The following is a 57671-nucleotide window of genomic DNA, read 5'->3' on the forward strand; positions in this document are numbered from 1 at the left end:
CGGCGCCGCCGCAAGTGGCGTTCATTCGTGAGGCCGAATGCATCGGCTGCACCAAGTGCATTCAGGCTTGTCCGATCGACGCGATTGTCGGCGCGGCGAAACTGATGCACACAGTCATCATCGACGAGTGCACCGGATGCGACCTGTGTGTCGCACCATGCCCGGTGGATTGCATCGAAATGCATCCGTTGCCGCCGAGCACGTTGCCGGTGGTGGGCGGCCTGGCCGTCAGCCTTGAAGAACAGCGCGCACGCGCGGCCAAACGCGATCACGCGCGTCAACGCTTCGAGCGCCGGAACGAGCGCTTGCACCGCGAAGAGCAACAGAAACAGGCGGAACGTGAAGCGCGGGCGAAACGGGCGGCGCAATCTCAAGTGAGCGCAGCCGATCCGGTGCAGGCGGCACTGGAACGGGTGCGCGCACAGAAAGCGGCGACCGCGGATGCGGCGCTGAAGAAAGCCAAGATCGATGTGGCCATGAGCCGCGCGCAATTGCACAAGTCACTGAAGGCTTTCGGCCATCCGCCAACGTTCGAACAGCAGGCACAATTGATCGTGTTGCAGCAGCAATTCGAAGCGGCCGAAAAGACACTGGCGGCCGTTGAAAGCAGCGCTGCGCCAACGCCCGTAGTGCCTGCCCCAGCAAAAGACGCCGATCTGAAACGGGCGAAGATCCAGCTGGCCATGCGCCGCGCAGAACTGAAAAAAGCACAAACCACTGAAACGGCGCCCGAGCAGATCGCCGCGCTGGAGCAAGCATTGCGCGACGCTGAGCAGGCCCTGCATGCCGCTGAAGCCACAAGCGATCAGCCGTTGCCCGACCTGGTGCGGGTCGAAAAACGTCCGATCGACAGCCAGCTTCGTCAGTTAAAAACCGAATTGGCCTACGCCCGCGCGGACCTCAACAAACTCGAACGGCGCGCCGACACGCCCGCGGATATCCTCGACAAAGCCCGCGCCCGCCTGCAAAACGCCGAGCGCCAGGTGCAAGATCATGCTGCCCCTTGAGGCATCGGACATTCGCCTGCAACAGGCGATGAAACGGGTGCTGCTGGCCACTTTGCCAGGGCTGCTCGCCTTGTTCTGGCTGTATGGTTGGGGCGTGTTGATCAATCTGTTGCTGGCGATTGTTGCCGCGCTGATGGTCGAGGCTGCGGTGCTGCGTCTGCGTCGACAGCCCGTGCAACCTACGCTCAGCGACGGCAGTGCGCTGGTCAGTGCGACATTATTGGCTGCCGCACTGCCACCTTATTGCCCTTGGTGGTTAACAGTGATGGCGGTAGCTTCGGGACTGTTGTTCGGCAAGCATGTGTATGGCGGCGTCGGTAAAAACCCGTTCAATCCGGCGATGCTCGGGTTTGCCTTTGCCATCGTCATGTTCCCGCAACCGATGACCCATTGGCCGGCCCATGGCCTGGATCTGTCGGCCGCGTTGCAACAGGTGTTCGGCACAAATCAGGCGCCGGACGCCTGGGCACAGGCCACCGCGCTGGACAGCCTGCGCCTCAACAAAAGCCTGACCATGGACGAATTGTTCGCCAGTCATCCGGCCTTCGGTCGTTTTGGCGGACACGGCGTGGAATGGGTGAATCTGGCGTTTCTTGCCGGCGGGTTGTTTTTACTGCAGCGCCGCGTCTTCAGTTGGCACGCGCCGGTCGGCATGCTCGCCAGTCTGTTTGTCGTCAGCCTGCTGTGCTGGAAGGGTTCAGGGTCGGACTCGCATGGTTCACCGCTGTTTCACCTGCTCAGTGGCGCGACCATGCTCGGGGCGTTCTTCATCATCACTGAACCGGTCTCCGGGGCTAAAACCGCACTCGCTCGTCTGTTGTTCGGTGTCGGCGTCGGGCTGCTGACCTATTTGATTCGAACCTGGGGCGGGTACCCGGATGGCGTAGCGTTCGCGGTGCTGCTGATGAATCTTTGCGTGCCGGCGCTGGAGCGATTTGCCGCGAACCGTCAGTCAGCGGTGAGCCCATGAATCGCACAGCCAGCGCGCCTGTTGTGTTGCTGTTGGCGGTCATCGGCGTGGCTGCGACTTATGGTGTATACCGCAGTACTGCAGCACAAATTGCCAGCGAGCAGCGCTTGATCGAAAGCCGCAAACTACTCGACCTGCTGCCGCTCGATGCCTACGACAATCAACCGCTCGAGCAGCCCTTGGGCTTGGCAGACTTGAACTTGAGCCATAGCACCTTGACGGGTGGCTATCGCGCGACCAAGCGCGGCCAGACCGTAGCAATCTTGCTGCGCAGTCAGACTCAGGGTTATGCCGGCGCCATCGAACTGTTGATCGCCATTGATGCCAACGGCAAATTGCTCGGTGTAAAAACCCTCAAACAAACCGAAACGCCAGCACTCGGTGGGCGCTTGGGGGACTGGCCGAACATCTGGCTGCAGACCTTTATCGGCAAATCGAGCACTGAGCCGAGCGATGCCGGCTGGGCACTGAAAAAGGATCAGGGACAATTTGATCAAATAGCCGGAGCGACTATCACCTCTCGCGTCGCCATCAGCGCGATCCATGATGCCCTGCGCTACTTTGATGAACATCGTGCGGCACTGTTGGGGAGCGGAACATGAACCGATCGGCTTTCCTCTCGAACTCTTTGATGCTGACATTGCTGCTTGGCACCAGTGACTCATTGGCTGCTGGTGTGGGGGCATTATTGACGTTTGCCATTGTCGTCGGTCTGTATGGCCTGTGCATGCCTGCCTTACGGTCCAGGCTCGCCGGGACCAGCGCATTGCTGGCCAGCCTGCTGCTCGCTGCGACCCTCACAAGTTGCGCAGATCTTTTGGCGCAACGCTGGTTTCTGCCCTGGCAGCAAACATTCGGCCTCTATGTCGGCCTGATTGCCTTGCAATGTGTGGTGCTGGAACACAATGGCTTCTGGCGCCAATCGTTGGTCGAACGCTTCAAGCGCGGCACCCTGTTCGGCGGATTAATGCTGCTGTTTGCAGGACTGCGTGAACTCATCGGTCACGGTAGTCTTGGCCGGGGTTTGTTCGAGCATTGGTCAGGTCTTGTTGTATTTAGCGGAGGGGTGCACCTGGTCACGTTGATCCCCGGTGCTTTTATTTTGTTGGCGCTGCTGCTGGCGGCGCGTCAGGCGACGATTCGCCCGAACTCGATATCCAAGGAAACGCATCGCCCATGAATGCTGCAAAACGTCTGGAGATTTTCCGCCGCCTGCACGAAGACAATCCCGAGCCGAAGACCGAACTGACCTACTCCTCGCCATTCGAACTGTTGATCGCGGTGATTCTCTCGGCGCAGTCGACGGATGTTGGCGTGAACAAAGCCACGGCCAAGTTGTTCCCGGTTGCCAATACGCCAGCGGCGATCCACGCGTTGGGTGTCGAAGGTCTATCCGAATACATCAAAACCATCGGCCTCTATAACAGCAAGGCCAGGAACGTCATCGAAACCTGTCGCCTGCTGGTCGAGCGCCATGGCGGCGAAGTCCCGCAAACCCGTGAAGAGCTCGAAGCCTTGCCGGGAGTGGGCCGCAAGACCGCCAACGTCGTACTCAATACTGCTTTTCGCCAACTGACCATGGCCGTTGATACCCATATCTTTCGGGTCAGCAACCGCACCGGCATTGCTCCGGGTAAAAACGTGGTCGAAGTGGAAAAAAAGCTGATGAAGTTCGTACCTAAAGAATTCCTGCTCGACTCCCATCACTGGCTGATTCTTCATGGCCGCTACGTGTGTCTGGCCCGCAAGCCACGCTGCGGCAGTTGCCGGATCGAGGATTTGTGCGAGTACAAAAACAAAACATCGGACGATTGACCGGCTATTGGAATAATTGATAAGTCGATTGAAAAAATCTTTTTTACCCGCCGCAGGAATATCGATATAAGGGGCGCCAAAGGCAGTCTTAGCCGGGAGTTAACCTGATGAGTACCGATAAAGAGCAACTGGACGTGGAAGACGACTTTACTGCCGCTGAGACCGATGATGCAGAACCTGTAGTCGAAGTCGCCAAGACCAATCTCAGCAAACGCCGTACGATCGACAACCTGCTCGAGGAGCGCCGACTGCAAAGGCAATTGGCCGATTACGATTTTGATCTCTGATACTTGAAAGCCTCCCGCACCGGAGGCTTTTCACTTTCTGCGGCTAGCTGAGTCAGATCGGCCCATGATCCTGTCAGCTATCAAGATATTCACACCAGACCATTGCGCTGCGCCAACTCGATCAGATCAACCAGAGAACGCGCATTGAGTTTCAACAACAGGCGCGTCTTGTAGGTGCTGACGGTCTTGTTGCTCAAAAACATGCCATCGGCAATTTCCTTGTTGGTCTTGCCCCGCGCCAACTGCTGCAACACCATCATTTCCCGACCGGACAGACGATCGACCATGTCGGCTTCACTGGCATTGCCCAAACTCGTGCGCACGGTATGCAATGCCTGATTCGGGAAATAACTGTAACCGGACAATACTGCCTTGATTGCACTGAGCAACTCGGTCAGATCCTGTTGTTTACAGACATAACCGGCTGCCCCCGACTGCATGCAGCGCATCGAAAAGTGCCCGGGCGCCTGAGAGGTCAATACAAGCACTTTAATAGGCATGGCCGTCGAAGTCAGGCGCGCGATAACTTCCAGACCATCAAGCTTTGGTATGCCTATATCCAGAATGACGATATCCGGCATTTGTTCTCGAGCAAGTTGTAACGCATCCACACCATTATCAGTTTCTGCGATGACTTCGTAGCCATGACGTTCCATCAGCATACGTACCGCAAGACGAATGACAGGGTGATCATCCACGATCAGCACTTTATTCATGGGCAAGTCCAGTTTCGCTGTTCGAATTTTTAGAACACGCACAATAGCCCAGTCACTTGCTCTATGGCATGACGCGGTTATCATGCACTTGCATCGAGAGACATACCCTACAGTCATTGCGGATTAATCCTACAAAAAACCGCTCCCCCTCTAAAAATCCGACGCTGGTTCTTGCTTCAAAGGGGACAACCCTCGCCTGTTCAACTTGTTACAAACTACGACTAACAGCCAAAAACCCGGAATCGCCGCTGAGGTTTATTACGCCTGATCAGGTCTGAGCCTGCGCGAGTATGAAAACATTAATTGCAAATCAGAACACAAAGTAACAGCCGCCACATCAACACGACAACAGGTAGAAAAACTTAAACACTTGAAACAAGATATTTATACCAGACCCCACACTTTTGCTATAAAGATAAGCATCAACCATCCACTCAAAACAACTCAAACAACGTAAATTCACAACTATGAGAAAGACCAGACAAAAGAGCACAAACATGTTGAAAATAAAAAACAAGATCAATAACCCAATGACAGTCATCGCGATATTTGCCGCCATTTCCGAAACATCAGCTGCGGTATCCTTGCCATTTCTGGACAATAAGGATCGAGAGATTTACGTATGGTTCCTGATCAGCTTTCCGTTCTACTTGTTATTTCTTTTCTTTATCACCTTGAACTTTAACTACCGCTCCCTTTATTCACCCTCCGACTTCGGAAAAGACAAGAACTTTTTAAAAGTAATAGATAACAATGATCGCGATACCAAGCGCAACACATCGACGCCGGAGCCATCCGCGCAAGGTACGTTTGGGCTATCAAGTTGTGTCTTACCCTGCAAATCGGGCAATGTCGAATGCAAAGAAGCGTGCAAAGTCCACAACGCGCCTGACCCGCCGTCGGATATCATCACAAAAACCAAACAGATTGTTCAGCACGACATACAGTTGCCAGCGTGGATCAGCGACCTGCATCTCATCGACGCACGGGATGTCGATGCATCGAGAGAATTAGCCACGATTCTGGAAAATATTCGAAACCTCGACCGCAAGTCAGCCCGGGTGGTCGTGTTTCTTTCCAATCACATATCGGACGTTCTACTGACGCAGAATGCACGGCTGCAGATCAAACACGTCAAGAAAGGCTCAGGAAAAACGCTTTGTATTGTTTATAACCTGTGTGCACAAGCGGTAACGCTATTGGGACGGACATGAAAGATGAGCTGTAGTCACCCCCCCGTACATGGCTCAGGAATATGGCTCGCTCAAACGCAGACAAACAACCATGCAAAAAGGGCGACCTTGTCTCGATGACAAGGCCGCCCTTTTCATTACATGTCAGTCTGGAGCGCTTAGAACAACTTGCGACCCTTGTTGGCAGCAATGCGCATGCGCAGCGCATTGAGCTTGATGAAGCCTGCCGCGTCAGCCTGATTGTAAGCACCGCCATCTTCTTCGAAGGTCGCGATGTTGGCGTCGAACAGCGAATCGTCGGACTTGCGGCCGGTGACGATCACGTTGCCCTTGTACAGTTTCAGGCGCACAACGCCGTTCACGTTGACCTGGGACGCATCGATCATCTGTTGCAGCATCAAGCGCTCAGGGCTCCACCAGTAACCGGTGTAGATCAGGCTGGCGTATTTCGGCATCAGCTCGTCTTTGAGGTGAGCGACTTCGCGGTCCAGAGTGATCGATTCAATGGCGCGGTGCGCGCGCAGCATGATGGTGCCGCCCGGGGTTTCGTAGCAGCCACGGGACTTCATGCCGACGTAACGGTTTTCGACGATGTCGAGACGGCCGATACCGTGAGCGCCGCCGATCTTGTTCAAGGTCGCCAGTACGGTGGCCGGGGTCATTTCGACGCCATCCAGCGCAACGATGTCGCCGTTGCGATAGGTCAGTTCCAGGTATTGCGGGGTGTCGGGAGCCTTCTCCGGGGAGACGGTCCAGCGCCACATGTCTTCTTCGTGCTCGGTCCAGGTGTCTTCCAGCACGCCACCTTCATAGGAGATGTGCAGCAGGTTGGCGTCCATCGAGTACGGGGACTTCTTCTTGCCGTGACGCTCGATCGGGATCGCATGCTTCTCGGCGTAGTCCATCAGCTTCTCGCGGGACAGCAGGTCCCACTCACGCCAGGGAGCAATCACTTTCACGCCTGGCTTGAGTGCGTAGGCGCCCAGTTCGAAGCGCACCTGGTCGTTGCCTTTGCCGGTGGCGCCATGGGAAATGGCGTCAGCGCCGGTTTCGTTGGCGATCTCGATCAGACGTTTGGCGATCAGCGGACGTGCGATGGAAGTACCCAGCAGGTACTCGCCTTCGTAAACGGTGTTGGCGCGGAACATCGGGAACACGAAATCACGCACGAATTCTTCGCGCAGGTCGTCGATGTAGATTTCTTTGACGCCCATGGCCTGAGCCTTGGCGCGGGCCGGCTCGACCTCTTCGCCTTGACCGAGATCAGCGGTGAAGGTCACCACTTCACAGTTATAAGTATCCTGCAGCCACTTGAGGATCACCGAAGTGTCCAGGCCGCCGGAATACGCCAGAACGACCTTGTTTACGTCCGCCATGCCATCACTCCACGGGGTTCTACGGAAAGCCGGGGAGTCTACCGCTCCAACGCAATAATTTACAGAGGCGCGACAGCTTAAGACGACAAAGCGACAGATTCTGTCGAGTGCGCGACGATGACCGGCGGGTCAGGAAGTTGCTGCAGTGCTGGCTGGCGTGCTCGCTTGCGGTGCCGGAGCCGTGGCTGGAGCCACGCGCGCCAGTTTCACATTGACCCGACGGTTCTTCGCGCGATTGGCCGCATTGGTGTTCGGCACAATGGGATATTGCTCGCCATGGAAGCGCACGGTGATCTGCGATTCCTGAATGCCGTTTGCCTTGAAGAAGTCGACCACTGCCAGCGCTCGCCGGCGTGACAGTTCACGGTTGGTCAAACGATTGCCGCTGTTGTCGGAATGGCCGTCGAGCTCGATGTGATTGACCGTCGGATCAGCCTTCATGTATTCGAGCATCACTTGCAGCTTGGCTTTTGCAGCAGGATCCAGATCAACACCTTCGCCGGGAAAGCCGATCTGCGACTGTTTGATCTGATCGAAATTCTGCGGCAGCAGTTTCGCCACACACGTTTGGTAGTCATTGAACGCCTTGCTGAACTTGACCGGCAACAGGCGCACTTCCGAAACGCGGCCATCGCCAGACGCGCGGCGCACGACCGGGCTGCGACCATCCAGCAGACCGCTGATAAGGCCTCCGGCCTGGGATTGCGAGCTGTTGAACAAGACGTTGCCGCTGCCGAGCCTCACGGAACCCAGGTTGATGTCACCACGCCCCGGCTGCCAGGGTGCAGCCGCCGCCAGCAAGGTTGCAGAGCCGCCGCCGAGCATGGCGTTGTAGGCATTCAGACGGAATATCGCCTGTTCACCCGCCTTGCGCACGAACTCGCCCGAGCCGAAATCAGTGATCGGTTGGGTCAGACGACATTCGAACTTGTCGCCGGCGACCGTCCACTCAATGTTCTCCAGACGGGTCTGGTACGTGAGCGCCATCGCCGGAAGGCTGGCGAACACACTGAGCAAGGCTAAATAACGCTGGCGCACGGGAGGCTCCATTGGCTTGTGAAACACAAACACCGATTCACACTATGTTTACGGCATACCTACGGGATATCGGAAGGTTCCCGCAAAACTTGATAGCGAGTGCCTGCAAGAGTCTTTTCCGGTAGCATTCGCCTCAGTTTGACCCGCCTGGAATCCCCTCATGTCCGACCGCCTGACCCTGCTGCGTCCCGACGACTGGCACATTCATCTTCGCGATGGTGCCGTGTTGACCAATACCGTTGCCGATGTGGCGCGCACCTTTGGCCGCGCCATCATCATGCCCAACCTGGTACCTCCGGTGCGCAACGCCGCTGAAGCCGACGGCTATCGCCAGCGGATTCTCGCTGCCCGCCCGGCCGGCAGTCGCTTCGAGCCGTTGATGGTGCTGTACCTCACCGACCGTACCCAGCCCGAAGAAATTCGTGAAGCCAAGGCCAGCGGTTTCGTGCACGCCGCCAAGCTGTACCCGGCCGGCGCCACCACCAACTCCGATTCTGGTGTGACCAGCATCGACAAGATCTTCCCGGCACTGGAAGCCATGGCTGAAGTCGGCATGCCGCTGCTGATCCACGGTGAAGTCACTCGTGGCGACGTCGATGTGTTCGACCGCGAGAAGATCTTCATCGATGAGCACATGCGCCGCGTGGTCGAGCGTTTCCCGACGCTGAAAGTGGTGTTCGAACACATCACCACCGCTGACGCCGTGCAGTTCGTCAACGAGGCTTCGGCCAACGTTGGTGCGACCATCACCGCGCACCACCTGCTCTACAACCGCAACCACATGCTGGTGGGCGGGATTCGGCCGCACTTCTATTGCCTGCCGATCCTCAAGCGCAATACGCACCAGGAAGCCCTGCTCGACGCCGCCACCAGTGGCAGCGCGAAGTTCTTCCTCGGCACCGACTCGGCACCGCACGCCCAGCATGCCAAGGAAGCTGCTTGCGGCTGCGCCGGCTGCTACACCGCGTACGCCGCCATCGAGCTGTATGCCGAAGCGTTCGAACAGCGTAACGCGCTGAACAAGCTCGAAGCCTTCGCCAGCCTCAACGGCCCGCGCTTCTACGGCCTGCCGGCAAACACCGATCGCATTACCCTGGTTCGTGAAGAATGGACTGCCCCGACCAGCCTGCCGTTTGGCGAGCTGACCGTTATCCCGCTGCGCGCCGGTGAAAAACTGCGCTGGCGCCTGCTGGAGGAACACGCGTGAGTGAAGACCATTTCGACGACGAACTGGACGGTCAAAGTGGTGGTGGCGGTTCCCGTCACCCGATGGCAGCACGCTTTCGCGGCTACCTGCCGGTTGTCGTTGACGTAGAGACCGGTGGCTTCAACTCGGCCACCGATGCCTTGCTGGAGATTGCCGCGACCACTATCGCCATGGATGAAAAGGGGTTCGTTTACCCGGATCACACCTACTTCTTCCGCGTTGAGCCGTTCGAAGGCGCCAACATCGAAGCAGCGGCGCTGGAGTTCACCGGGATCAAACTGGATCACCCACTGCGTATGGCGGTCAGTGAAGAAACCGCACTGACCGACATTTTCCGTGGTATCCGCAAGGCGCTGAAGGCCAACGGCTGCAAGCGCGCGATCCTGGTCGGGCACAACAGCAGCTTCGACCTTGGCTTCCTGAACGCGGCCGTTGCGCGTCTGGACATGAAGCGCAACCCGTTCCACCCGTTCTCCAGCTTCGACACCGCGACGCTGGCCGGTCTGGCGTACGGTCAAACCGTGCTGGCAAAAGCCTGCCAGGCCGCCGACATCGATTTCGACGGTCGTGAGGCGCACTCGGCGCGTTACGACACCGAGAAAACCGCTGAGCTGTTCTGCGGCATCGTCAACCGCTGGAAACAGATGGGCGGCTGGGAAGATTTCGACGACTGATGATGGTCGTCGGGTAAAGCCCGCGCATAAAAAAACCGGCCACGTGGGCCGGTTTTTTTGTACCTCGACGTTGCGCCTTACAGGGCAGCAGCGTTTTCGGTCAGGTAAGCCGCGACGCCTTCTGGCGAAGCGTTCATGCCTTTGTCGCCTTTTTTCCAGTTGGCAGGGCAGACTTCGCCGTGCTCTTCGTGGAATTGCAGAGCGTCGACCAGACGGATCAGCTCTTCCATGTTACGGCCCAGCGGCAGGTCGTTGATGATCTGCGAGCGAACCACGCCTTTGTCGTCGATCAGAAACGCGCCACGGAAAGCCACGCCGCCTTCGGACTCAACGTCGTAAGCCTTGGCGATGTCGTGCTTCATGTCGGCAGCCATGGTGTATTTCACCTGGCCGATGCCGCCATTGTTCACTGGCGTGTTGCGCCATGCATTGTGGGTGAAGTGAGAGTCGATCGACACAGCGACCACTTCAACGTTGCGGGCCTTGAAGTCAGCCATACGGTTGTCCAGAGCGATCAGCTCGGACGGGCAGACGAAGGTGAAGTCCAGTGGATAGAAGAACACCAGGCCGTATTTGCCTTTGATGGCCGAGGACAGGGTGAAGCTGTCAACGATCTCGCCATTGCCGAGTACGGCCGGGACGGTGAAGTCAGGGGCTTGTTTGCCTACGAGTACGCTCATTGATATCTCCTGGTGTAAAAACTTGAAGTTCAGGGTTCGCGCCAGCCTGCCACCCTCAAGCGACAGCCCTGTGACACGAACCCCCTTCACAAGGGCCGACCATCATACACTGCGAATTTGGCCTGTCCTTAACGGTTTTTCAAAGCAGTGGCAGAACGGCGCTGCATTTACGGGGCCAGGCATTTCGCCAGTAAATACCGTTCGTCAGTCATGGCTATTAATCGGCTGAAGCATTCCGAAAGCACTTTGACAATCATTCTCGTTAACATTAAGATCCATCGCAATTGAGTCACAACCAGCGACGGTTATTACTTATGTATGTTTGCCTCTGCACTGGCGTTACCGACGGACAGATCCGCGAAGCGATTTATGAAGGTTGCTGCAGCTATAAAGAAGTCCGCCAGGCCACCGGCGTCGCCAGCCAATGTGGCAAATGTGCCTGCCTTGCCAAGGAAGTGGTCCGCGAGACCCTGACCAAGCTGCAAACCGCCCAGGCTGCGATCCCCTACCCGGTCGAATTTACAGCCGCATAATTGCCCCCATTTCAAAGAACCGGACTTATGTCCGGTTTTTTTATGCCTGAAAATCAATTGCTTAGCGCTCAGACGCGGAACACAAACATTCTTATTCCGATTAATTTTCATTTATTATTCAATAACTTAGGTTTGACACTTATAAGTACGAAGCTCAAACTCTGGCGCATATACAGCTAAAACAGGGCAGGACTCCGATCATGAAAGGCGACATTACAGTCATCCAGCATCTCAACAAGATCCTTGCCAATGAGCTGGTCGCGATCAATCAGTACTTTCTGCATGCGCGCATGTACGAAGATTGGGGTCTGAACAAGCTCGGCAAGCACGAATACAAAGAATCCATCGACGAGATGAAGCACGCGGACAAGCTGATCAAGCGCATCCTGTTCCTCGAGGGCCTGCCCAACGTACAGGACCTGGGCAAGCTGCATATCGGCGAGCACACCAAGGAAATGCTGGAGTGCGACCTGCGTATCGAGAAGACCGGCCACGCTGACCTGAAAGCCGCGATCGCCCATTGCGAAACCGTTGGCGACTTCGGCAGCCGTGAACTGCTCGAAGATATTCTCGAATCCGAAGAAGAACATATCGACTGGCTGGAAACCCAACTGGGCCTGATCGATAAAGTCGGTCTTGAGAACTATCTCCAATCGCAGATGGGCGAAGAGTAAGTTAGCGCCCGCTAAACTCCAGACACTAAAAAGCCCCGCCCTCTTTCGAGGCGCGGGGCTTTTTATTGCCCGAATTTCAGTCAATGCTGAAACCCTGTGGGAGCCAGCCTGCTGGCGATAGCGTCATATCAGCCGACAACATCGCTACCGGCGGAAAGCAATCGCGAGCAGGCTCACTCCTACAAAAAGCGGATCAGGCTTCGGACTTGTTCGCAGCGGCTGCTTCAACAGCCGCCTTGATGGTGCTTTGCAGCGAACCGTCTGCCGCCATCTCGGTCATGATGTCGCTGCCGCCGATCAGTTCACCGCCGACCCACAGTTGCGGGAAAGTCGGCCAGTTGGCGTACTTCGGCAGGTTGGCGCGGATTTCCGGGTTCTGCAGGATGTCCACGTACGCAAACTTTTCGCCACAAGCCATGACAGCCTGCGCAGCTTTCGCGGAGAAGCCACACTGTGGGGCATTCGGCGAGCCTTTCATGTAAAGCAGAATGGTGTTGTTGGCAATCTGCTCTTTAATCGTTTCGATGATATCCATGGAGCACCTCGGCTGAACTTTCCGACTCATGGGTCGGCACGGTGACGCATTGTAACGGAATCCCGAGCGCCATGCTCGGTCTCCCCGACGGTCACGTTCAGGCCGCCGCCACCGTGACCGGCACGCCATTCAACGCGGCGTTGCCCGACAGTTCATCGAGCTGACATTCATCGGTCAGATCGTTCGCGCTCGATCCCGGCTGGCCACTGGCAATCGCCATCTGTACCCCCGGGCGCGCATGGCCCCACCCGTGCGGCAGGCTGACCACGCCTTTCATCATGTCCAGGCTGCCGAGCACTTCCACCTCGATCTGTCCGACCCGCGAACTGACGCGCACTCGCTGACCATCGCTGAGCCCGCGACTGGCGAGGTCATCCGGGTGCATCAGCAGTTGATGGCGCGGCTTGCCCTTCACCAGGCGGTGATAATTGTGCATCCAGGAGTTGTTGCTGCGCACATGACGACGGCCAATCATCAGCAGCTCATCAGCGGCCGGCGCCTGCAGCGCAGCGAAGCGCGCGAGGTCAGCGAGGATTTCTGGCGGAGCGGCCTGCACACGCTGATTCGGCGTTTTCAGGCGCGACGCCAGATTCGGTTTCAGCGCGCCCAGGTCAATCCCGTGAGGATGATCGAACAATGTCGCCAACGAGAGTTTTTGCTCGGCCGCATCACCGTAACGGCCCATGCGCAGGCCCATGTCGATCATCTTCGCCGGAGGCACGGTCGGTTTCAGCTCCTTGCCGGTCTTCTCGGCAAACGCCTTGGCCAGGCCCACAAAGATCTCCCAGTCATGCAAAGCGCCCTCGGGTTTGGCGAGAATCGCGCGGTTGAAGCGGGTGACGTTGCGTACCGCGAACAGGTTAAACGTGGTGTCGTAGTGATCATTTTCCAGTGCCGAGGTCGATGGCAGGATCAGATCGGCATAGCGCGTGGTTTCGTTGATGTACAAGTCGATGCTGAGCATGAACTCCAGGCCATCCAGCGCCTGCTCCAGTTGCCGCCCGTTCGGGGTCGACAATACCGGGTTGCCAGCGACGGTGATCAACGCACGAACCTGGCCTTCGCCTTCGGTAAGCATCTCTTCGGCCAAGGCCGAGACCGGCAATTCACCACCGTATTCAGGACGCCCGGAAACGCGACTCTGCCATTTGTTGAAATGCCCGCCCGAGGTCGACGCCACCAGATCCACCGCGGGTTCGGTGCACAGCGCTCCGCCGACGCGATCAAGATTGCCGGTGACCAGATTGATCAACTGCACCACCCAATGGCATAGCGTGCCGAAAGCCTGGGTTGAAACCCCCATGCGCCCGTAGCACACAGCACTTGGCGCGGCGGCGAAATCCCGGGCCAGTTGGCGGATATGCTCGGCTGGAACCGCACACAACGGACTCATGGATTCAGCGGTAAACGCGGCGACAGCGGCGCGCACGTCATCCAGCCCGTCGACCGGCAAGTGACTCTCGCGGGTCAGGCCTTCGCTAAACAGCGTGTTGAGGACGCCAAACAACAACGCTGCATCGCCGCCAGGACGCACGAACAAATGCTGGTCAGCCATGGCTGCGGTCTCGCTGCGCCGCGGGTCGACCACCACCACTTTGCCGCCGCGCGCCTGAATCGCTTTCAAACGTTTCTCGACATCCGGCACGGTCATGATGCTGCCGTTGGACGCCAGCGGATTCCCGCCGAGGATCAGCATGAAATCGGTGTGATCAATGTCCGGAATCGGCAGCAGCAGGCCGTGGCCGTACATCAGATAGCTGCTCAGATGATGCGGCAACTGATCGACCGAGGTCGCCGAGTAGCGATTGCGCGTCTTCAGCAAACCCAGGAAATAATTGCTGTGGGTCATCAGCCCGTAGTTGTGCACGCTCGGGTTGCCTTGATAGACCGCAACAGCATTCTGCCCATGACGCTCCTGAATCGCCGCCAGTTTCTCGGCCACCAGCGCAAAAGCCTCGTCCCACTCGATCGGCAGCCATTCGCTGCCAACGCGGCGCATCGGTTGGCGCAGGCGATCCGGATCGTTCTGGATGTCTTGCAGGGCCACGGCTTTGGGGCAGATGTGGCCACGGCTGAAGGTGTCGAGAGCGTCACCCTTGATCGAGGTGATCGCGACGTTGCCATCGGTCTCAGTGGTTTCGATGGTCAGACCGCAAATGGCTTCGCACAGGTGGCACGCACGGTGATGGAGAGTCTTGGTCATGGCCAGTCTCTGTCTTGTTCTGGGCGGGCAATCACGCCCGCGGGAACAAAACTATGGCCCGAGTGAGGAAGCGGCGCCAGCGACGTTCGTCTTGTGAATCGACGGTTATCAAGCGAGCCGATAAACCGCCATGATCAGTTCGACGGCAGCTGCGGCGGCGCGGCCAGCTGAATTTCCTGGATGGTTTCGATCTGCTCGTGGGCGACATGTACGCCGGTGAGTTCGCCGATCAAGCGCCAGTGTTCGTCGAGACCGGCGCTGATGGTCGCCATACGGTCGATCATGTGCCGGCCGGCGGTCTTCACCACCTCATCTTCGCTGCGCAGCAGTTCGAAGGACATTGAGGTGACCGACGCGGTGAGGTGAGTCAGAGAGCGAGCCGTGTGGCCCAGCAGTTCCATTAACAGTTTTTCTTTCGATTCCATGCGGAGGCTTCCTGCGTCGCTCGAAACTTATTTATAACCCAGCACTTTGCTTTAGCAAATGTTTCAGCGACACCAGCCGACCAAGTGATGGCATGGCGCCACGGTCGTAAACCGACCCGAGTGACCCGTTCCCCGTCACGCCGCATTGCCAAGCCCTGCGAGGCCAGTGTACAAAGAGGCTCGCTGCTGTCCTGAATCCGGCTTCAAATGCGCAACTGCAACATCCAGTGCGCCCTCCGAATCCCGCAAAAACCGTAGCCTATTGGAAAAACGCGACATTTAATGTCAATATCGCGCCTTCCCCTATTTCGTCGCCCCGTGCGGCTTACGCCGCAGGTCTCGCCCGTTGTTCCGTTAAACAAGGCTTTGAGCATCTGCGGTTTGTAGCAAAAAGGTAGTCAATGATGAGCGCAAGGCACTTTCTCTCCCTGATGGATTGCACGCCCGAAGAGCTGGTCAGCGTGATCCGTCGAGGCGTTGAGCTCAAGGACCTGCGTAACCGCGGCGTACTGTTCGAGCCTCTGAAAAACCGTGTACTGGGCATGATTTTCGAAAAGTCCTCGACCCGTACCCGCATCTCGTTCGAGGCCGGCATGATCCAGCTTGGCGGTCAGGCAATCTTCCTGTCTCCGCGTGACACCCAGCTGGGCCGTGGCGAGCCGATCAGCGACTGCGCCATCGTCATGTCGAGCATGCTCGACGCGGTGATGATCCGCACCTTTGCCCATAGCACCCTGACCGAATTCGCCGCCAACTCGCGCGTGCCGGTGATCAACGGTCTGTCCGATGACCTGCACCCGTGCCAGTTGCTCGCCGACATGCAAACCTTCCTTGAGCACCGTGGCTCGATCCAGGGTAAAACGGTGGCCTGGATCGGCGACGGCAACAACATGTGCAACAGCTATATAGAAGCGGCGATCCAGTTCGACTTCCAGCTGCGCGTTGCCTGCCCGGAAGGCTACGAGCCAAATCCTGAGTTCGTCGCCAGAGCCGGTGATCGCGTGACCATCGTCCGCGACCCGCAGGACGCCGTGCGCGGCGCGCATCTGGTCAGCACCGATGTCTGGACGTCGATGGGCCAGGAAGAGGAAACTGCCAAGCGCCTCAAGCTGTTCGCGCCGTTCCAGGTCAACCGTGCCCTGCTCGACCTCGCCGCCGAGGACGTGCTGTTCATGCACTGTCTGCCGGCGCATCGCGGCGAAGAAATCAGCCTCGACCTGCTTGATGACCCGCGCTCCGTCGCCTGGGATCAGGCAGAAAACCGTCTCCACGCACAGAAGGCCCTGCTCGAGTTCCTCGTCGAACCGGCATATCACCACGCATGAGCCATGAATTACTGCTGAACCTGCGCAACCTCGCTTGCGGTTATCAAGATCAACGTGTGGTGCAGAACCTCAATCTGCACCTCAACGCCGGTGACATCGGCTGCCTGCTCGGCTCGTCCGGCTGCGGCAAAACCACCACCCTGCGTGCGATCGCCGGTTTCGAACCGGTGCACGAAGGCGAGATCACCCTCGGCGGCGAGACCCTTTCCAGCGCCGGCTTCACCCTGGCGCCGGAAAAACGCCGGATCGGCATGGTGTTTCAGGATTACGCGCTGTTCCCGCACCTGAGCGTCGCCGACAACATTGCCTTTGGTATCCGCAAGCACCCGCACAAAGAGCGCGTCACTGAAGAGCTGCTCGAACTGGTCAACTTGAAGAACCTCGGCAAGCGCTTCCCGCACGAGTTGTCCGGCGGGCAGCAACAGCGCGTCGCCCTTGCCCGCGCGCTCGCACCGGAGCCGCAATTGCTGCTGCTCGACGAGCCGTTCTCCAACCTCGATGGCGAACTGCGGCGCAAGCTCAGTCATGAAGTGCGCGACATTCTCAAGGCCCGTGGTACCAGCGCGATTCTGGTGACCCACGATCAGGAAGAGGCCTTCGCTGTCAGTGATCACGTTGGCGTGTTCAAAGAAGGTCGACTGGAGCAGTGGGACACGCCGTATAACCTGTATCACGAACCGGCAACGCCGTACGTGGCCAGCTTCATCGGCCAGGGTTACTTCATTCGTGGTCAGCTCGACAGCCCGGAATCGGTGCAGACAGAACTGGGTGAACTGCGTGGCAATCGGGCTTACACCTGGCCGATTGGCGGGGCGGTGGACGTGTTGCTGCGTCCGGATGACATTGTGTATGCACCGGACAGTGCGTTGAAAGCGCGGATTGTCGGCAAAACGTTCCTTGGCGCTTCGACGCTGTATCGCCTGCAGCTGCCGACAGGTGCGCAACTGGAATCGATTTTCCCGAGCCATGCTGATCATCAGGTCGGTGCAGAGGTGGGGATTCGTGTTGCCGCTGAACACCTCGTATTGTTCCAGGCATCAGGCAGCACCGCTGCGCAAATCCCGGCGGTGGAAAACGGTGTCCGCCGCTACAGCACCGCCCTCTGATCCATCCCGGATCAAAAAACTGTGGGAGCAAGCCCGCTCCCACATCTGGTTTCAGGTTCAGCCCAGGATCAGGGTGCCACTGGCAACCAGTGTGGCATTACCGCCGATCTTCACCCGCTCGCCCTCCAGCCGACAGAACAACTCCCCACCCCGCGCCGATCGCTGGCACGCGGTCAGGCTCGACTTGCCCAGACGCTTGGACCAATACGGAATCAGACTGCAATGTGTCGAGCCGGTGACCGGGTCTTCATTGATGCCGATCGCCGGCGCGAAGTAGCGCGAAACGAAGTCGTGCTGATTGCCGCGTGCCGTCACGATAGCGCCGAGCCACGGCAGTTTGGCCAGCGCGACCATGTCAGGTGTGCAATCGAGTACTGCCTGCTCCGACTCCAGCACCACAAACAGTTCGTTGGAACCGAGCACATCCACCGCCTCAACCCCTAGCGCCCGCTCGACGTCCAGGGTCACACCGATCTCTGACGGCACGATCGACGGGAAGTCCAGCCACAGGCGCCCCTCTTCACGGCTGACACTCAAAGGCCCGGATTTGCAGGTGAAGTCGATACGCTCGGTGCTTTCCTTGTAGATCTCGAATAATACGTATGCGCTGGCCAGTGTGGCGTGCCCGCACAACGGTACTTCAGTGGTCGGGGTAAACCAGCGAATATGCCAAGCCTGGCCTTCGCGCACCAGAAACGCAGTCTCCGCCAGATTGTGCTCGGCTGCGATCTTCTGCATCAGCTCATCGGCGAGCCACGCCTCCAGCCGATAAACCATCGCGGGATTACCACTGAACGGCCGATCACTGAACGCGTCGACCTGATGAAACTCGAGCTGCATAACCTTCTCCCTAAGTCAGTTGGCAGAGCATGCAAGCACGATGCGATCGGCGCCAGTGACAGAACCAGCCAATTTTCTACATACAGCAATATCGGCTATGGACGGCCGATGTCGGCGAATTTCGCCTGGGTGTGTTCGGCAAGCACGGCGGGCGCCAATTCGACCTCCAGCCCGCGCCGACCGGCGCTGACATAAATCGTCGCAAAGCCCTGAGCCGAATTATCAATGAAGGTACGCAGGCGCTTCTTCTGCCCCAACGGACTGATGCCGCCCAACAGATAACCGGTGGAGCGCTGGGCCGCTGCCGGGTCAGCCATCTCGACTTTTTTCACCCCGGCGGCATGGGCCAGGCCTTTGAGGTCGAGGCTTCCGACGACCGGCACCACTGCCACCAGCAACTCGCCTTTTTCGCTGGCCGCGAGCAGCGTTTTAAACACCTGCGCCGGCTCAAGTGCCAGTTTCTCTGCGGCCTCCAACCCATAGGACGCGGCCTTCGGATCATGTTCGTAACTGTGCACGCGATGTTCGGCACGAACTTTTTTCAACAAGTCCAACGCAGGGGTCATGGCAGCTCCAGGCTCGGCAATGGCAAAAAAAACCTCCGCCGGATTCTAGGTGATCAGCCTGCAAAAGGCTCTATCCCAAGCCGCAAATCCCGTGGCTTGCAGGTGATTCGCAGACGTCGATGCGCCTGGACCACACGGGATCATTCACACGACGAATAGTTTTATTGTGACCGACGGTTCACTTTCGACCTTTGACAGGTTTGTTTCTTGTCTATATTTTTTCGAATCTGAATAATGTAAGAATTATCATCATCGCAGCACTCAGCAGTAAACCGGCAACGGAATGGGGATTCCAACCCGGAGAAAATCGCGCCCTGCCCCGACGGCATTGCGCCAGACAACAACAAAAACCGAGGTTTTCAATGACAACTGCTTTACCGCAACCATCGCTCTCAAGCCAATGCATGGCCGAGTTTCTGGGTACTGCACTGCTGATCTTTTTCGGCACCGGCTGTGTCGCCGCGCTCAAAGTCGCGGGCGCCAGCTTCGGCCTGTGGGAAATCAGCATCATCTGGGGAGTCGGCGTGAGCATGGCGATCTACCTCACCGCGGGTGTTTCCGGCGCGCATCTGAACCCGGCCGTGAGCATCGCTCTAGCGATCTTCGCCGACTTCGAAAAGCGCAAACTGCCGTTCTACATTCTTTCCCAGATCGCCGGCGCGTTCTGCGGCGCGCTGTTGGTTTACACGCTGTACAGCAATCTTTTCTTCGATTACGAACAAACTCACCAAATGGTTCGCGGCTCCGCTGCCAGCCTTGAGTTGGCCTCGGTGTTCTCGACCTTCCCGAACCCGGTGCTGTCCACCGCTCAGGCATTCCTGGTCGAGATGATCATCACCGCCATCCTGATGGGCGTGATCATGTCCCTGACCGACGACAATAATGGCCTGCCGAAAGGCCCGCTGGCACCACTGCTGATCGGTTTGCTGATCGCGGTGATCGGCAGCTCGATGGGGCCGCTGACCGGTTTCGCCATGAACCCGGCGCGTGACTTCGGTCCGAAACTGATGACTTTCTTCACAGGTTGGGGTGAAATTTCCTTCACTGGCGGCCGCGATATTCCGTACTTCCTGATTCCGATTTTCGCACCGATTGTCGGTGCCTGCCTCGGCGCTGCCGGGTATCGCGGGCTCATCGCCCGTCACCTGACCGGCGCCACACCTGCTACAAAGGATGCAGAACCGGCCATTGACGGCAAACCAAGAACTTCTTGAAACAGTCGGCGCAGGCTCCTGCCCAATAGAGCCTGCGCCACGGCCCACTCTCCCTTATTTCGTCCAAGGCAATCGACATGACCGACATTCAGAACAAGAACTACATCATTGCCCTCGATCAGGGTACGACCAGCTCCCGCGCGATCATTTTCGACCGCGACGCGAACGTGGTCTGCACCGCACAGCGCGAATTCGCCCAGCATTACCCGCAAGCCGGTTGGGTTGAACACGACCCGATGGAAATCTTCGCCACCCAGAGCGCGGTGATGGTTGAGGCGCTGGCCCAGGCAGGCCTGCATCACGATCAGGTGGCCGCCATCGGTATCACCAACCAACGTGAAACCACCGTGGTCTGGGACAAGACCACCGGCCGCCCGGTGTACAACGCCATTGTCTGGCAGTGCCGCCGCAGCACCGAGATCTGCCAGCAACTCAAGCGCGATGGCCACGAAGACTACATCCGCGACAACACCGGTCTGGTCACCGACCCGTACTTCTCCGGCACCAAACTGAAGTGGATCCTCGACAACGTCGAAGGCAGCCGCGAGCGTGCGCGCAACGGCGAACTGCTGTTCGGCACCGTCGATAGCTGGTTGATCTGGAAATTCACCGGCGGCAAGGTGCACGTCACCGACTACACCAACGCCTCGCGCACCATGCTCTTCAACATTCACTCGCTGGAGTGGGATTCAAAGATGCTGGAGATCCTCGATATCCCCCGCGAAATGCTCCCGGAAGTGAAGGCTTCGTCAGAAATCTACGGCCGCACCAAGAGCGGCATCGCCATCGGCGGTATCGCCGGCGACCAGCAAGCCGCCCTGTTCGGCCAGATGTGCGTCGAGCCAGGCCAGGCGAAAAACACTTACGGCACCGGTTGCTTCCTGCTGATGAACACCGGCGACAAAGCGGTGAAATCCCAACACGGCATGCTCACCACCATCGCTTGCGGTCCGCGTGGCGAAGTCGCTTATGCACTGGAAGGCGCAGTGTTCAACGGCGGTTCGACCGTGCAGTGGCTGCGTGATGAACTGAAAATCATCAACGACGCCCACGACACCGAATACTTCGCCAATAAAGTGAAGGACAGCAATGGCGTGTACCTGGTGCCGGCGTTCACCGGCCTGGGCGCGCCGTACTGGGACCCCTATGCCCGTGGCGCACTGTTCGGCCTGACCCGCGGCGTACGTGTGGATCACATTATTCGCGCCGCACTGGAATCGATCGCCTACCAGACCCGCGACGTCCTAGACGCCATGCAACAGGACTCCGGCGAACGCCTCAAAGCCCTGCGTGTAGATGGCGGCGCGGTGGCGAACAACTTCCTCATGCAGTTCCAGGCCGACATCCTCGGCACGCAGGTTGAACGCCCGCAAATGCGCGAAACCACGGCACTCGGCGCCGCGTATCTGGCCGGTCTGGCGTGCGGCTTCTGGGGCAGCCTGGAAGAACTGCGCGGTAAAGCGGTGATCGAGCGCGAGTTCGAACCGAGCCTGGACGAAGTCGAGAAAGAGAAGCTGTACAAAGGCTGGAAAAAAGCCGTCAGCCGCACCCGTGACTGGGCGCGTGAAGACGCTGAATAAGCCAACCTTCAGATCCAGATAGGCATCTAACTGGTCGGGAGCGGATTCCTGCGGCATCATGGGCAAATTTTGCACGGCAGCCCAAAGGAAGCCCCATGAATCTGCCTCCCCGTCAGCAGCAAATCCTCGAACTGGTCCGCGAACGCGGCTATGTGAGCATCGAGGAAATGGCCACGCTGTTCGTTGTAACCCCGCAAACCATTCGCCGCGACATCAATCAGCTCGCGGAAGCCAATCTGCTGCGTCGCTACCATGGCGGCGCGGCCTATGATTCCAGCGTTGAAAACACTGCTTATGCAATGCGCGCCGACCAGATGCGTGATGAAAAACAACGCATCGGTGAAGCCATCGCCGCACAGATCCCCGACCACGCCTCGCTGTTCATCAACATCGGCACTACCACCGAGTCGATTGCCCGCGCCCTGCTCAATCACAACCACCTGAAGATCATCACCAACAACCTGCATGTGGCGTCGATGCTCAGTGCCAAGGATGATTTCGATGTACTGCTGACCGGCGGCAACGTGCGCCGTGATGGCGGTGTCGTCGGTCAGGCGAGCGTGGATTTCATCAATCAGTTCAAGGTGGATTTCGCCCTGGTCGGGATCAGCGGGATTGATGAAGACGGCAGTTTGCTCGACTTTGATTACCAGGAAGTGCGGGTTTCCCAGGCGATCATTGCCAATGCGCGGCAAGTGATTCTGGCGGCGGACTCCAGCAAGTTCGGACGTAACGCGATGATTCGTCTGGGGCCGATCAGTCTGATCGATTGCCTGGTGACCGATCAGCAGCCCGTGCCGGCGCTGGCGCAACTGTTGAGCCAACACAAGATTCGCCTGGAAGTCGTTTAACCTCCTTCATTGTTTGTAAGGACCTCTTCGCGAGCAAGCCCGCTCCCACATTTGGAATGCGTATCCCGTGTGGGAGCGGGCTTGCTCGCGAAGAAGTCCTTATAAACAGCACACTCCTAGCGCCCTTGCGCGCACTTCATGTTCGAAAATTTTCCTTTCTCTGCCTTTCGATGAGTTTTTTCAATCGAACGTGACTGGCTGTGCGCGTGTTTATGGGCTACCATTTTCGCAAATGAACATTCATGTTCGATTTCCAATATAGAAAATCAAAAGAACCCGAGGCCAGCCGATGTCCACCTCTACCTTGCGTACGCCCCCAATCTCCGAGATCTACGACATCGCCGTTATTGGCGGCGGGATCAATGGCGTGGGGATCGCAGCGGATGCCGCCGGGCGCGGGCTTTCGGTGTTCCTTTGCGAAAAAGACGATCTGGCCAGTCACACCTCGTCGGCCAGCAGCAAACTGATCCACGGTGGCCTGCGCTACCTCGAACATTATGAATTCCGTCTGGTACGTGAAGCCCTGGCCGAGCGCGAAGTGCTGCTGGCCAAGGCGCCGCACATCGTCAAACCGATGCGCTTCGTGCTGCCACACCGTCCGCACCTGCGTCCGGCGTGGATGATTCGCGCGGGCCTGTTCCTCTATGACAACCTTGGCAAGCGCGAAAAGCTGCCGGGTTCGAAAAGCTTGAAGTTCGGTGCCGACAGCGCGCTGAAAAGCGAAATCAAAAAAGGCTTCGAATACTCCGACTGCTGGGTGGATGACGCCCGTCTGGTTGTTCTGAACGCCATGGCCGCCCGCGAAAAAGGCGCCCATGTGCACACCCAGACCCGTTGCGTCAGCGCCCGTCGCACCAAAGGCCTGTGGCACCTGCATCTGGAACGGGCCGACGGCAGCCTGTTTTCGATCACCGCCAAAGCGCTGGTGAACGCCGCCGGCCCATGGGTCGCCAAGTTCATCCGTGACGACTTGAAGATGGAATCGCCGTACGGCATTCGCCTGATTCAGGGCAGCCACATCATCGTGCCGAAGCTGTACGAAGGCGATCATGCGCACATTCTGCAAAACGAAGATCAGCGCATCGTGTTCACCATTCCGTACCTGAACCACTTCACCCTGATCGGCACCACCGACCGTGAATACACTGGCGATCCAGCGAAAGTGGCTATCACCGAAGGCGAAACCGATTACCTGCTGAAAGTGGTCAACGCACATTTCAAGAAGCAGGTCAGCCGTGACGACATCCAGCACAGCTACTCCGGCGTACGCCCACTGTGCAACGACGAATCCGACAACCCGTCGGCCGTCACCCGCGATTACACCCTGGCCTTGTCGGGCGGTACTGAAGAAGCACCGCTGCTGTCGGTGTTCGGCGGCAAGCTGACCACCTACCGCAAACTCGCCGAGTCGGCGATGGCGCAGTTGATGCCGTTCTTCACCCAGATGCGCCCGAGCTGGACCGCCACGGCAACCTTGCCCGGCGGTGAAGACATGACCACCCCGCAGGCGTTGAGCGCGTTGATTCGCGACAAATTCGACTTCGTCCCGACCGAGATTGCTCGTCGCTGGTCCACTACTTACGGCAGCCGCACCTGGCGCATGCTTGAAGGGGTGGAAACCCTTGCCGACATGGGCGAACACCTCGGCGGCGGGCTCTACACCCGTGAAGTCGATTACCTGTGCAGCGAAGAGTGGGCAACCACTGCCCACGACATTCTGTGGCGCCGCAGCAAGCTTGGTTTGTTCACAACGCCGGCAGAGCAGGAAAAACTCGCTGCTTATCTGGGCAAGATTGAACAGAACCGCAAGATCGAAGCGGCCTGATTTTCGGATCGTCGTTTGGATGAAAGCCCCTGAGTTGTGAGATTCAGGGGCTTTTTATTGTGCCAATGAGATCCTGCCCCCCTCACCCCAGCCCTCTCCCCCCAAGGGGCGAGGGGGAAAGGGAGCCGATCGGGGGGCGTTCAAATAATGCGCTAGGGAAAGGGAGCCGATCCGGGGCCGTTCAAATTCTGAGGTCGACTCGATATTTCAGGTCGGCATCACTCGCAAGGACAACACGATCAGTCCCCTCTCCCTACGGGCGGTCCGACGTTTCGGGAGGGCTAGGGTGAGGGGCTTTGGGGCCGGGATCACTGCGCCAGATGCAACAACAGAAAATCGATAAACGCCCGCGACTTGTGCGGCAGGTGCGGGGTGTTGGGAAATACCACATTGATCGACTGCGAAGGCAGCGAATACTCGGGCAGCAAGCGCACCAGACGTCCGCTGGCAATGTCATCTGCCACCACCCAGGCAGGCAGAACCGACACACCCAGCGACGACAACGTCATCGAGCGAATCGCCGTCGAAGAATTCGACTCGAAGTGGCTGGTACCCCCAACCTCGACGCCCTGCCCTTGCCCATGACGCAATGTCCACTGGGTCGGCGCCTGCAAATTGCTGTTGGCGATCCACGGCACGTTGTTCAGATCCTGCGGTTCACCCACCGGATGCCGGGCGAGAAAAGCCTCGGTGGCGACCAGCACGATTTCATAATCGGCCAGTTTGCGACTTTTGAACGCAGAGTCCGCCAGGTTGCCGAGACGAATCACCAGATCCAGCTTTTCCGCCACCAGATCATTCAACGAAGAGTTGAAGTTGTAGCACAGACGAATTTCCGGATAACGCTCTGAGAACAGTGGAATCAACGGCAGAATATACTTTTCACCGTACTCACTGGTGGAACTAATCCGCAACTTTCCGGATACCCGATTATTACCTTTGAGAACATTATCAAAGGCATTGTCAATGTCTGCGACAATACCTTTGAACTCCTCATAAAACTCCTGACCAATTTCAGTCAGCGATATATTACGGGTATTGCGGATCAACAGCGTCGCCGACAACACTTCTTCCAGCGCCTTGACATGCAGGCTGGCCATGGCTTTGCTGATACTCAGATAATTCGCCGCCTTGGTGTAAGAACCAAAATCCACCACCGCAAGAAACGTCTGGACCCGATTAAGATGAGAGTGCATGGCGTTATTGCTCACTGTTAAATCCTGTCAAACATTGTTTTAAGCATAGTCGTATCGACACTTCAAGTCCATCGCCCCTATGCTGCGCGGCAAAGGGGATACAACATGAACTATCGCTATAAGATCGCGCTGATCTTTCTGATCGGCTTTTTTATTGATTGTATAAATATATTCATGTCGGCTGTGGCATTGCCCAGTATATCGGCAACTTTGCAGGTCAGTACTTCATCAGTGGCGTGGGTTGCCAATGCTTATATTCTGGGTCTGACCCTGATTATTCCAGTCAGCACCTGGCTGGCCGGGCGTTTCGGCAGCCGCGAGATACTGACGGCTTCGATGTTGCTGTTCACCGGTTCCGTGTGGATGTGCGGCATGGCCGACAGCTTCCACGAACTGGTGATCTGGCGGTTCGTGCAAGGCGTCGGTGGCGGGCTGCTGATTCCGGTCGGTCAGGCACTGACCTTCAATCTGTTTCAGGGCGAACAGCGAGCGAAAATATCCACACTGGTAATGGCTGTCGCGTTGATCGCCCCGGCCATTTCGCCAACGGTCGGCGGCATCATCGTCGACAGCAGTTCCTGGCGCTGGGTGTTCTACAGCAACATTCCGTTCTCGCTGATCGCCGCCGGGCTGTCGTGGTGGTGGATCAGGGAGAGCAAGCCAACGGAACTGGCGCGTCCGGATATCAAAGGCTTGCTGCTGGTCAGCGCCGCACTCGCCAGCCTGCTGATGGGCATGTCGCTGTACGGTGGCGACTACCCGGCACTGGCCGCGTTGATCTGCGTCGCGGCGGGCCTGCTGTTCATCGCGCTCTACCTGCTGCACTACCGCCGCTGCAGCAACGCGATCATCGAATTGAGCCTGCTCAAAAGCAAAAAACTCAGCACCTCGATCTTCATCTATTACGCGATTCCCGGCGTGTTCACCGGGGTCAACCTGATGAGCATCTTCTTCCTGCAGAACACCCTGCACTTCAGCGCCCGGCTGACCGGGATGTTCATGATCCTCTACGCCATCGGCGCCTTCATCGCCATGAGCGTGTGCGGTCGAGTCTATAACCGCGTCGGCGCGAAACGCCTGTTCACCCTCGGCATGCTGCTGCACAGCGCCGGCATCGCCACGCTGATGCTGGTCAGTGATCCGACGGACCTGTGGGTGATTGTCATCGCTTACAGCCTGATGGGCATTGGTGGCGGCATTGGTGCCAACACTGCGCAAACCACCTCGCTGATGGATTTCGCTGGAGGCGATACACACAAGGCCAGCGTGATCTGGAACATCAACCGGCAGATGTCGTTCAGCCTTGGTGCCGCGTTGTTTCTGATGATTTTCAACGTGCTGCTCAAGCAGTTCGACACCACACAGGCCTACCACGCGACGTTCGCGATTGCGGCACTGGTCGGGCTGTTCCCGCTGTTTCAGATGAGTCAATTGAATCCTCCAAAGGAATGCCATGAACAACAACCTGGTTGAACGAGCGCAACACAGTATTCACCACGTGCATGAACTGATTCATCGCGTCTTCACCGATGCCGACGGTGCCGGCGCAGATGCGATCGCACCGCTGATGGATGTGTTCGCCGAACACTTCAGCATGGTCACCACCTCGGCAGCGGTGGTCGGTCGGGCACAAGTCGAGCAACTGTTCAGCGGCGCCGTCGGTGCCCGCAAAGGCCTGGAAATCCTGATCAGCGACCTGCACACGGTCTGGCACGAAGGTTCGACCGTGGCTCTGCGCTACAAGGAAACCCATCGTCTGAATCACAGCGAAACCGCGCGTATTTCGCTGGCGATCCTTCGCGTTCAGCACCACGACGTCCAGTGGTTGTACCTGCACGAAACACCGATCAGCCAGGAAAAACCTGCATGAAATACACCGTCACTCACTGCCGGATGCTCTCGGCGTCGATCAAGGAAGTCACCGTCAGCGGTCCGGCCTCCCTGGCGGACATGACCCATGCCGGTGCGCACTTCAAATGGCTGATCCCGGGGCTGGATGACTGTCGTCATTACTCGACGGTGCATGTAAACGAGCTTGAGGATGGCCAGTTCACCTTCGCTATCCGCCTCGCACCGGACTCGGTCAGCAGCCAATACATCCGCGCGTTGACTGTGAACGACAGCGTGGAACTGGAAGGCCCGCTGAACACCTTCAACTACCCCCTCGATGCTGACAGCGGGCGTGATATCGCGATTGCTGGCGGCATTGGCATCACGCCGCTGACCGGCATCCTGCGCCACCTGCGCGCCTTGAACCGCCCTGCGCACCTGCATTACTTCACCAAGAGCGTCGACGACGCGGTCTATGCCCGGCATTTGCAAGACCAGTTGCAGGAACGCATGCAACTGCACCTCTCCGGCAGTCGCCCGGCGATCAGTGAAGTGCTGGCCGACCTCAGCGCCGATGACCGGCTCTATGTCTGCGGCCCGACGGCGCTGCTCAGCGCAGTGCTCAGCCACGCCGAAAGCGCCGGCCTCGCCCGTGAGCAGATTCATCTGGAGGTGTTCAACGTGGCCCGTGATGACACCGCGCAAGGCTTTGTCATCGAGGCGGCCGACTCCGGCGTCAGCATCAATGTCGGCCCGCAGCAGTCGTTGCTCGAGGCCCTGGAAGCGGCCGGGCTCGATCCGCTTTACGACTGCCGTCGTGGCGAATGCGGGGTCTGCGCGCTGGACGTACTCGAAGGCGACGTCGATCACCGCGACTTCATCATGAGCGCACAGGAAGCGGCGTGCAGTGCGCGAATCTACCCCTGCGTCTCCCGCGCCAAAAGCCCGCGCCTGAAACTGGCGATCTGAGAGAGGACACCCCGTTGGACAACTATTTCAATGGCAGAGAAGTGCACAAATCTCTGTTCCTTGATCAGGCGCTTTTCGAACAGGAACAGCAGCGCGTGTTCGCCGCGAGCTGGTGTTACCTGGGTCACGACAGCCTGATCCCCGAGACCGGCGACTACTTCACCACCACCCTCGCGCAACAGCCGCTGGCGATGGTTCGGCAGAAGCACGGCGCCATCGTCGTGCTGCACAACCGCTGCCCGCACAAAGGCGTGAAAGTCCTGGCCGAAGCTCGCGGCAATGTCGGCCGTTTCATGCGTTGCCCGTACCACGCCTGGACCTTCAAGACTGATGGCGAACTGCTGAGCATTCCGGTGAAAAAGGAATACGACGACTGCGACCTCAGCAGCTGTTCCGCGCACAAAGGCATGCGCCCGGTGACTGCGGTGCACAATTATCGCGGCTTCGTGTTCGTGCGTCTGAGCGAAGAAGGCATCGGCTTCGAGGATTTTTTCGGTGAGTCGCTGTCGACCCTCGACAACATGGTCATGCGCTCGCCACAAGGCCAGTTGAAAGTGATCGGCCAGCCATTGCTGCACCGCCATCGCTGCAACTGGAAAATGGTCGTCGACAACCAGACCGACACCTGCCACCCGATGATCGCCCACGAATCGTCGGCCGGCGAAGCGATACGCCTGTGGCAGGCAACCGGCGCGCAGGGCAAGCCACCGATGGCGGTCGAACTGTTTTCGCCGTTCATGGCCTCCTACGAGTTTTTCGCCGGCATGGGCATTCGCGTCTGGCCCAACGGCCACGGGCACACAGGGGTGAGTAATTCGATCCACAAGGCGTACACCGACATCCCCGGCTATTGGGAATTGATGGTCGAAAGCTACGGTGAAGAGCAGGCCCGGGCAATCCTCGACGACACCCGTCATAACACCGTGTATTTCCCCAACCTGATGGTCAAGGGACCGATCCAGACCTTGCGCGTGATCAAACCGGTCAGCGCCCGCGAAACCATCGTCGAGTCGTGGATCTTCGAACTGCAGGGCGCCCCCGTGCAGTTGCTGGAAAGAACCGTGCAGTACAACAACCTGATCAACTCGCCATGTTCGATGGTCGCCCACGACGACGTGGAAATGTACGAACGGGCCATGGACGGCCTGGCCAGCGACGCCAACGACTGGGTCAACGTCGCCCGCTTGTTCAGCCCGAATGAATCCTACGCGCAGACCCAGGTGGTGTCCGGCACCAGCGAAATGGCCATGCGTAATTTCTATAACAGTTGGCAGCACTTGATGCGGGACGACCATGCAACACAATCAATCTGATCACCACGCCATCGAGCAACTGATCGAGACCGAACTGCACTTGCTCGATCAGCAGGATTTCGACGCCTGGCAACAGCTGCTCAGCGATGACTACCACTACTGGATTCCCATGACCCGTGAACAGGTCAGCCCGTTGCACGAATCGTCGCTGGTGTATGAAGACCGCTTTCTGACCACGCTGCGGATCAACCGGCTGGCCAATGCGCGCAACTTTTCCCAGCAGCCCAAGAGCCGCAGCCTGCACATTGCCCAGCGCCCGCGCATCACACTCGACGCAGCCTCGTTCAGCGCTTTCGCCAGCTCCAACATGCTCTATTGCGAAGCCCGCGGCGACAACGAATGGCACTACCCGGTGACCGTCGAACATCAACTGATCAACATCGATGGCACGTGGAAAATTCACGGCAAGAAGATCCTGTTGCTCAACCCCGCACGCGCCCTTGAAAGCCTGCAACTCATTATCTGATCGACCGAGAATCCCCCCTGTGAAGCCTATTGCCCATGATTCCCGTCAGGCGTCCGCGTGCCTGTCTTTTCCCTACGTCGATCTTTTGTATGACTATGGCCAGTTTCTACGCAATGCCGACGAAGCCATCGGTTACTTGCCGCCCGAAACCGCCGAAAAACACATCGGCATCGTTGGCGCCGGCCTCAGCGGGCTGGTCGCCGCCTACGAGTTGCTGCGGGCCGGTGCGCGCCGGGTCACCCTGTTCGAGGCAGAGCCGGACCATGTCGGCGGGCGTTTGTTGACCCAGTGTTTTGACCAGGAACAACCGCAATTCATCGCCGAAATGGGCGCCATGCGCTTTCCGCCGAGTGAAGTCGGGCTGTTTCACTACCTCAATCGTTTCGGCATCCAGACCACCGAAGCGTTTCCCGATCCAGGCGTCGTCGACACCGAAATCCACTACCGTGGCGAGGCTCATCACTGGGCGGCGATGCAACCACCACCGGCGCTGTTCAGCACCGTGCACCAAGGCTGGATCGCGTTTCTCAGCGAAGGCGTTACCCTCGATGACGGCACGTGCCTGGCGCCGCCGCTGCTGATCACCGAACTGCTCAAGCAGCACAATTACTGCGAAGTGCAGCCCGAGTGGCAACGTTACCTGGACTGCTTTGGCGACAGCTCGTTCTACTCGGCGATGGTGCGCATCTTCACCGGCAAATACCCGCCGGGCGGCAAGCCGTGGCGCAAACCCGAAGACTTCCATCTGTTCGGCTCGCTGGGCATTGGCTCCGGCGGTTTCCAGTCGGTGTACCGCGCCTCGTTCACCGAAATCCTGCGGCTGGTGGTCAATGCCCTGGAGGTCAATCAGCGATTGGTGCCCAACGGCATTTCCTCGCTGGCCGAGCGAATTGCCGATACCTCGTTCAACGGCATTCATCTGCGCGACATGATCTGCCGCACACGCATCGAATCGATCAACAAAGGCGCGACGGGCGAAATTCTGCTGGCCGGCAGCAACGGCGAAACCTATGCCTGCGACCGCGTGATCACCACCACCACGACCCGCGCCCTGCAAGTGAATCTCAAGCTCACGCAGAACCAGGCGTTCGTCAATCGCGACGTGGCGCGGGCAATCAACGAAACGCACATGGTCGGCTCGTCCAAGCTGTTCATCCTGACCAAAGACAAGTTCTGGCTCAAACATGGCCTGGCGCAAAACATTCAGACCGACACCCTGGTCAAGGGCGTGTATTGCCTCGACTACGCGCCGCACGATCCGGACTCCTGGGGCGTGGTGCTGATCAGTTACACCTGGGAAGACGACTCGCACAAGATGGTCTCGATGACCGACAAGGTGCAACGCTGCCTGCGTCTGGTCGATGAACTGGCGATGAGCGCGCCGGAATTTGCCAGCCACCTGCTCCCGCTGGACGGTGACTACCAGCGCTACGTTCTGGAATACGACTGGCTGACCGACAAACACGCACTCGGTGCTTTCAAACTGAATTTCCCCGGCGACGATATTTACTCCGAGCGCCTGTTCTATCAGTTCCGCACGGCTCTCGATCCGCAACAGGACACCGGATTGTACCTGGCCGGTTGCGGTGCCTCGTTCACTGGCGGCTGGGCCGAAGGCGCGATTCAAACCGCGCTGAATGGCGCGTGTGCGGTGATCTGCAGCCTAGGCGGCGATTTGATTGCCGGTAACCCGCTCGATGACCTGCACTCGCAGTACCGCTACTGCTGATCCCGGCCATTTCAATCCGAGAATTCTCTATGTACAGCCAGCTTTCCATTGAACAGCTCGTCAGCGGATTTCGCAGCGGCCAACACTGCCCGGACACTTGGCAGCACGCCCTGCGTGAGCGTCATGCGCAGATGCGACACCTGAACAGTTTCATCACCTTCGATCCGTCAGAATTCAAGGCAACTGCCGCCGGGCGCAACAACGCGCTGTATGGCCTGCCCGTGTCGTTCAAGGACAACATCAACGTCAGCGGCCTGCCGACCACCGCCGGTACGCCCGGGCTGACCGATTATGTGCCACAGACCGATGCCGGCATCGTCGGACGCTTCCGGCAATTGGGCGCGCAGATTGTCGGCAAGAACAACATGCACGAATTGTCGTTCGGCGTGACCTCGGCCAACCATGCCCATGGCGCGGTGCTCAACCCCGTCAATGAACGCCACAGTGCCGGTGGCAGCAGTGGCGGTTGTGCTGCCGCCGTCGCGGCCGGGCTGGTGGCCTGTGCGGTCGGCACCGATACCGGGGGCTCGGTACGGATACCGGCGGCGTTCTGCGGCATCGTCGGATTTCGCCCGACCACCGACGTTTATCCGCGTGACGGCATCGTCCCGGTGTCGCAAACCAAAGACACCCCGGGCCTGCTGACCCGCACCGTGGAGGATTGTCAGTTCGTTCACGCGCAACTCACCGGACGTCTGCATCAGGCCGACACCCGGCCGTTGCGCATCGGTATTCCCGAGGGTTTTCTCTGGGCCGACCTCGCCGCCAATGTGCAGCGTGATTGCCGCGCGGCCATCGCTACCCTGGCAGAGCGCGGTGTGATCCTCGTGCCGGTCGACGATGCCGTGATTGGCGAGATCAACGAGAGCATTCAGTTTCCGCTGCCGATCTATGAATTCTTCATCGATTTTCCGCGGTTCCTGATGAAAGCAGGACGCGGTGAGCAGTTCCTCGACATCCTCGCGCAGATCCGCGATCCGGCGATCAAGAAAATCCTCACCGCCCAACTGGAAAGCCCGGCGATTTCCTACACCGACTACGTGCAGGCATTGATGAGCAAACTGCGTCTGGAGAAGGAATACCGCGCGTTGTTCAGCAACCATCAACTGGACCTGATCGCCTACCCGACTGTGACCTGCAGCGCACCATTGCTCAGTGCTTGTTCGGATGAAAGCAACTTCGAAACCTTCGTGCGCAATACCGACCCGGCGAGCAATCTGGCGGCGCCGAGCATCAGCGTTCCGGTAGCGCCGAAAGGGGCGTTACCGGTGGGCCTGTCGTTCGATGCGCTGCCGGGGCAGGACGACTTTTTGCTGGCGAACGTGCGGCATCTGACGCACCTGTTGGGTATCCGCTGAATCGCCATCCGACACAAAACCCTGTGGGAGCGGGCTTGCCCGCGAAGAGGCCATCAGCTGCGACATCACTGTTGACTGAACCACCGCGATCGCGGGCAAGCCCGCTCCCACAGGAACCGTGTCAACCACAGCCATATAACAATTCAAATTGCGGGCCTTGCCATGCGCGTCACCTCAATATCCTCCGTACCCGCTGTCGAACGCTCGCCGTCGATTCTCGGCGGCGCCATGATCATCGGCGGCACCATCGTCGGTGCCGGTATGTTCTCGCTGCCGGTGATCATGTCCGGGCTGTGGTTCTACGGCTCGGTCGCTGTGCTGCTGTTTGCCTGGTTCTGCACCTTGCACTCGGGCCTGATGATTCTCGAAGCCAATCTCAACTACCGTGAAGGCGCGAGTTTTTCCACCATTACCCGGGATCTGCTCGGGCGTGGCTGGAGCCGGTTGAATGGTTTGAGCATTGTCTTTGTCCTCTACACCCTGACGTACGCCTACATCTCCGCCAGCGGTTCGGTGCTTCATCACACGGCGCAATCACTCGGGCTGGCGCTGTCGTCGCGTGCCGGTGGCGTGTGTTTCACGCTGGTGGTGGCGTTTGTCGTCTGGCTCAGCACCACGGCGGTGAGCCGCATGACCACGCTGGTGTTCGGGGCGAAAATTCTTGCGTTCTTTCTGACCTTCGGCGGGTTGCTGGGCCATGTGCAAAGCCCCACGCTGCTCAATCTGAACGGCGGCGACAGCCATTACTGGCCCTATCTGCTGGTGACCCTGCCCTTCTGTCTGACCTCATTCGGTTTTCACGGCAACGTGCCGAGCCTGATGAAGCACTACGGCAAGGACCCACAGCGCATTCGCGCGTGCCTGATCGGCGGTACCCTGATCGCGCTGGCGCTGTATCTGGTGTGGATGCTGTGCAGCATGGGCAACATTCCCCGCGACGCATTCAAGGACATCGCCCAGCGCGGTGGCAATATCGATGTGCTGATCAGCGCCCTGGGCTCACGGCTCAATAGCGCCAACGTTGATCTGCTGCTGACGTTTTTTTCCAACTTCGCCGTGGCCTGTTCATTTCTTGGGGTGACCCTGGGTTTGTTCGATTACCTGGCCGATGTGCTGGGCTTCGACGACAGCCCCGCCGGGCGCCTGCAAACCGCCGCCGTCACCTTCGCGCCGCCGATGCTCTGCGGCTTTCTCTGGCCGGAAGGCTTTCTGCATGCCATCGGTTTTGCCGGTTTGGCGGCGACGTTATGGGCGGTGATCACCCCGGCATTCCTGGCCCGGGCCTCGCGCAAGCGCTTTGGCAGTCCACGCTATCGGGTGTGGGGTGGTACGCCGATGATCGTACTGGTGCTGTTTTTCGGGGCGATCTGCGCGGTGTCTCATTTGCTGTTTGTGTTTGATTGCCTGCCGGTGTGGCGCTGAGGCTTCTCGTTCGGTTTTCCGAACGCGACTTTGCGGTCGATTCGGTTAACCGGATCAGTCAAGCCGAAAACCACTGCCACAAAACTTTAATAACGTTATAAATCATCGAGTTAACCATCAGCAGCTGGCCTGGCACGAGTCATGCTCTACACTCTCTCGACGAATGCCTGTTGCGCCAACACTTCAGGAGCCGTCAGGCATTCGAAGCACAAAAGGGCCGACAAACTGGCTCCATAAGAAAAACAATGTCGAGGAAAATTTGATGCGCATCGTTCCCCATATCCTGGGCGCAGCCATTGCTGCCGCTCTGATCAGCACGCCAGTTTTCGCCGCCGAACTCACCGGCACCCTGAAGAAGATCAAAGAGTCCGGTGTGATCACCCTGGGCCACCGCGACGCCTCCATCCCGTTCTCCTACATCGCGGATGCTTCCGGCAAGCCGGTCGGCTACTCCCACGACATCCAGCTGGCTATCGTCGAAGCGATCAAGAAAGACCTCGACCTGCCAAACCTGCAAGTCAAATACAACCTGGTGACCTCGCAAACCCGTATCCCGCTGGTGCAGAACGGCACCGTGGACGTCGAGTGCGGTTCCACCACCAATAACGTCGAGCGCCAGCAGCAGGTTGACTTCTCCGTCGGCATCTTCGAAATCGGTACGCGTCTGCTGTCCAAGGCTGACTCCAAGTACAAGGATTTCGACGATCTGAAAGGCAAGAACGTCGTTACCACCGCGGGCACCACCTCCGAGCGCATCCTCAAGGCAATGAACGCCGACAAGCAGATGGGCATGAACGTCATCTCCGCCAAAGACCATGGCGAATCCTTCCAGATGCTGGAATCGGGTCGTGCCGTGGCGTTCATGATGGATGACGCACTGCTGGCTGGCGAAGCCGCCAAGGCCAAAAAAGCCACCGACTGGGCCGTGACCGGCACCCCACAATCGTATGAAATCTACGGCTGCATGATGCGCAAAGGCGACGCGCCTTTCAAAAAGGCTGTCGATGACGCCATCGTCGCGACCTACAAGTCGGGCGAGATCAACAAGATCTACGAGAAGTGGTTCATGCAACCGATTCCGCCAAAAGGCCTGAACCTGAACTTCCCGATGAGCGACGAGCTCAAGGCCCTGATCGCCAATCCGACCGACAAAGCGGCTGACGACAAGAAATCCTGATTTCTGACTAACCTTATCCCCTGAGGAGGCGCCTGCCTTTTCAGGGGATGGTCACTTCCTGCTGGCATTTTTTGGAAACACTCGAACCGGTGGCTGTCGAGCCGAACGGGTGCGCCTGATTTTCGAATCAGGCGGGAACGGAGCTTCCCCAGGCGGGCACTTGTACATCGATCGAATCGAGGGGAGACCCTAATGAATTACAACTGGGACTGGGGCGTGTTCTTCAAGTCCACCGGCGTGGGCAGCGAGACCTATCTCGACTGGTTCATTTCCGGGCTGGGCTGGACCATTGCCATCGCCATCGTGGCATGGATCATTGCCTTGTTGCTGGGCTCCATTCTGGGGGTCATGCGCACTGTGCCGAACCGCATCGTGTCGGGCATCGCGACCTGCTACGTCGAGCTGTTCCGTAACGTGCCGCTGCTGGTGCAGCTGTTCATCTGGTACTTCCTGGTGCCCGATCTGCTGCCGGCGGATCTGCAGGAGTGGTACAAGCAGGACCTCAATCCGACCACCTCGGCCTACCTGAGCGTTGTGGTCTGCCTCGGTCTGTTCACCGCCGCACGGGTTTGCGAACAAGTGCGCACCGGTATCCAGGCGCTGCCGCGTGGCCAAGAATCGGCCGCTCGCGCCATGGGTTTCAAGCTGCCGCAGATCTACTGGAACGTGCTGCTGCCCCAGGCCTACCGCATCATCATTCCGCCGCTTACCTCGGAATTCCTCAACGTCTTCAAGAACTCCTCCGTGGCCTCGCTGATCGGCCTGATGGAGCTGCTCGCGCAAACCAAACAGACCGCCGAGTTCTCGGCCAACCTGTTCGAAGCGTTCACCCTGGCGACCCTGATCTATTTCACCCTCAACATGAGCCTGATGCTGCTGATGCGCATGGTCGAGAAGAAAGTCTCCGTGCCCGGCCTGATCTCCGTGGGGGGTAAATAATGGAATTCGATTTCAGTGGCATCGTCCCGGCCATTCCCGGTTTGTGGAACGGCATGCTGATGACCCTCAAGCTGATGGCCATGGGTGTGATCGGCGGGATCATTCTCGGTACGATCCTCGCGCTGTGCCGGCTGTCGCACAACAAACTGCTGTCGAACATTGCGGGCGCGTACGTCAACTATTTCCGCTCGATCCCGCTACTGTTGGTGATCACCTGGTTCTACCTGGCGGTGCCGTTCGTGCTGCGCTGGATCACCGGCGAAGACACCCCGATCGGCGCCTTCACCTCGTGCATCGTGGCGTTCATGATGTTCGAAGCGGCGTACTTCTGCGAAATCGTCCGGGCTGGCGTGCAGTCGATCCCGAAAGGCCAGATGGGCGCGGCGCAAGCGCTGGGCATGAACTACGGACAGATGATGCGCCTGATCATCCTGCCGCAGGCCTTTCGCAAAATGACCCCGCTGCTGCTGCAGCAGAGCATCATTCTGTTCCAGGACACCTCGCTGGTTTACACCGTGGGTCTGGTCGACTTCCTCAACGCCTCCCGCGCCAGTGGCGACATCATTGGCCGCTCCAATGAGTTCCTGATTTTCGCGGGGCTCGTGTACTTCATCATCAGCTTCGCCGCCTCGCGGTTGGTCAAGCGTCTGCAAAAAAGGTTCGCCGTATGATCTCTATCAAGAACATCAACAAGTGGTATGGGGACTTCCAGGTGCTGACTGATTGCAGCACCGAGGTCAAAAAAGGCGAAGTGATCGTGGTCTGCGGCCCGTCGGGTTCCGGCAAGTCGACCCTGATCAAATGCGTCAACGCGCTGGAGCCGTTCCAGAAGGGTGACATCGTCGTCGACGGCACCTCGATCGCCGACCCGAAGACCAACCTGCCGAAACTGCGCTCGCGCGTGGGCATGGTGTTCCAGCACTTCGAACTGTTCCCGCACCTGACCATCACCGAGAACCTGACCATCGCGCAGATCAAGGTGCTGGGCCGTAACAAGGAAGAGGCGACCAAAAAAGGTCTGCAACTGCTCGAGCGCGTCGGCTTGTCCGCCCACGCCCACAAGCATCCGGGGCAACTGTCCGGTGGTCAGCAACAGCGTGTAGCGATTGCCCGTGCGCTGGCGATGGACCCGATCGTCATGCTGTTCGACGAACCGACCTCGGCGCTCGACCCCGAAATGGTCAACGAAGTGCTCGACGTCATGGTGCAACTGGCCCATGAAGGCATGACCATGATGTGCGTGACCCACGAAATGGGCTTTGCGCGCAAAGTGGCCGACCGTGTGATCTTCATGGACGCCGGCAAGATCATCGAAGACTGCCCGAAAGAGGAATTCTTCGGCGACATCAGCGCCCGCTCCGAACGCGCGCAGCACTTCCTCGAGAAAATCCTGCAGCACTGAAACCGAGTACTTGCGCCATCACCCTAATCCCTGTGGGAGCGAGCTTGCTCGCGAAAGCGGACTGACATTCAACATTGATGTTGACTGATCCGCCCTCTTCGCGAGCAAGCTCGCTCCCACAGGGACAGCGGTGAGCCTGCAAGTGTGGTGGTTGACCCAAGGCAACTGTGATGAAATGCGACCCCAATCTCTATCGCGCCGCGCCGCCATCACTTGCCGTGAAGCCCCGTCTGATTCGTCATTTGTTCCTGCCGCCACTGATCATCGCCCTGATGATCGGGTTGGGTTTTATCGGCTTCTGGACCAGTGAGCATTTCGGCATTCGCAGCCTCGGCGAGAACGGTCAGCGCCAGCTCGAACTACACGCCCGCGCGGTCGAAAGCGAGATCAGCAAATACACCTACCTGCCCAGCCTGCTGGAACTCGAAACGAGTGTGTCGCAGCTGCTGGCAGACCCGAGCCCGCAATACCGGGAAACGGTCAACGCTTACCTCGAAGGCCTGAACCGACGCAGCCGCAGTCGGGCCATCTACGTCATGGACACTACCGGCCGCGTCATGGCCACCAGCAACTGGCGCGATGTCGACAGTTACCTCGGTGAAGACCTGTCCTTCCGCGCTTACTTCCAGAAAGCCGTACGTGGCGAACCCGGGCGTTTCTACGGGATCGGCAGCACCAACGGCGAACCCGGTTACTACCTCGCTCATGGCCTCGAAGAGCACGGCAAGATCATTGGCGTCGCCGTGGTCAAAGTGCGCCTGGAAGCCATGGAAGAACGCTGGCAGCGCGCGCGTCTGGAAGCGTTCGTCAGCGATGAAAACGGCATCATCATTCTGTCCAGCGATCCGGCCCGGCGCCTGAAAGCAGTGATTCCCCTGAGTGAAGCCACCAAGGAAAAACTCGCCCGCAGCCTGCAGTACTACTGGTTTCCGCTCAACGAGCTGCAACCTCTGGCTCGCGAAACCTTGTCCGAGGGCGTAGAAAAACTCACCTTCCCGGCCAACAGCGAAGTGCAGTCCGACGAGGATGACATCAGCTATCTCGCGCAGACCCGGCCACTGACCGACACGCCGTGGAATTTCACCCTGCTCACGCCGTTGCAGGACCTGCGCCGCGAAGCGATCAACCAAGGCATTCTCGTAGCGGTCGCGTTTGCGCTGGTGGCCTTCCTGTTGATTGCCTGGAACGAACGACGCAAGGTCATTGCTACTCGCCTCGCTGCCCGTGAAGCCTTGCAGGAAGCCAATAATCAACTGGAGCGTCGGATTACCGAACGCACCACCGACTTGCGCGCCAGCAACGAGCGTTTGAAGAGCCAGATCCGCGAACGTCGTCAGGCCGAAGAAACGTTGCGCCGCGCTCAGGATGAACTGGTGCAGGCCGGCAAACTCGCCGCCATCGGCCAGATGTCGACCAGCATCGCCCATGAACTCAACCAGCCGCTGGCGGCGATGCGCACGTTGTCGGGCAACACCGTACGCTTTCTCGAACGCGGTCAGCTGGATATTGCCAGCACTAACCTGAAGACCATCAACGAACTGATCGACCGCATGGGCCGGATCACCGCCAGCCTGCGTTCATTCGCCCGACGCGGTGACAATCAAGGCCAGGCGAGCCTTGGCAAAGCCGTGGAAGCGGCGCTGCAATTGCTCGGTGCGCGCCTGGAAAGTTCGGCGCTGCACATCCACCGGCAGTTTATCGACGTGCAGGTGCAGATCGACCAGACCCGCCTCGAGCAGATCCTGGTCAACCTGATCGGCAACGCCCTCGACGCCATGCAGGCGCAACCCCTGCCCGAGCTGTGGCTGGAGGGCGAAGAGTTCAACGGCAAATATCGTCTGCGCGTGCGTGATAATGGCCACGGCATCGACGCCGAAGCGCGCAAGCATCTGTTCGAACCGTTCTTCACCACCAAACCCGGCGACCAGGGCCTGGGCCTTGGTCTGACCCTTTCCGCCAGCCTCGCGGCCGCCACCGGCGGGCATCTGGGTGTTGAACACCCGGCCAGCGGTGGCACCACCTTCGTCCTCAGTTTACCGTTGGTAAGCCCCACTCCTGCCGAGCCAATATGAACCACGACCTTAGTGTGCTGATCGTCGAAGACGACCCCCATGTGCTGCTCGGTTGCCAACAGGCGCTGACCCTGGAAGACATTCCCTGCGTCGGCGTCGGCAGTGCCGAAGAAGCGCTGGAGCGGGTCGGCGACAACTTTGCCGGCATTGTCATCAGCGACATCCGCCTGCCGGGCATCGATGGCCTGGAACTGTTGACCCGCCTCAAGCAACGCGATCGCAGCCTGCCGGTGGTGCTGATCACCGGCCACGGCGACATTTCCATGGCCGTCGGCGCGATGCAGAAAGGCGCCTATGACTTCATGGAAAAACCGTTCTCGCCGGAGCGTCTGGTCGATGTCGCGCGGCGTGCGCTGGAGCAACGCAGCCTTGCCCGCGAGGTCTCTTCGCTGCGTCGGCAACTGGCCGAGCGCGATTCCCTCGAAGGGCGGATCATCGGCCGCTCGCCGGCGATGCAGAACCTGCGTGAACTGATCGCCAACGTCGCCGACACCTCGGCCAACGTGCTGATCGAAGGTGAGACCGGCACCGGCAAGGAACTGGTTGCCCGTTGCCTGCACGACTTCAGTCGCCGTCACAGCAAGCAATTTGTTGCGCTGAACTGTGGCGGTCTGCCGGAAAACCTCTTCGAAAGCGAGATTTTCGGCCACGAGGCCAACGCCTTCACCGGTGCCGGTAAGCGGCGTATCGGCAAAATCGAACATGCCGACGGTGGCACGCTGTTCCTCGACGAAGTGGAAAGCATGCCGCTGCCGTTGCAGATCAAGCTGCTGCGCGTGTTGCAGGAACGCACCCTCGAACGCCTCGGCTCAAACCAGAGCGTGGCGGTGGATTGCCGGGTGATTGCGGCGACCAAATCCGACCTCGACGAAGCGAGCAAGGCTGGCGAGTTTCGCAGCGACTTGTATTACCGCCTCAACGTGGTGACCCTGGAATTGCCGCCACTGCGCGAACGCCGCGAAGACATCCTGCAACTGTTCGAGCATTTCACCCAGCAGTCGGCACTGCGTTTCGACCGTGCGCTGCCGGAGCTGGACAACCAGACCCTGTCGAACCTGATGAGCCACGACTGGCCGGGCAATGTGCGCGAACTGCGCAACGTCGCCGAGCGCTTCGCCCTCGGTTTGCCGGCGTTCAAAAAGTCCGGTGCCAGCAGCGGCGGGCAAGGCCTGGCGTTCGCCGAAGCGGTGGAAGCGTTCGAGCGCAACCTGCTCAGCGACGCCCTGCAACGCAGCGGCGGTAACCTGACTCAGGCCAGTCTGGAACTGGGCATGGCCAAGACCACCTTGTTCGACAAAGTCAAAAAATACGGGTTGAGCCACTGATGGACCTCATTCTGAAGGCCGCTATCGGCGCCGCGGTGGTGCTGATTCTCGCGGCGCTGTCGAAGACCAGAAACTATTACATCGCCGGGCTGGTCCCTTTATTCCCGACGTTTGCGCTGATTGCGCATTACATCGTCGGCAAGGGGCGTTCGGTTGATGATCTGAAAACCACGATCGTGTTCGGCATGTGGTCGATCATTCCGTACTTTGTGTATCTGGCGACGTTGTATGTGATGGTGGATCGGATGCGACTGGAGGCTTCGTTGGCGGTGGCGGCGGTGGCTTGGTTGATGGCAGCAACCGTGTTGGTGACGGTTTGGGTTCGGCTGCACAGCTGACCCTCACCCCAGCCCTCTCCCAGAGGGAGAGGGGGCCGACCGAGGTGTCGTTCGAGTTACATCGACCTGAAAAATCCAGTCGATTATGGATTCAGCGAAGCACGTTCAGGTCGGCGCATCACTCCAGCATCCCCCAATCAGTCCCCTCTCCCTCCGGGAGAGGGTTAGGGTGAGGGACTCTTTTCAGTTGACAGTGCCGCCCTTGGACTCGGCCATGATCTGCCGGATCGCCCCGACAAACGTCTCCACCGGCTGCCCGCCCGTCACCGCGTACTGACCATTGAACACCACGGTCGGCACCGAACTCACCCCACGCTGCAACCACGCCTGCTCTTCTTCGCGGACCTCATCGGCAAACTCGTCGGACGCCAGAATCGCCTCGGCACGCTGACGATCCAGCCCGACACTTTCAGCAATCTGCACCAGTTGCCGATGATCCGAGGGATTGCCGCCATCGCTGAAATACGCCTTGAACAGCGCCTCTTTCAAAAGCAGCTGCCCACCTTCCAGCCCGGCCCAATACAGCAAGCGGTGCGCATCGAAAGTGTTGTAGATACGGCTGTTGCCGTCAGTGCGAAAGGCAAATCCGAGTTCAGCGCCACGGGCACGAATGGCTTCGCGATTTTTCTGCGATTGCTCCGGCGTCGAGCCGTATTTCTGGTGAATATGCTCGGCGATGTTCTGTCCCTCGGCGGGCATTTTCGGATTCAGTTCGAACGGCTGAAAACGAATCTGGGCCTGCACTTCGTTGCGCAGGATCTCCAGTGCCTGCAACAGGCCACGCAAACCGACGACACACCAGGGGCAAGAGACGTCGCTGACAAAATCGATTTTCAAGGCAGAACTCATCACACACCTCGCAGGGGAAATCGTGCGGGAAAGTTTGCACGATACACCCGGGCACGCCCCCTTCGCGAGCAAGCTCGCTCCCACAGGGGTACGCATTCCAAATGTGGGAGCGAGCTTGCTCGCGAAGGGGCCATAACCCACACCGCCCACTTTTGGTTACAACAGATTCCCGCCCACCACCGGCTCAATCTGCGCCCAGTGCGAGGTGTCTTCACGCTGCGCCTGCAAATACGGCAGCACCGCCGCCAGCAGCGGTTCCTTGAACGCCTCTTGAAAGCGGTGCGCCAGCCCCGGAATCAGCTTCAACTGACTGCCGCGAATATGCGCCGCCAGATGGACCCCGTGCATCACCGGCAACAACGGATCCGCCGTGCCATGCACCACCAGCGTCGGCACCCGCAGTTGATTGAGCAAGGCCACACGGCTCGGCTCGGCGAGAATGGCCATGATCTGGCGTTTCACGCCTTCGGGGTTGAACGCCCGGTCATACGATGCGGCCGCCTGCTGCAACAGCGCCTGGCGATCATCGCTGACCGCCGGACTGCCCAACGCAGCCAGCAAATCCGCCTGCTGTTCCAGCGCGATCTGGCGATTGGGGGCACCGCGCCGCGACAGCAATTGCACCAGCGCCGCACTCGGTGCCGGCAGGCCTTCGGCGCCCGAAGTGGTCATGATCAGCGTCAGGCTCTCGATCCGCTGGGGGGCCATCGCCGCCATATGCTGAGCGATCATCCCGCCCATGCTCGCGCCCAGCACATGAAATTGCTCGACGTGCAGCGCATCCATCAAGCCCAGCGCATCGTCGGCCATATCGGTAAGGCTATACGGTGCCGAGACGGGCAGCCCGAGCTTGTAGCGCAGCACTTCAAACGTCAGGTTGGCCTCTACCGGTGTCTGCCGCCAGGTCGACAGACCGACGTCGCGGTTGTCATAGCGAATCACCCGAAAACCCTGCTCACACAGCGCAACCACCACTTCGTCCGGCCAGTGAATCAACTGTCCACCCAGGCCCATCACCAGCAACAGGGCCGGATCCTGAGCACGACCGATGCTTTGATAGGCAATGCTGACCTGTTGCAGATCAACCCTCTCGGTCGCCACGTTGACGTCGCAACGCGCGGCCGCCGAAGCCGCCGGGCCGAACAAAAACGCGGCCAGCACGGCCGCGATTGATAAACATCCCTTGAACATGAAAAACACCGAACGCAGAACCCCAGTAGAGCGCGAGTCTGATGAAGTTTGTGCAAGCGCGCTGCCACACTTCCATGACAGTTTGATGAAGAGTGCCGAGCGGTCGTCCTCGCCGGTTGCGCACGATAACTATGTACCGCCATGGCCCGGAACAATGTCCGTTAAATGACTCGTTCAGGAGCGCAACCGTCGCTCCCTTACGAGACTTGCCACCATGCATGAAAACCCTGTTCCAGAGCTTCCTTACTCACCTGCGCCGGCGCTGCCGGCGTCTTCCGTTCTACCGGAAAACCCGCATGACAGTCTGATGCTGCAAGCCTCGGTCCGCTGGCGTGAAAGTGCCCAGGGCCTTAGCGAGCTGGTAGCGGCGAGCCCCGGTATGCGTGACACCATCAATCAGGTGCTGCGCGCGCAATGGGCAGTGGACGGTGAAAAAACCGGATTGGCCGGCACCGCCATCGACGGTCGGGCGGCCCGTTTTGTCACCCTCGCCGATGCCTGCGCCTTTGTTGTGCAGCAACCACTACTGGAGGCAACGATTGATCAGCACTGGCGTGTGAGCGGCCTGCCTGCGGGGCACAAGCTGGCCACCCTGACACCGCGGCAATTGCTCGAACGGCTCAAGGCCCTCGACGTCGAAGACGCGCATCTTGCCCGCTGGCAGAGGTTCTGGAATGCACGGGCGACAGGGACCGCACTGTCTCACCGCGAACGCGCTGTTCAGCTGTATCGCGATCATTTCGAAGCCGCCAGCCACGTGGCCATGGCGAACAACAGCCTGACAGCCGAACAGGTCAACACCTTACAACTGATCATCGATCCCCCCGCCGGCACGCTCAAGCTTGGCGATCAGGTCATTCACACAGAGAAACTCGCACTGGTGCTCAAGGACCACAGCAAGGTCAAGCTGATCGGTGCCTGGGTCATTTACCTCGGCGCTGCCGCCAGCGCCCGTCCCATGCTGTACCTGCCCTGCCGCCCCGTTGGCATTCAGGCTTTCGCGCAAAAAAGTGCCATGGAGGCCTGGTTGACCGCGCAGGCACTCGTTCCGGCCGGGATGCCCAGTGGTTTCCTGGGTTTTGAATACACCGGCGCCAGCGATCCGATGATCACCGGGGCCAGCGACCTGTTCGCCGATCGCCAGCAGGCGCAGATCCTGGCATTGCGCAACGGCTCCAATGGCAAACCAGGGCTGAAGGAGCATGGCGCACTGGCCTTGGCCAAGGCCGATCTTATCGATCGTCAACGCAGCAACACCGCCATCGTCGCGTCACCGCCGGTGCTCGCGCCTTTGGATATCGACGAGGATGAGCCGCTGCTGTTCGGCAGCCTGTCCGCCGCCGTGCCGTGGTCTGTCCGGCAAACGGCCCTGAAACGTCAGCGCGACCTTCTGGAAACGTTGTTGGCCAATGACCCTGACGGTACACGCCTGCAAAATTGCAAAGACGCCATCAAGGATCAGGAAAGCGCCGAACAAGCCTGCGAGTCCGCCGTGACAGCGCTGCTGGATACAACACACGCCATCGACTATGCCACCTACAACACACAGTTGACGGCCATTGGCGATGCGCACCGCAAAGGTTTACTGGCCGAGGCCCGGCTGCAAAACGAACTGGGGCAGCTCGACAACGAAGAGCATGCACAGCTCAAAGCCGCATTGAACAGCCCGAACGAAGACGCTATCGCTGCGGAACTGACGCTGTCCTTCACTGAAAGCACTGACGGCACCACGAAGGTTCACACCGAAACACTGCGAGGACCGTTTGTCATCGCCAGCGCCTCGGCGCGGCTGGATCCGGGCGCCTCCGATGCCCTGCTGCTTTACTGGCCCGGGACCGACGGTGGCCTGCAACGCTTCACCGACCGCCGGCAACTGGAACAGTCTGTGTTCAAAATTCAGGACAACGATCCGCAACTGAAAATGGCCCTGACCCGCGTCGATAGCGATATCGTGCTGCGCAGCCTGACCTGGCGCATCCGCGACTTCCTGGCCCGGGCTGATGCCCTGCGCAAACAGCCCGAACGCGCCGGGGAGCTGGCGACTCTGCGCCTGCACACTCACGCGGCCCTGCAAATCCCCGTCAATGCTGCGCGCACTCTGGCCTTCGCCCATGTGCAGGAGCAGGATCGCAGCGTCGAACTCGCCAGCCGCCTGCCGGGCTGGCTGAGCAATCTGTCCGCCATCGACCGCAGCACACTCAAGGAGCTGATTCAGTCGTTCATCCGCGCCCTGCACCGCAGCCATGAACAACTGACGCTGGCGCTGGAACCGCGCGATGACTTCACCCGCAAACACCTGCATCAGCGCCTGCGTGACGACTTCTCGATCAAGGGGGATTTCTCGGTCACGCTCAATCTGCCCGACGTCGTCAAAATCGACAAGCGCTACAAACCGGCGCCCGGTCATTCCGGGTATGAACTCATCCAGGTGCCCGGTGATGCCCGCAGCGACATGTCGCTCGAAGAGCTGGCCCAACTCAATGTCGACAACACGCCATCGATGCAGCTCGAGCCGCTTTCGCTGCGTTTGAATTTCATGCAGGTCAAGGTCACCAGCGCTGACGCCGCCGAACGCAAGACGCTGGAGGACGGCATCAACCGCCCTTATCTCATGCGTATCCTGCCGGCGCTGGACCTGCCCGCCGCCTACGAACAGCGCATCCGCGACACCTACATCGGCGCCGCGAATGAATCCGTGTATGTCCGCGAACATCGCCGCGAATGCCTGATCGAGCCCTGGCGACGGTTGCTCCGCCTGCAAGGAGAGTTTGCCCGCCTGCAGCAGCACATCAACGCCGACGAATCCGCAATCCTCAAGATCGCCGTCGATGCCAACACCGCTGAAGCCTGGCACGCCAACGGTAAACGCGTGGTCATCCATGCGGCCTACCTGAGCACCGGTGGCAAGGACACCGACAAGGAAGGTCCGGCCACCCTGTCGGGGGTCACCTTCATCGAAGAACAGATCAGCCATACGACCCTGCTGTATTTGCCCGACAGCCCCGATGAACGTTTTCTGCGCCGCTACGACAACCTCGAAGGCGCGCGCATGGGCCTATACCGCCTGAGCCAGCAGGATCAGTGGGCCAGCTACCTGGCCGGTCGTGCCCTGCACGGCGAAGTGCGCGCCCATGAAATCCGTCTGGCGGAGGCAGCGAAAAAAGGTTTCGACGCCATCATCGGCATCGGTGAGCGCTGGCCGGCGACCACGTCATTGGCTGCGCACCAGCTCGACGCACAGATGGGCCGCCTGATCGAAGCCCATCGCGGCACGTCCCGTTCCAACGATGCGCTCTATATGGAGCGGTATGCCCTCAAGGGCCCGCGGCTGTTCAACTACATCAAGATGGGCCTGAGCGTGCTGCCTTTCATCGGCAGCGCCATCGCCCTTTACGATGCCTGGACCAGTGCCAACCAGGCCGTGGCCGCGTTCCTGCGCGCAGAGGTGGGCGAAGGACTGGCGCAGATCGAATCGGTATTGTTGTCGCTGGTCGACGCGGCCATGGACTTGCTGCCCGGAGAACTCGCCCTGTCGGGGATCCAGCGCAGTGTCCGTTCATTGGCACGGGCACGTCAGTTGCGTGTGCTGCTGCGCAAGACCATCGCGCTGCACAAGGTGTCACCGCGTCAGGCCCGCCACTTGATTACGCGCTTCGCCGGTTATGAATACGAACAGCCGATTTCACTGGCCGGCCTGCACCCGGGCACCCACGGCATCTATCGCGGCATTTATCAGCATGCCGACGGCGACTTCATCGAGCGCCAAGGGCGAATCTATGCCGTTGAACGCAGTACCGACTCACGCAACTGGCGTTTGCGCGGCACCCGTCGGGCCACCTACAAACAGCCCGTGGCGCTGGATGAAAGCGGACGCTGGGACACCTGGTTCGGCGTGCATGGCAGCACCTTTGAAGGCGGTGGGCTGGGGGGAGGAAACATCGTCGGGCATCTGGCCGATGCGGTCGACCCATTCTGGCCGCCCGCCATTCGCCAACGGTTGCCGCGCTGGTGGGCTGATCCGCTATTACGCCGGCACCTCCACTTGACCAGAGTGGCTAATGAATTGGCCGGTCAAATCGAGGCCAGAGGCGCAGCAAGCGATATCGCGATCAATCGCTATGCCAGTGCCTACAAAGCAAGTGGGGCATCCTTGCAAACGAATCCCGAAGCGAATCTGCAAGCACTGATGGCCGATGCCGAGGCGGCCTGCATAGGTGACATCCCGTTGGTGATCCGGCGTTACGAGGCACTGACCGAATTGCTGCCCCTCACTCACGGCAACAAAAGACGCTCCCTGATCGTCAAGCAAAGCAAGGCAGCCTGGTTGTTGGCCGACCGTTACTGGCGCCGGGCGTTTCATGCTTCGCACACCGTCATCCCGATCACCAAACGGATCGATGATCTGAGTCGGAAGCTGAACAACCTGCCACAAAACGCACTGGCACGACGTGTGGAAATGCTGGAGGAGATCCGGCGATTGCGCATCGACTACGTGCACAGGCTGGATCAGATAGAGGTGCTCAGAAACACTCTCGACCTCTGGTACAACCGCATCAGTATCCAGGCTGACAAAAGCAAAATGACCAAGCTGGTCGAGGAGATAACCACTAAACACAGCGACGGTAACCTGTTGTACCTGAGAACCAGTCAACGCCTGGAAATCGTCCAGCGCTACAGCGGCAACGACGACGTTTCCTGGTATTACCTGCTGAGCCAGGCACGGGATCTTCGCCACGAGATCGACCGCACGCTATACATGCAATACACGCTGGCCGACATCGACGCGACTGCGATTCAGCGCAGTCATATCCTCGAGAACTGCTTCAACCTGTGTACCCGGTTCAGGCTGGAGATGAAGCGTTGGACAAGCACCTACCCGCAACACTTCCACATGGATGAAGTGCCCGTGCTGATGAGCGGCATCGAACGGCTCGCGGAACGGGCGCAACGGGGCATCATCAACGCGCCGGTGCCAGGGCCGGTAGCGGCCGGGCAACCCGCACGGCGACTGTTCACAACGGCGGATAATCAGCTGCTATACGGCGTCGAGCGCTGGGAACCGACCACGCAACGGCACCAATACGTCATGACCGGGCGGGGCGGCTACGAGGAGATCTGGGAACAGGGCGCCGACAACCGCTTCAGTCTGACTAACCCGCGCAACACCGATACGCTCGCCAGCTCACAACTGAAACCTGCCGACTTGCTGGCCGATGCACAGAGGCGACTGGACGCTCAGCCAGATTACCTTACCCGTATTCAGGGCTACGCCGATCAGGACATGCTGCCGGTGGATCTGCAACACATGATGGACAGCGAGGCAACCGAGCTCACCACCCGCGCCGACCTGATCGCCACCGTGAATGCGGACCACGCGATCATTGCCCGGCTGCGCAACAAGGCCGCCGAATTGCGGGTTACAGGTCGGGCTCTGCGCACCCGCCAGTCGCTGACCAGCCAGAAACCTACCGACGGCATGCTCGATGACCTGATTCAACAGGCAGCTGTAGATATCCGTCGAGCCCAACCGATAAAGCACCTGGGCATCCGCAATGGCCGCCACGATTACCTGCAGGAATATGAAATATGGAACGTGACCCTCGAGCCTGACGAGTTGTTGTGGTACGCCCACTTTCACTACCGCAACGCACAGCCAGCGTTGAGGTCTTTTGAGAAAGCCCACCTGAAGCTGCCCCAGCACCGCTTCGTGACCCATGCACAAAACGCCGACCTGCCCTATGCGGACATTGGCAGACAGTCGACCGTACTCGCGCATTTCGAGGATGTGCTCTGATGCACGAAGCAGGCCCGCGTTCGGCAGGACGCGGGCCTGCTGTCCGAGGATGTCGACAAGCCACGTCAACATGAGACAAACTCAACGCCTTTGCAATCGTCACGAGTTTTCCTCATGGAGCCAGCCAGTGCTTGAAGTCCGTCACCTGAAAACCCTGCACGCGTTGCGCGAAGCCGACAGCCTGGTAGATGCCGCCGATCGTCTGCACCTGACCCAATCGGCGCTGTCCCACCAGTTCAAGGAACTCGAGGAACGCCTGGGCATGGCCTTGTTCGTGCGCAAGACCAAACCGGTGCGGTTCACCAGCGCCGGTTTGCGCCTGCTGCAACTGGCCGACGCAACCTTGCCGCTGTTGCGCGCAGCCGAACGGGACATCGGCCGATTGGCTGGCGGCACCGCCGGGCGTCTGCACATGGCCATCGAATGTCACAGTTGCTTCCAGTGGCTGATGCCGACCATCGACCAGTTCCGCGATGCCTGGCCGGAAGTCGAACTCGACCTCGCCTCGGGCTTCGCCTTCGCTCCGCTGCCGGCCCTGGCCCGTGGCGATCTGGACCTGGTGGTGACCTCGGACCCGCTGGAAATCGCCGGCATTACCTACGTGCCGCTGTTCACTTACGAAGCCATGCTGGCGGTAGCCAACCAGCATGCGCTGGCGAGCAAGGCGTACATCGTCCCCGAAGACCTGCTGAGTGAAACCCTGATCACCTACCCTGTGGAGCGTGATCGCCTGGATATCTTCACGCGCTTCCTGGAACCGGCCGACATTGAACCGGCGCAGGTGCGCACTTCAGAGCTGACAGTGATGATGATGCAACTGGTCGCCAGTGGTCGTGGCGTCTGCGGCATGCCGCACTGGGCGCTGCACGAGTACAGCTCGCGCGGCTACGTGAAGGGCAAGCGGCTGGGGGAAAAAGGCCTGTTCGCGACGTTGTACGCGGCGATTCGCACCGACATGCTCGATGCCCCGTACATGCGGGATTTTCTGCTGACGGCCAAAGACACGTCCTTCTCGACCCTCGACGGCGTCAGCGCAGTGCGCTGATTAATTGTAGGAGTGAGCCTGCTCGCTCCTACAGGGAAATCGTGTGGTGTCAGAGCTGTCGCCACATGTGGATCTTGTCGAAGTAGTCTTCGCCCACCCGCACTGCCAAGGGTTCAAGGCCGAACTGGATGAAGCCGCAACGCTGGTAGAGATTGAACGCGGCGTCATTGCCGGCGGTAACGGTGAGCTGGAGCAGTTTCAGTGCCGGGTGGTTTTGCGCTTGCGCAATGGCCGCTTGCACCAGTTCATGGCCCAGGCCGTGCTGGCGAAATTCCGCCGAGACGTACATGCCGAACAGGGTCGCCTTATGGCGAGCCTTCTCGCGCGGTTCAAAGGCCAGGCCGACGATGCCGGCCAACGTGCCTGCTTCAAACGCGCCAAGCACCACGTCGAGCTTGCTGGTCAGGCGCCCTTCCCACCAGCTCAATGGCATCACCGCGCGCTCGCGGACGCTGGAGGTGAAGGCCTGCGGATGACGGTCATAGGCTTCGAGCATCAGTTCGCGGTAAGCCAAAGCATGGCTGGCGTCCAGCCGTTCGATCCACATGCTCACGCCGTCCTGCGTTGCTCGAGCACCAGCCGCACTGCCAGACCGCCGAGCACGAAGCCCATGAAATAACGCTGCAGCGCCAGCCAGGTCGGGTTACGCACAAACCAGGAGGCGATGCCCGCCGCGAACAACGCGATCAGCAAATTGACGCAAAAACTGACGCTGATCTGGGTCAGGCCGAGAATAATGCTCTGAGTGAACACCGAACCGTGTTCAGGGCTGATGAACTGCGGAAACACCGAGAGGTAGAACACGGCAATTTTCGGGTTCAGTGCGCTGGTGAGAAAGCCCATGGTGATCAGTCTGCGCGACGAATCCGCCGGCAACTGCTGCGCCTCGAATGGCGAGCGCGCCCCGGGTTTCACCGCCTGCCAGGCCAGCCACAGCAAGTACAGCGCGCCGGCCCACTTCAACATTTCATAGGCCATCGGCACCGCGAGGAACACTGCCGTCAGACCGGCCGCCGCCGCAAACAAATGCACAAAGAACCCCGCCACCACACCGAGCAACGACGTGACTCCGGCCTTGCGTCCCTGACAGATCGAACGCGAGATCAGATAGATCATGTTCGGCCCGGGCGTCAGCACCATCAGCAATGCAGCAGCGGCAAAAATCAGCAGGTCGTGTAGCGGGATCATGGCCAAGTCCCTTGCGTGGATGATCAGGCGATTGCGCTCACCGAATTGCGATAAAACGGCAGGATCAGGTCGCGTGTCAATGGCGCCAGAACGACAGCAGGATCAGTGGCCGGATCGATCCAGAGCACTTCTTCGATTTCCGCCGCCGGCGTGACGTCGGCGTTGATGGTCAGCTGAAAGATTTCGGCCTGAACGACAAACCCCGGCTCGTTGGCGGCCGGCGCCGAGAACTGGCCGAGAAAAGCTGCCTGCGCCGGATCGATCTGCAGACCCAGCTCCTCTTCCAGCTCGCGGGCCAGCGCATGCACCGGCAACTCATGCGCCTCGATCTTGCCACCCGGTTGCATGAACGCCGCGGTGCCGCGCTTGCGCACCAGCAGGGTCTGGCCTGCGGGATTGAGCAACAGCGCGGCGGCGATACGGATGAGGTGTGTCGGAGCAACAGATGCAAAAGTCATGGGGCAGCCATCAGCCTTGGAAAACCACAAGGATCCCATGCCCGCGCCTCTGTCGTCACCTCGCCAATCATTCCCCCAGCGCCTTGAGCGTGGCTTCAACGTCTTCCGGCACCTTGACGAAAATCGTGTACTTGGCGCCCTCCATGGCTTCGAAAGCGATCAGCTTCTCCACCAGCAGCGCGCTGAGCACTTTGCCGGCGTTGAGCAGCAGCATGCCGTTATCGGCATTGAGATTGCGCGCCAGAATCATCCCCGCCGCCAGATCCCGGGTGGACAGCACCTTGACTGACGGGTCGGCCAGCGTCACGTCGCGAAGGAACGCTGCACACACCTGAATGAAGTCTTCAACCAGATCAGGGTCGTACAAACGCCCGGCGTACTGGCGCAGGTACAGCAGTGCTTCGTCGCTGTTCATCTGCCGTTCGAGGATCAGACCCCGCTGCAACTCGACGAAATCCACCGCCAGTTTCAACAGGCGTGAACCGAACGGAATGCTCTCGCCCTTGAGCCGGTCGGGAAACCCGCTGCCATCCCAGCGCTCCTGGTGGTGCAGGATCAGACGCGCCGCATCTTTCATCGGGTCGAGCGTCATGAGCAACGATTCGCTCTGCTTCGGATAACTGCGATAGCGCTCGCGTTCGGTATGGCGCAGCAGATCCGAGGGCGTGGTCATCATCGCGTCGGTCCAGCTCAGCTTGCCGATGTTGTACAGCGCCGCAGCCATGGTCAGATCACGGCTGGTGGCCTCGTCCAGGCCGTGTTGTTTGCAGTAGCTGCGCACCAGTTCGATGATCTGCCGGTTGGTCTGCTTGGCCGGTGGCAAGCGCAGATTGGCCAGCAACGAAAACACTTCGGTACCGGTGACATAGCTGTGTTTGAGTTCTTCGTACGCCAGATCGAGCATGTCGGCGGTCTGCTGCAGTTCGGCGGTGCGCGCCGCAACATGCTTTTCCAACGTACTGTTGAGCAATTTGAGCTGGTCGTTCTGCACCCGGGTCAAGCGCTCCAGCCGCTGGCGCTCCTGCTCGGAATGCTGGTGTTCGAGGGACTGGCGCAGGATCAGCAGCAGCTCTTCGTCATTCCACGGTTTGCTGATGTAACGGTGAATCTGCCCGTCATTGATGGCTTTGATGATCGCCGCCGGGTCGGCATAGCCGGTAAGCATGATCCGCGCAGTCGCCGGATAACGTTCACGGACATGCGCCAGTAACGACGCCCCGTCCATGCCCGGCATGCGCGCATCGCTCATCACCAGGTTTACCGGCTGCTGCGCGAGGATCTCCAGCGCCTGGGCACCGCTGGTGGCCAGCAGCACCTCGCAGGGCTGGCCGCGTAACAGGCGGCGCAGGCTATTGAGGATCGACTCTTCGTCATCGACCAGCAGCACCGTGGGTCGATGCGTCGGCATCGGGGCGGATTGCTCTTCCATGGCATGGCCTCAAGCGAAAACAGGGTTAACGGCACACCGACCAGACACCTGGCGGGTGCGCGCCTGCGTCCAAGGCTAGATGATTTTTGCCGGCCTTCACGCAAATCTTCGTAAAGGCCTGAAAGCGCAGTACCGAGGAGCCGACTATGCTGAGTACAACGCAGCACTCCAGCGGCTCTGGAACTGGCAATGGCGAAGGATAAGGATGCCCAGGATGACAACCGCATGCCTCCCCGTGGCAGGCACGACATGAACCCGCCAACCGCGCACATCAATCGTCGTGTGCTGATCGTCGACGACAATCCGGCGATTCATGGCGATTTTGCCAAGATTCTCAGCCCGGTCATCCCGAGCGACGAGGGTCTGGGTGAAACCGAGAATCTGTTGTTCGGCACCCCGTCGGTCAGGCCATCCCAGCATTTCGAACTCGATTCGGCCTTCCAGGGCCGCGAAGCGCTCGACAAACTCGAAGCCGCGCTGGCAGAAAACCGCCCTTACGCCATGGCATTCATCGACATGCGCATGCCACCGGGCTGGGATGGCCTGGAAACCATCGAGCGGCTGTGGCAAGCCGACCCCAAGTTGCAAGTCGCGCTGTGCACGGCCTATTCCGATTATTCCTGGGAAGACATCGACCGGCGTCTGGCGCTGACTGACCGCTTGCTGATTCTGAAAAAACCCTTCGACGCCATCGAGATCCGGCAGATGGCCAGCGCCCTCACGGTCAAATGGCAAATGACCGAAGACGCCGACCTGAAGATGAACCTGCTGGAAAATGCAGTGCAGGAGCGCACCCGCGAGCTGTCCGACGCCAACATCATTGTGCAGAACAGCCCGACCATCCTGTACCGCTTGCGCGGTGATCCCTCCTTTTCCCTGATGTACATCTCCCACAACATCACCCGTTACGGCCATGTCGCTGCCGATCTGGTCGGTTCGCCCGACTGGGCGCAGGTACTGATTCATCCGGACGATCACGCCTGTGTCGATGCGGCCATGGCCCGCGTGCTGGATCGGCATGCATCGGGCGCTTCCATCGAATTTCGCATGCGCACCGGCCAGGGCACCTGGCGCTGGGTGGAGAACCGCTACATCCCGGTGCGCGATCATGACGGCCGACTGCTGGAGGTCGAAGGCATCATCCTCGACATCACCGAGCGTCGCCAGGCCGAGGACAAACTGGCCTTGCTCGCCCGCTCCGATGGCCTGACGGGGCTGGCCAATCGCGCCACACTGATCGAACGCCTGCATCAGGCGTTCGCGGCGGCGCGACGCGGCGCCATGCCGTTTGCGGTGTTCTATCTGGATCTGGACCACTTCAAGCGGATCAATGACACCTTGGGCCATCCGGTGGGCGATCTGCTGTTGCAGGAAGTCGCCCGGCGCATCAAGTCCGGCGTGCGGGAAAACGACGTGGTGGCGCGTCTGGGGGGTGACGAATTCGCAATCCTGCAACTGGACGTCAGTGACCCGACCCAATCCGCCGCGATGGCGGCCAATATCCGCGACACGCTGCTGGCGCCGTACCAGTTGGCCGGCAACGCGCTGCATATCTCGGTGAGCATCGGCATCAGCAGTTACAGCGATCTCAGCCTCGATGCCGACAGCCTCCTCGGGCAGGCCGATATGGCGCTGTACCGCGCCAAGGAAATGGGCCGCAACCAGTATCACTTCCACTCCGAGGAAATTTCTCGGGAAGTGGCCGAACGCATGACCCTGATCAGCGAATTGATGACGGCCCTTGAGAGCCACGAACTGATGTTGCGTTATGCGCCGGAAGTTGACCTGCACACTGGCACGATTCTGGGCATGGAGGCGCAGATTCTTTGGCAGCATCCACGTCTCGGTCTGCTGCCGGCATCCGACTTCGTGCCGATCGCGGAGAAAACCGGCGCGATCATTCCGCTCGGGCGCTGGGTGCTGGATCACGCCTGCCAGCAGATGCATCGGTGGCGTAATGAAGGGGTCGCACCGCCGGTGATGGCAATCAAACTGTCACTGGCGCAACTCAAGAGTGGTCCGGAGCTGATCTACGACGTGCTGCGCACCACCGCCCGCTGGGAACTCGCTCCGTGGGATCTGCGCTTTGATGTCACCGAGGCCACGCTGGCCCAAACCAAATGGACGCGCAACGATGCGTTGCCACGCCTGCGTGAACTGGGCGTGACCATCGCCATCGATGACTTCGGCACCGAATACTCCTCGTTCGACTACCTCAAGACCTACCGGGTCAATCACCTCAAACTCGCCCAGAGTTTCGTTGACAGTGCCAGCCACGATGCGGCCGGCGCCAACGCCCTGCGTGCCATCGTCAACTTCGCCCGGGACCTGGACATCGGCATTATCGCTGAAGGCCAACCGTCGCCTGACCTGCCACGCGCGTCATCCGCCACAGCCCCGCTGCCCAGCGCCCGGGGCCGCTACTTCAGCACCGCGGTCAGCGCCGAGCAGGCCGGGCATTTGCTCAAGGACAGTTGCCGTCTGGCGCCCAAGCAGGACGAGGCATGAAAACGCCTTTCCCCCAGACCAACCGGCGCATTCTGATCATCGACGACACGCCGGCGATCCATGAGGACTTTCGCAAGATCCTCGCGCCACAGGTTGCGGACACCGGCGATCTGCAACAGCTGGAACAGGCGCTGTTCGGCACCCACCAGGCGCCGCACCTGAACTACCAGCTCGACTCCGCTTATCAGGGCCAGGAAGCGCTGGCGTTGGTCAAACGGGCGCTCGCCAGTGGCGCGCCCTATGCCCTCGCCTTTATCGACATGCGCATGCCGCCCGGTTGGGATGGCCTGGAAACCATCGAGCAACTGTGGCAGGTCGATCCGAACCTGCAAATCGCCTTGTGCACGGCGTACAGCGATTACAGCTGGGAGGCGATGGCCGAACGGCTGGAATTCGGCGACCAGTTGCTGATCCTGAAAAAGCCGTTCGACAGTCTGGAAATCCGTCAGATGGCCAATGCCCTGACCTGGAAATGGCAACTGGCCCAGGACGCAGCGTTGAAGATGCTCAGCCTCGAGCGGACCATCGAGGCGCGGGTTCACGAACTGCTCAAGGTTTCGCACCTGCTGCAATACGACAGCCTCACGGAACTGCCCAACAGCACCCTGCTCGGTGACCGCCTGAGTCAGGCCATGGCGGTGTGCCGCCGGCATGACAAACAACTGGTAGTGATGTTTCTCGGTCTGGATCGCTTCAAGCGCATCAACAATGCACTGGGCCATCCGGCGGGCGACGAGATGCTCAAGCGCACCGCCCGGCAACTGTTGTCCTGCGTGCGTGATTCGGACTCGGTGTTTCGCTACGGCTCCGATGAGTTCGTGGTGATCCTCGGCGACATCCACCATCCTCAGCAAACCCACGGCGTCGCGGCAAAACTCCTCGCCGCCATTCGCCAGCCGCAGACGATTGCCGGCCATGACGTCAGCGTTACCGCCAGCCTGGGCATCAGCGTCTACCCCGATGACGGCCTCGAAGCCACCGAGCTGATCAAGAAAGCCGAAACTGCGATGCGCAACGTCAAGGAACAGGGGCC

General features: G+C 59.4%; 52 protein-coding genes (2 of these 52 only partly in view). 36 read left to right on the forward strand and 16 right to left on the reverse strand.

Annotated elements, in window-relative coordinates; genetic code table 11:
* The 6 genes from rsxB to ACM6IV_RS27285 form a co-directional block, all read left to right on the forward strand.
* On the forward strand, window positions 1-1007 hold the 3' portion of the coding sequence (gene rsxB, locus ACM6IV_RS27260) for an electron transport complex subunit RsxB (RefSeq protein ID WP_414872452.1). 202 nt of this gene lie to the left of the window's left edge; 1007 of the gene's 1209 nt are visible here — the last part of the coding sequence; its start codon lies off the left edge, out of view; its stop codon occupies window positions 1005-1007.
* A complete protein-coding gene (locus ACM6IV_RS27265; protein ID WP_414872453.1) occupies window positions 994-1977 on the forward strand; it encodes an RnfABCDGE type electron transport complex subunit D in 984 nt (327 codons plus the stop codon). The genes rsxB and ACM6IV_RS27265 overlap by 14 nt, the downstream gene beginning before the upstream one ends.
* Entirely contained in the window at window positions 1974-2579 is a 606-nt protein-coding gene (locus tag ACM6IV_RS27270; RefSeq protein ID WP_414872454.1) for an RnfABCDGE type electron transport complex subunit G, read from the forward strand. Before ACM6IV_RS27265 ends, ACM6IV_RS27270 begins: the two co-directional genes overlap by 4 nt.
* Window positions 2576-3157 carry an Rnf-Nqr domain containing protein gene (locus ACM6IV_RS27275; RefSeq protein WP_414872455.1) on the forward strand — a complete coding sequence of 194 codons (582 nt, stop codon included), beginning with the start codon at window positions 2576-2578 and terminating at the stop codon, window positions 3155-3157. The genes ACM6IV_RS27270 and ACM6IV_RS27275 overlap by 4 nt, the downstream gene beginning before the upstream one ends.
* Window positions 3154-3792 carry an endonuclease III gene (nth, locus tag ACM6IV_RS27280; protein ID WP_414872456.1) on the forward strand — a complete coding sequence of 213 codons (639 nt, stop codon included), beginning with the start codon at window positions 3154-3156 and terminating at the stop codon, window positions 3790-3792. The genes ACM6IV_RS27275 and nth overlap by 4 nt, the downstream gene beginning before the upstream one ends.
* A 107-nt stretch (window positions 3793-3899) precedes the next feature.
* Entirely contained in the window at window positions 3900-4079 is a 180-nt protein-coding gene (locus tag ACM6IV_RS27285) for a PA3496 family putative envelope integrity protein (protein ID WP_414872457.1), read from the forward strand.
* A gap of 89 nt (window positions 4080-4168) precedes the next feature.
* Here the strand turns inward: ACM6IV_RS27285 and ACM6IV_RS27290 are convergent, their stop codons facing one another.
* A complete protein-coding gene (locus ACM6IV_RS27290; RefSeq protein WP_007916656.1) occupies window positions 4169-4795 on the reverse strand; it encodes a response regulator transcription factor in 627 nt (208 codons plus the stop codon).
* 497 nt (window positions 4796-5292) lie between these two features.
* On the opposite strand from ACM6IV_RS27290, the gene ACM6IV_RS27295 reads away from it, so the two are divergent.
* Window positions 5293-6009 carry a hypothetical protein gene (locus tag ACM6IV_RS27295; RefSeq protein WP_414872458.1) on the forward strand — a complete coding sequence of 239 codons (717 nt, stop codon included), beginning with the start codon at window positions 5293-5295 and terminating at the stop codon, window positions 6007-6009.
* 137 nt (window positions 6010-6146) lie between these two features.
* Here the strand turns inward: ACM6IV_RS27295 and ACM6IV_RS27300 are convergent, their stop codons facing one another.
* The gene (locus tag ACM6IV_RS27300) at window positions 6147-7364 is read right to left on the reverse strand and encodes an argininosuccinate synthase (RefSeq protein ID WP_027612065.1); all 1218 of its coding nucleotides are present in this window, start codon (window positions 7362-7364) and stop codon (window positions 6147-6149) included.
* A 129-nt stretch (window positions 7365-7493) separates the two neighbouring features.
* A complete protein-coding gene (locus ACM6IV_RS27305) occupies window positions 7494-8402 on the reverse strand; it encodes a flagellar protein MotY (protein WP_414872459.1) in 909 nt (302 codons plus the stop codon).
* Between the two features lie 160 nt (window positions 8403-8562).
* Between ACM6IV_RS27305 and pyrC the strand changes: the two genes are divergently transcribed.
* Window positions 8563-9609, forward strand: a complete 1047-nt coding sequence (pyrC, locus tag ACM6IV_RS27310; RefSeq protein ID WP_414872460.1) for a dihydroorotase — start codon at window positions 8563-8565, stop codon at window positions 9607-9609.
* Window positions 9606-10283, forward strand: coding sequence for a ribonuclease T (gene rnt, locus ACM6IV_RS27315; RefSeq protein ID WP_007916667.1), 678 nt, complete (start codon window positions 9606-9608; stop codon window positions 10281-10283). Before pyrC ends, rnt begins: the two co-directional genes overlap by 4 nt.
* 77 nt (window positions 10284-10360) lie before the next feature.
* Here the strand turns inward: rnt and ACM6IV_RS27320 are convergent, their stop codons facing one another.
* Window positions 10361-10963 carry a peroxiredoxin gene (locus tag ACM6IV_RS27320; protein WP_123588592.1) on the reverse strand — a complete coding sequence of 201 codons (603 nt, stop codon included), beginning with the start codon at window positions 10961-10963 and terminating at the stop codon, window positions 10361-10363.
* Between the two features lie 314 nt (window positions 10964-11277).
* On the opposite strand from ACM6IV_RS27320, the gene ACM6IV_RS27325 reads away from it, so the two are divergent.
* Both ACM6IV_RS27325 and bfr read left to right on the forward strand, forming a co-directional pair.
* Complete coding sequence (locus ACM6IV_RS27325; protein ID WP_003227725.1) at window positions 11278-11496, forward strand: bacterioferritin-associated ferredoxin; 219 nt, start codon at window positions 11278-11280, stop codon at window positions 11494-11496.
* Between the two features lie 200 nt (window positions 11497-11696).
* The gene (gene bfr / locus ACM6IV_RS27330; RefSeq protein ID WP_187678174.1) at window positions 11697-12170 is read left to right on the forward strand and encodes a bacterioferritin; all 474 of its coding nucleotides are present in this window, start codon (window positions 11697-11699) and stop codon (window positions 12168-12170) included.
* 193 nt (window positions 12171-12363) lie between these two features.
* Here the strand turns inward: bfr and grxD are convergent, their stop codons facing one another.
* The 3 genes from grxD to ACM6IV_RS27345 all read right to left on the reverse strand — a co-directional run bounded on the left by grxD (window position 12364) and on the right by ACM6IV_RS27345 (window position 15333).
* Window positions 12364-12705, reverse strand: coding sequence for a Grx4 family monothiol glutaredoxin (grxD, locus tag ACM6IV_RS27335; RefSeq protein WP_186569763.1), 342 nt, complete (start codon window positions 12703-12705; stop codon window positions 12364-12366).
* A gap of 97 nt (window positions 12706-12802) precedes the next feature.
* A complete protein-coding gene (locus tag ACM6IV_RS27340; protein WP_414872461.1) occupies window positions 12803-14908 on the reverse strand; it encodes a molybdopterin oxidoreductase family protein in 2106 nt (701 codons plus the stop codon).
* Between the two features lie 134 nt (window positions 14909-15042).
* Window positions 15043-15333, reverse strand: coding sequence for a hypothetical protein (locus ACM6IV_RS27345; protein WP_027612069.1), 291 nt, complete (start codon window positions 15331-15333; stop codon window positions 15043-15045).
* A gap of 404 nt (window positions 15334-15737) precedes the next feature.
* Between ACM6IV_RS27345 and argF the strand changes: the two genes are divergently transcribed.
* Window positions 15738-16658: an ornithine carbamoyltransferase gene (argF, locus tag ACM6IV_RS27350; RefSeq protein ID WP_039758373.1), complete on the forward strand. Its 921-nt coding sequence runs from the start codon at window positions 15738-15740 to the stop codon at window positions 16656-16658.
* Window positions 16655-17764 carry an ABC transporter ATP-binding protein gene (locus ACM6IV_RS27355; RefSeq protein ID WP_414872462.1) on the forward strand — a complete coding sequence of 370 codons (1110 nt, stop codon included), beginning with the start codon at window positions 16655-16657 and terminating at the stop codon, window positions 17762-17764. Before argF ends, ACM6IV_RS27355 begins: the two co-directional genes overlap by 4 nt.
* A gap of 57 nt (window positions 17765-17821) precedes the next feature.
* On the opposite strand, the gene ACM6IV_RS27360 is transcribed toward ACM6IV_RS27355, so the two are convergent.
* Both ACM6IV_RS27360 and ybaK read right to left on the reverse strand, forming a co-directional pair.
* Window positions 17822-18604, reverse strand: a complete 783-nt coding sequence (locus ACM6IV_RS27360) for a PhzF family phenazine biosynthesis protein (RefSeq protein ID WP_414872463.1) — start codon at window positions 18602-18604, stop codon at window positions 17822-17824.
* Between the two features lie 95 nt (window positions 18605-18699).
* On the reverse strand, window positions 18700-19170 hold the full coding sequence (gene ybaK, locus ACM6IV_RS27365; protein WP_090285884.1) for a Cys-tRNA(Pro) deacylase: 471 nt from the start codon (window positions 19168-19170) through the stop codon (window positions 18700-18702).
* A gap of 362 nt (window positions 19171-19532) precedes the next feature.
* Between ybaK and ACM6IV_RS27370 the strand changes: the two genes are divergently transcribed.
* The 4 genes from ACM6IV_RS27370 to glpD all read left to right on the forward strand — a co-directional run bounded on the left by ACM6IV_RS27370 (window position 19533) and on the right by glpD (window position 24640).
* Window positions 19533-20384 carry an MIP/aquaporin family protein gene (locus tag ACM6IV_RS27370; RefSeq protein ID WP_414872464.1) on the forward strand — a complete coding sequence of 284 codons (852 nt, stop codon included), beginning with the start codon at window positions 19533-19535 and terminating at the stop codon, window positions 20382-20384.
* Window positions 20385-20461: 77 nt separating this feature from the next.
* On the forward strand, window positions 20462-21964 hold the full coding sequence (gene glpK / locus ACM6IV_RS27375; protein WP_122606844.1) for a glycerol kinase GlpK: 1503 nt from the start codon (window positions 20462-20464) through the stop codon (window positions 21962-21964).
* A 95-nt stretch (window positions 21965-22059) separates the two neighbouring features.
* Entirely contained in the window at window positions 22060-22815 is a 756-nt protein-coding gene (locus ACM6IV_RS27380) for a DeoR/GlpR family transcriptional regulator (RefSeq protein WP_007916700.1), read from the forward strand.
* A gap of 289 nt (window positions 22816-23104) precedes the next feature.
* Window positions 23105-24640 carry a glycerol-3-phosphate dehydrogenase gene (glpD, locus tag ACM6IV_RS27385; RefSeq protein WP_414872465.1) on the forward strand — a complete coding sequence of 512 codons (1536 nt, stop codon included), beginning with the start codon at window positions 23105-23107 and terminating at the stop codon, window positions 24638-24640.
* A 308-nt stretch (window positions 24641-24948) separates the two neighbouring features.
* Here the strand turns inward: glpD and ACM6IV_RS27390 are convergent, their stop codons facing one another.
* Window positions 24949-25836: a LysR family transcriptional regulator gene (locus tag ACM6IV_RS27390; protein ID WP_414872466.1), complete on the reverse strand. Its 888-nt coding sequence runs from the start codon at window positions 25834-25836 to the stop codon at window positions 24949-24951.
* Between the two features lie 105 nt (window positions 25837-25941).
* Between ACM6IV_RS27390 and ACM6IV_RS27395 the strand changes: the two genes are divergently transcribed.
* From ACM6IV_RS27395 to ACM6IV_RS27465, 15 genes are all read left to right on the forward strand, one after another.
* Entirely contained in the window at window positions 25942-27309 is a 1368-nt protein-coding gene (locus tag ACM6IV_RS27395) for an MFS transporter (protein ID WP_414872467.1), read from the forward strand.
* Window positions 27290-27706: a DUF4440 domain-containing protein gene (locus tag ACM6IV_RS27400; protein WP_414872468.1), complete on the forward strand. Its 417-nt coding sequence runs from the start codon at window positions 27290-27292 to the stop codon at window positions 27704-27706. The genes ACM6IV_RS27395 and ACM6IV_RS27400 overlap by 20 nt, the downstream gene beginning before the upstream one ends.
* On the forward strand, window positions 27703-28635 hold the full coding sequence (locus tag ACM6IV_RS27405; RefSeq protein ID WP_414872469.1) for a flavin reductase family protein: 933 nt from the start codon (window positions 27703-27705) through the stop codon (window positions 28633-28635). Before ACM6IV_RS27400 ends, ACM6IV_RS27405 begins: the two co-directional genes overlap by 4 nt.
* Window positions 28636-28649: 14 nt before the next feature.
* Window positions 28650-29948, forward strand: coding sequence for a Rieske 2Fe-2S domain-containing protein (locus ACM6IV_RS27410; protein WP_414872470.1), 1299 nt, complete (start codon window positions 28650-28652; stop codon window positions 29946-29948).
* Complete coding sequence (locus ACM6IV_RS27415) at window positions 29929-30414, forward strand: aromatic-ring-hydroxylating dioxygenase subunit beta (protein ID WP_414872471.1); 486 nt, start codon at window positions 29929-29931, stop codon at window positions 30412-30414. Before ACM6IV_RS27410 ends, ACM6IV_RS27415 begins: the two co-directional genes overlap by 20 nt.
* A gap of 19 nt (window positions 30415-30433) precedes the next feature.
* On the forward strand, window positions 30434-32143 hold the full coding sequence (locus ACM6IV_RS27420; RefSeq protein ID WP_414872472.1) for an NAD(P)/FAD-dependent oxidoreductase: 1710 nt from the start codon (window positions 30434-30436) through the stop codon (window positions 32141-32143).
* 29 nt (window positions 32144-32172) lie between these two features.
* Window positions 32173-33501 (forward strand): amidase family protein, encoded by a 1329-nt coding sequence (locus ACM6IV_RS27425; RefSeq protein WP_414872473.1) that lies wholly within the window; start codon window positions 32173-32175, stop codon window positions 33499-33501.
* A 162-nt stretch (window positions 33502-33663) separates the two neighbouring features.
* A complete protein-coding gene (mtr, locus tag ACM6IV_RS27430; protein WP_414872474.1) occupies window positions 33664-34923 on the forward strand; it encodes a tryptophan permease in 1260 nt (419 codons plus the stop codon).
* Between the two features lie 262 nt (window positions 34924-35185).
* Window positions 35186-36100, forward strand: a complete 915-nt coding sequence (locus tag ACM6IV_RS27435) for a glutamate/aspartate ABC transporter substrate-binding protein (RefSeq protein ID WP_414872475.1) — start codon at window positions 35186-35188, stop codon at window positions 36098-36100.
* Window positions 36101-36292: 192 nt separating this feature from the next.
* Complete coding sequence (locus tag ACM6IV_RS27440) at window positions 36293-37039, forward strand: amino acid ABC transporter permease (protein WP_095112347.1); 747 nt, start codon at window positions 36293-36295, stop codon at window positions 37037-37039.
* Window positions 37039-37710 (forward strand): amino acid ABC transporter permease, encoded by a 672-nt coding sequence (locus tag ACM6IV_RS27445; RefSeq protein WP_414872476.1) that lies wholly within the window; start codon window positions 37039-37041, stop codon window positions 37708-37710. The genes ACM6IV_RS27440 and ACM6IV_RS27445 overlap by 1 nt, the downstream gene beginning before the upstream one ends.
* The gene (locus ACM6IV_RS27450) at window positions 37707-38441 is read left to right on the forward strand and encodes an amino acid ABC transporter ATP-binding protein (RefSeq protein ID WP_414872477.1); all 735 of its coding nucleotides are present in this window, start codon (window positions 37707-37709) and stop codon (window positions 38439-38441) included. Before ACM6IV_RS27445 ends, ACM6IV_RS27450 begins: the two co-directional genes overlap by 4 nt.
* Before the next feature lie 170 nt (window positions 38442-38611).
* Entirely contained in the window at window positions 38612-40513 is a 1902-nt protein-coding gene (locus ACM6IV_RS27455) for a sensor histidine kinase (protein ID WP_414872478.1), read from the forward strand.
* Window positions 40510-41838: a sigma-54-dependent transcriptional regulator gene (locus ACM6IV_RS27460; RefSeq protein ID WP_007949592.1), complete on the forward strand. Its 1329-nt coding sequence runs from the start codon at window positions 40510-40512 to the stop codon at window positions 41836-41838. The genes ACM6IV_RS27455 and ACM6IV_RS27460 overlap by 4 nt, the downstream gene beginning before the upstream one ends.
* 8 nt (window positions 41839-41846) lie before the next feature.
* Complete coding sequence (locus ACM6IV_RS27465) at window positions 41847-42176, forward strand: GlpM family protein (protein ID WP_172828174.1); 330 nt, start codon at window positions 41847-41849, stop codon at window positions 42174-42176.
* 183 nt (window positions 42177-42359) lie between these two features.
* Here the strand turns inward: ACM6IV_RS27465 and ACM6IV_RS27470 are convergent, their stop codons facing one another.
* Window positions 42360-43025 (reverse strand): DsbA family oxidoreductase, encoded by a 666-nt coding sequence (locus tag ACM6IV_RS27470; RefSeq protein WP_414872479.1) that lies wholly within the window; start codon window positions 43023-43025, stop codon window positions 42360-42362.
* A gap of 156 nt (window positions 43026-43181) precedes the next feature.
* Window positions 43182-44216 (reverse strand): alpha/beta fold hydrolase, encoded by a 1035-nt coding sequence (locus tag ACM6IV_RS27475; RefSeq protein ID WP_414872480.1) that lies wholly within the window; start codon window positions 44214-44216, stop codon window positions 43182-43184.
* A gap of 214 nt (window positions 44217-44430) precedes the next feature.
* Between ACM6IV_RS27475 and ACM6IV_RS27480 the strand changes: the two genes are divergently transcribed.
* The gene (locus tag ACM6IV_RS27480; protein ID WP_414872481.1) at window positions 44431-50010 is read left to right on the forward strand and encodes a dermonecrotic toxin domain-containing protein; all 5580 of its coding nucleotides are present in this window, start codon (window positions 44431-44433) and stop codon (window positions 50008-50010) included.
* 127 nt (window positions 50011-50137) lie between these two features.
* The gene (metR, locus tag ACM6IV_RS27485; protein WP_414872482.1) at window positions 50138-51055 is read left to right on the forward strand and encodes a transcriptional regulator MetR; all 918 of its coding nucleotides are present in this window, start codon (window positions 50138-50140) and stop codon (window positions 51053-51055) included.
* 49 nt (window positions 51056-51104) lie between these two features.
* On the opposite strand, the gene ACM6IV_RS27490 is transcribed toward metR, so the two are convergent.
* From ACM6IV_RS27490 to ACM6IV_RS27505, 4 genes are all read right to left on the reverse strand, one after another.
* A complete protein-coding gene (locus ACM6IV_RS27490; RefSeq protein WP_414872483.1) occupies window positions 51105-51602 on the reverse strand; it encodes a GNAT family N-acetyltransferase in 498 nt (165 codons plus the stop codon).
* A gap of 2 nt (window positions 51603-51604) precedes the next feature.
* Window positions 51605-52243: a LysE family translocator gene (locus tag ACM6IV_RS27495; protein ID WP_414872484.1), complete on the reverse strand. Its 639-nt coding sequence runs from the start codon at window positions 52241-52243 to the stop codon at window positions 51605-51607.
* Window positions 52244-52266: 23 nt separating this feature from the next.
* Complete coding sequence (locus tag ACM6IV_RS27500; RefSeq protein WP_414872485.1) at window positions 52267-52701, reverse strand: NUDIX hydrolase; 435 nt, start codon at window positions 52699-52701, stop codon at window positions 52267-52269.
* A 67-nt stretch (window positions 52702-52768) separates the two neighbouring features.
* Window positions 52769-54130: an HD domain-containing phosphohydrolase gene (locus tag ACM6IV_RS27505; RefSeq protein ID WP_414872486.1), complete on the reverse strand. Its 1362-nt coding sequence runs from the start codon at window positions 54128-54130 to the stop codon at window positions 52769-52771.
* A gap of 249 nt (window positions 54131-54379) precedes the next feature.
* Here ACM6IV_RS27505 and ACM6IV_RS27510 point away from each other — a divergent pair, with 249 nt between their 5' ends.
* Together ACM6IV_RS27510 and ACM6IV_RS27515 are read left to right on the forward strand one after the other, a co-directional pair.
* A complete protein-coding gene (locus tag ACM6IV_RS27510; RefSeq protein ID WP_414872590.1) occupies window positions 54380-56638 on the forward strand; it encodes an EAL domain-containing protein in 2259 nt (752 codons plus the stop codon).
* A protein-coding gene (locus tag ACM6IV_RS27515; protein WP_414872487.1) for a putative bifunctional diguanylate cyclase/phosphodiesterase crosses the window boundary here: on the forward strand, window positions 56635-57671 show its 5' portion. Its footprint extends 847 nt past the window's final position; the window shows 1037 of its 1884 coding nt (coding positions 1-1037); it begins with the start codon at window positions 56635-56637; its stop codon lies off the right edge, out of view. Before ACM6IV_RS27510 ends, ACM6IV_RS27515 begins: the two co-directional genes overlap by 4 nt.

It is taken from the genome of Pseudomonas sp. IT-347P (assembly GCF_949768005.1).
In the GTDB taxonomy this organism is placed as follows: domain Bacteria; phylum Pseudomonadota; class Gammaproteobacteria; order Pseudomonadales; family Pseudomonadaceae; genus Aquipseudomonas.

Excerpts from the sequence above, each read along its gene's own strand:
- glpK (WP_122606844.1), top strand. The coding sequence starts at position 20,462 with ATGACCGACATTCAGAACAAGAACTACATCATTGCCCTCGATCAGGGT.
- ACM6IV_RS27395 (WP_414872467.1), top strand. The coding sequence starts at position 25,942 with ATGAACTATCGCTATAAGATCGCGCTGATCTTTCTGATCGGCTTTTTT.
- ACM6IV_RS27490 (WP_414872483.1), bottom strand. The coding sequence starts at position 51,602 with ATGTGGATCGAACGGCTGGACGCCAGCCATGCTTTGGCTTACCGCGAA.
- glpD (WP_414872465.1), top strand. The coding sequence starts at position 23,105 with ATGTCCACCTCTACCTTGCGTACGCCCCCAATCTCCGAGATCTACGAC.
- ACM6IV_RS27285 (WP_414872457.1), top strand. The coding sequence starts at position 3,900 with ATGAGTACCGATAAAGAGCAACTGGACGTGGAAGACGACTTTACTGCC.
- ACM6IV_RS27370 (WP_414872464.1), top strand. The coding sequence starts at position 19,533 with ATGACAACTGCTTTACCGCAACCATCGCTCTCAAGCCAATGCATGGCC.
- bfr (WP_187678174.1), top strand. The coding sequence starts at position 11,697 with ATGAAAGGCGACATTACAGTCATCCAGCATCTCAACAAGATCCTTGCC.
- ACM6IV_RS27340 (WP_414872461.1), bottom strand. The coding sequence starts at position 14,908 with ATGACCAAGACTCTCCATCACCGTGCGTGCCACCTGTGCGAAGCCATT.
- ACM6IV_RS27450 (WP_414872477.1), top strand. The coding sequence starts at position 37,707 with ATGATCTCTATCAAGAACATCAACAAGTGGTATGGGGACTTCCAGGTG.
- ACM6IV_RS27295 (WP_414872458.1), top strand. The coding sequence starts at position 5,293 with ATGTTGAAAATAAAAAACAAGATCAATAACCCAATGACAGTCATCGCG.
- ACM6IV_RS27475 (WP_414872480.1), bottom strand. The coding sequence starts at position 44,216 with ATGTTCAAGGGATGTTTATCAATCGCGGCCGTGCTGGCCGCGTTTTTG.
- ACM6IV_RS27320 (WP_123588592.1), bottom strand. The coding sequence starts at position 10,963 with ATGAGCGTACTCGTAGGCAAACAAGCCCCTGACTTCACCGTCCCGGCC.
- ACM6IV_RS27405 (WP_414872469.1), top strand. The coding sequence starts at position 27,703 with ATGAAATACACCGTCACTCACTGCCGGATGCTCTCGGCGTCGATCAAG.
- ACM6IV_RS27275 (WP_414872455.1), top strand. The coding sequence starts at position 2,576 with ATGAACCGATCGGCTTTCCTCTCGAACTCTTTGATGCTGACATTGCTG.
- nth (WP_414872456.1), top strand. The coding sequence starts at position 3,154 with ATGAATGCTGCAAAACGTCTGGAGATTTTCCGCCGCCTGCACGAAGAC.
- ACM6IV_RS27325 (WP_003227725.1), top strand. The coding sequence starts at position 11,278 with ATGTATGTTTGCCTCTGCACTGGCGTTACCGACGGACAGATCCGCGAA.
- ACM6IV_RS27505 (WP_414872486.1), bottom strand. The coding sequence starts at position 54,130 with ATGGAAGAGCAATCCGCCCCGATGCCGACGCATCGACCCACGGTGCTG.
- ACM6IV_RS27500 (WP_414872485.1), bottom strand. The coding sequence starts at position 52,701 with ATGACTTTTGCATCTGTTGCTCCGACACACCTCATCCGTATCGCCGCC.
- ACM6IV_RS27355 (WP_414872462.1), top strand. The coding sequence starts at position 16,655 with ATGAGCCATGAATTACTGCTGAACCTGCGCAACCTCGCTTGCGGTTAT.
- ACM6IV_RS27415 (WP_414872471.1), top strand. The coding sequence starts at position 29,929 with ATGCAACACAATCAATCTGATCACCACGCCATCGAGCAACTGATCGAG.
- ACM6IV_RS27270 (WP_414872454.1), top strand. The coding sequence starts at position 1,974 with ATGAATCGCACAGCCAGCGCGCCTGTTGTGTTGCTGTTGGCGGTCATC.
- ACM6IV_RS27290 (WP_007916656.1), bottom strand. The coding sequence starts at position 4,795 with ATGAATAAAGTGCTGATCGTGGATGATCACCCTGTCATTCGTCTTGCG.
- ACM6IV_RS27495 (WP_414872484.1), bottom strand. The coding sequence starts at position 52,243 with ATGATCCCGCTACACGACCTGCTGATTTTTGCCGCTGCTGCATTGCTG.
- argF (WP_039758373.1), top strand. The coding sequence starts at position 15,738 with ATGAGCGCAAGGCACTTTCTCTCCCTGATGGATTGCACGCCCGAAGAG.
- ACM6IV_RS27510 (WP_414872590.1), top strand. The coding sequence starts at position 54,380 with ATGAACCCGCCAACCGCGCACATCAATCGTCGTGTGCTGATCGTCGAC.
- pyrC (WP_414872460.1), top strand. The coding sequence starts at position 8,563 with ATGTCCGACCGCCTGACCCTGCTGCGTCCCGACGACTGGCACATTCAT.
- ACM6IV_RS27460 (WP_007949592.1), top strand. The coding sequence starts at position 40,510 with ATGAACCACGACCTTAGTGTGCTGATCGTCGAAGACGACCCCCATGTG.
- ACM6IV_RS27480 (WP_414872481.1), top strand. The coding sequence starts at position 44,431 with ATGCATGAAAACCCTGTTCCAGAGCTTCCTTACTCACCTGCGCCGGCG.
- ACM6IV_RS27265 (WP_414872453.1), top strand. The coding sequence starts at position 994 with ATGCTGCCCCTTGAGGCATCGGACATTCGCCTGCAACAGGCGATGAAA.
- ACM6IV_RS27440 (WP_095112347.1), top strand. The coding sequence starts at position 36,293 with ATGAATTACAACTGGGACTGGGGCGTGTTCTTCAAGTCCACCGGCGTG.
- ACM6IV_RS27445 (WP_414872476.1), top strand. The coding sequence starts at position 37,039 with ATGGAATTCGATTTCAGTGGCATCGTCCCGGCCATTCCCGGTTTGTGG.
- ACM6IV_RS27470 (WP_414872479.1), bottom strand. The coding sequence starts at position 43,025 with ATGAGTTCTGCCTTGAAAATCGATTTTGTCAGCGACGTCTCTTGCCCC.
- ACM6IV_RS27400 (WP_414872468.1), top strand. The coding sequence starts at position 27,290 with ATGAACAACAACCTGGTTGAACGAGCGCAACACAGTATTCACCACGTG.
- ACM6IV_RS27435 (WP_414872475.1), top strand. The coding sequence starts at position 35,186 with ATGCGCATCGTTCCCCATATCCTGGGCGCAGCCATTGCTGCCGCTCTG.
- ybaK (WP_090285884.1), bottom strand. The coding sequence starts at position 19,170 with ATGACCCCTGCGTTGGACTTGTTGAAAAAAGTTCGTGCCGAACATCGC.
- ACM6IV_RS27360 (WP_414872463.1), bottom strand. The coding sequence starts at position 18,604 with ATGCAGCTCGAGTTTCATCAGGTCGACGCGTTCAGTGATCGGCCGTTC.
- ACM6IV_RS27380 (WP_007916700.1), top strand. The coding sequence starts at position 22,060 with ATGAATCTGCCTCCCCGTCAGCAGCAAATCCTCGAACTGGTCCGCGAA.
- ACM6IV_RS27300 (WP_027612065.1), bottom strand. The coding sequence starts at position 7,364 with ATGGCGGACGTAAACAAGGTCGTTCTGGCGTATTCCGGCGGCCTGGAC.
- ACM6IV_RS27345 (WP_027612069.1), bottom strand. The coding sequence starts at position 15,333 with ATGGAATCGAAAGAAAAACTGTTAATGGAACTGCTGGGCCACACGGCT.
- ACM6IV_RS27425 (WP_414872473.1), top strand. The coding sequence starts at position 32,173 with ATGTACAGCCAGCTTTCCATTGAACAGCTCGTCAGCGGATTTCGCAGC.
- ACM6IV_RS27390 (WP_414872466.1), bottom strand. The coding sequence starts at position 25,836 with ATGCACTCTCATCTTAATCGGGTCCAGACGTTTCTTGCGGTGGTGGAT.
- grxD (WP_186569763.1), bottom strand. The coding sequence starts at position 12,705 with ATGGATATCATCGAAACGATTAAAGAGCAGATTGCCAACAACACCATT.
- ACM6IV_RS27455 (WP_414872478.1), top strand. The coding sequence starts at position 38,612 with ATGAAATGCGACCCCAATCTCTATCGCGCCGCGCCGCCATCACTTGCC.
- mtr (WP_414872474.1), top strand. The coding sequence starts at position 33,664 with ATGCGCGTCACCTCAATATCCTCCGTACCCGCTGTCGAACGCTCGCCG.